The following is a 43,939-nucleotide window of genomic DNA, read 5'->3' on the forward strand; positions in this document are numbered from 1 at the left end:
CATGGCGCGCAGTCCGCCGCACATTCGTCCGCCGGACAGGCCGTTGGGCAAGCATACGACGGGATCAAAAACATCGTCTCGCCCGGCATCGACGTGGTCGAGCACGCAGCCGGGCAAGCCTACGACACGCTGACGCATCCGGGACAGTGGTTCCAGCAGAGCGCGCCAGCAGCATCCCTCCCTCCCACATCGACGAACGCGGATACGTCTTCCTCCTCTTCATCCTCATCCGCTGCTGCCGCGTCCATGCCGTCCCAGGCCATGGATAAGCACACGCGCATGCAGGACGACCATGCTGCCCAACAGCAGCACGAACGCATACAACAAGCGCCGCCACACGCGCCGCATCTGGTGCAAGCGCACTCGCAGACACATGCGCCAACGTTCAATTACACCACCCCAGCCTCGGAAAAACCGGCCAGCATGGACATGCAGGAGCAGGCACGGATCGCGCAATTGCAGCAGCAGGAACAGCAAGCGCAGGCAGTGCGCGAACAGCAACACCGCCTTGCCCAGCAACACGCACAGTTGCATCGTCAGGCCATGGAGGCGCAGCAACACGAACACGAACAGCGGCACAACCAAGACGCCCGGTCGCATCCACACGAACAGCGCCAAGCTGCGGAGTCGATGCTGCACACTCCGGCGACGACGAAAGCCCCCCACCTCCTACTGACAACGGCACAGCCCCTGGAGCCCGGCGACCGCGGTGTCGCCGTGCAAGCTTTGCAACAACACTTGCAGACCATCGGCGTCACCGACCGCGATGGCAACGCGATCAAGGACGACAAGCACTACGGCCCGCGCACCCAACAGGCGGTGGAGGATTTTCAGCGTTTGGCGGGTCGTGAGCCCACCGGCATCGCCGACCCTGGCACGCTCGAAGCACTGCAAACGCATGCCCAGTTCGCCGCCCGGCAGAAGGCGCAGCACCTCGCCCCCGACCGCCATTTGGTCGATCACGCTCAGCCTGCGCCTTCCCGTTCTAGCGATGCCATAACCCAGCACTCGGCCCCGCCTCGCCCCGACCAGCCCCCTGCACAACAGCAGCCCGCACCCAAGGCGTTGGAACCCTACAGCAGCCCCACGTCCCCGCTGCACGCGCTCTACGCTCAGACCAAGGCCACCATAGAGAACAGGGGCGTGTCGATGTCCGAGGAACGCATGCACCAGCTCGTCGGCAAGATGGCGCTCCAAAGAATGAACACAGAAGGGAAAAACGATTTCGTGGTCAAGGGCGATAGGCTCTATGGCTGCAATCTCGATGTCCCTTATAACCACTTCATGTTGGACCTGCGCGAGCCAGCGCCATCGGTGCAGTCCACGCTCCAGCAGGTGCAGACCCAACTGCAGATACAGGAAGCAGAGTTGACGGCCATGCGGCAGCAACAGCAACAAAATCAATACGAGCACCCGTATAGCTGATAGCGAGACGGATCGCATGAGCGCCACTGCACGCGACCCACGCAGACGATGTCTTGTTCGATAAACCAAAGACGGCCCAGTTGCAGGTGCAGGAGCAGGCGTGAACCCAACAGGCGCGAACGCTGGATCAGCAGTAACTTGTCTAGCAGGCGATGCAGGCCCAGCGCGCGGCGCAGATGCAAGGGCAGGGGCTGGTCATGAGGCTGTAGGTGGTAGTGGCAGATGCCCGAGGACGTTGAGCATGAAATTGCGGGCCGTGCTCGACCGCAATGCACAAGGAACACCGCAACCACGCAAGACCAGAAATACCGCACGCCCAGGGAAAACCCCACGTGCCCCAATGCGCCGGCGCAGCGCATGGCCGATCGCCTGCAAGTGGTAGCATGAGCCGTTTCCGCCCAACGCGTCATCCATGGTCAGCCTATTCCGCCGCAACAAGCCCCAGGACAACGCTGGCGAAAGCCGCACGCCACGTTACAGTACCGAGGAATTGGCTGCCGCCTTCCCGAAGCCCGCTGGCGCGGCACCTGCCGCCGGCGCCGAACCATCTGCGCCAACACCCAACCCGACGGAACAGGCGGCGCCGATAACGGCCGCCGCCATCGCTCCACCGCCTGCCGAACCACCGCAGACATCGGCTCCGCCAGCACACGCTGACGCGCCCCCGCCAGCCACTACGCCGATACCTCCTGTAGCGACCACCGCAGCAACAGCCGACGATGGTCTGGTGCGCAGCGATGCCCTGCCCGCCGCGCCAGCGGGCAAGCCGGGCTGGCGCGAGCGTCTGCGCAACAGTAGTTTCGCGCGCAGCGTGGGGAGTTTGTTCTCGCGCAATCCAAAACTCGACGACGACCTACTCGACGCAATCGAGACCGCGCTGATCACAGCAGATGTCGGCATCCCCGCCACCACCGCACTGATCGAGCAGTTGCGCAAGCGCATGAAGGCGCGCGAATTCGCCGACGCCACGGCGCTGCAGCGCGCGCTGCGCGCCGATCTACTGGCAATCCTGCACCCCGTGGCCAGGCCATTGCAGATCGACCCCAACGCCAAACCATTCGTGGTGCTGACCGTCGGCGTCAATGGCGTCGGCAAGACCACCACCATCGGCAAATTGGCCAAGCGCTTCAAGGACGAAGGCCATAGCCTGATGCTCGCCGCCGGCGATACCTTCCGCGCCGCGGCGGTGGCGCAATTGCAGATTTGGGGCGAGCGCAACGGCGTGAGCGTCATCGCGCAGGGCCAAAACGCCGATGCCGCTTCGGTGGCGTTCGACGCACTGCAAGCCGGCAAGGCACGCGGCACCGATATCCTGATCGCCGACACCGCCGGCCGCCTGCACACCCAGACCGGCTTGATGAACGAACTGGGCAAGATCCGTCGGGTCCTCGGCAAGCTGGATGCGAACGCACCGCACGAAGTGCTGATGGTCATCGACGGCACCACCGGGCAGAACGCGCTGTCGCAGTTACGCCAGTTCCATGCCGCGGTCGGCGTGACCGGGCTAGTGGTGACCAAGCTCGATGGCACGGCCAAGGGCGGCGTGGTGTTCGCGCTGGCGCGCGAGTTCGGCATCCCGATCCGCTTTGCCGGCATCGGTGAACGTCCCGAGGATTTGCGCGTGTTCGACGCCGAGGCGTTCGTCGATGCTTTGCTGCCCGAGGCGCTGGGCGGTTGATCTGGCACTGCTGTGCCGCGGAGAGCGAAATCGCAGAGAACCGCTCCGGCAAAACACGCTCGCCATGCCGACACCGTTGCCACCCATAACGCTTCGCTGGGCGCCTTATCTGGCACTGCCTGGCAGCGTCTATCGATGGAAAAAAGGACTACTTTGCCAGCCCTGATGCGTCAGCCTCCAGATACTTTTCCCGCCCGCCTGCTCGCCTGGTTCGACCGCCATGGGCGCCACGACCTGCCGTGGCAGCATCCACGCAGCCCCTACCGGGTGTGGTTATCGGAGATCATGCTGCAGCAGACCCAGGTGGCGGTGGTGATTCCGTATTTCCTGCGTTTCCTGACGCACTTCCCCACGTTGTCCGCACTGGCCGCCGCCGACAACGACGCGGTGATGGCACAATGGGCGGGGCTGGGCTACTACGCGCGCGCGCGCAATCTGCATGCCGCAGCCAAGCATTGCGTAGCGCTGCACGACGGCGAGCTGCCGCGCGATTTCGAAGCGCTAAACGCGCTGCCTGGGATCGGCCGCAGCACCGCCGGCGCGATTCTCAGCCAGGCCTGGAACGACCGCTTTCCGATCCTCGACGGCAACGTCAAGCGCGTGCTGACGCGCTACCACGGCATCGCTGGCTATCCGGGTCTGCCAGCGGTGGAGAAGCCGCTATGGGCGATGGCGCATGCCCATGTCGGTGCCGTTCCCGATGGACGCATGGCTGACTACACCCAGGCGCAGATGGATTTCGGTGCCACCCTGTGCACTCGCGCCAACCCGGCCTGCGTGCTGTGCCCGCTGCAGGACGACTGCGTGGCGCGCCGCGACGGCTTGGTCGATGCGCTGCCCACGCCCAAGCCGGGCAAGACGCTGCCCGAACGCGAGGCGGTGGCCCTGCTGCTGGAGAACGCCGCCGGCGATCTGCTACTGCAGCGGCGGCCGCCGACCGGCATCTGGGCCGGGCTATGGACGTTGCCACAGGCCGAGACCGAAAGCGCATTGCACGACTGGTTCGCCCGCCATGCCAGCGGCCGCGCCTTCGACGCGGCCGAGCGGCTGTCGCCCATCGTTCATACCTTCAGCCATTACCGCCTGCACTTGCAGCCACTACGCCTGCGCAAGGTCGCCCTGCGCGATGCGCTGCGCGACAATGACGACCTGCGCTGGGTCGCACGTACCGCGCTATCGGCGCTCGGCCTGCCGGCACCGATCCGCAAACTGCTCGACGGTCTCTAGCGCGTGTGATGCACTCCACGCACCAACGCCACGACGCACCACTAGGAACCGCCATGTCCCGCACCGTTTTCTGCCAATACCAACAACGCGACACCGAGGGCCTCGACTACGTGCCCTACCCCGGCGAACTCGGCAAGCGCGTGTTCGCGCAGATCGGCAAGGCCGGCTGGCAGGCATGGCTGGCACACCAGACCATGCTGATCAACGAGAACCGCCTGTCGCCGCGCGACCCCAAACATCGCGCCTTTCTGGAGGCGGAGTTGGAAAAATTCCTGTTCCAGGGCGGGGCCGCCAAGCCCGAAGGTTATGTCGCGCCGGAACCGGAATCCTGAGCGCCGCAGCAAGGCAAGGCTGAGGCAAACGCCCTGGTCGCCGCAGTCGCCGTGTGTCCACCCCTCCGCCGTGGCTCAGCCCCCGGAAGCCGGACGCGTGCGCTCTTGCATATTGGCCTCGCGCAATGCCTTTTCTGAGGCCCGCAGCGCCTTGACGTCGAGCGGACGGATGCGCTCGATCCGACAGGGCAGACGGATCGTCGTGGGACCGCCACCGAGCACCAGCACATCATCGAACCGTGTCGAGATCTCGCTGCCAAAATGGGTGATGGCGATGCTCGGAGCGAAATCCAGATCCTTGCAGCGACCGGCGAACTTCAGCCGCAAAGCAGCCGCCAGCGACGGGCACCAAGCGACGGCACACCGTCCCTTGACCGGCGTCAGACAGCATCAAATACCGCGTACCAAGCGAAAGCCCACGCGGGCACTGGTGCTATCCGAATCCCGCATCCAGCGCCACGCGGCACGGGTCTGCTCCGGGGCGTTGGCCCAATTGCCGCCGCGCACCACCCGCGAGCGGCAACCGGGGTTGTACCAGGCCGCGCCATCGGCGGGCGCGCGACGATAGCTAGCATGCCAGCAATCGGCAACCCACTCGCTGACGTTACCCGCCATGTCGTGCAGCCCCCAAGCATTGGCTGCAAAACTACCAACCGGGGCCGGCCCCCAGAATCCATCGGTGTAACCGACGAAAGCGTTCTTCCAATGTCGGCCACTGGAAGAGACATCGCCAATGCCGGTGAAATTACCGCTATCGCGCGGCGGCGTGCCGGCATTGCCCCAGGGATAACGACCTTGGCTACCGGCGCGCAAGGCATATTCGAACTCGGCCTCGCTGGGCAGCCGATAGTGGCGCCCGGTCTGCTGCGACAGCCAGGCCGCGTAGGCCTCGGCATCGCGCACGCTGACGTGGATCACCGGGCTGTTCGGTGCCGCGCGCGCTCCCTTGTAGTCCGATTGCCAGTCCACTCCACTGCGACGCATAAAGTTGCCGCTGCGTTCGTCGTACACCGTGGAGTGGCCACGCCGGGTCGCGCGTGGTCGCACCTGCGTGGCCTCGACAAAGCGGCGAAACTCGGCCACCGTGACCTCGGTGATCGCCATGGCGAACCCCCGTTCGAAGCGCACGTAGTGCTGCGGCATCTCGCTCGGTGCGGCATCCGGCTCGGTCTCGCCGGCACCCATGCGAAAGCCACCGTGAGGCACCACGATCATCTGCGGGCCGCGCGTGCCACCGCGCATGGCGTCGGTGAACACCTGACCAGGGCGAAAGCTACCGTAATGCGCAACCAGATCGATGCGTTCGCGCAGCATGGCGGCAACCGGATCGCCAGGATCGGCGATGCGCAACATTTCCTCGAGCCGCGCACGCGCGGCTTTCAAGCCTGCCGGCGTGACCAGATCGCGCAGAGCGGCATCGCGTAACGCGGTGATCCGCGCAATCCGCATCTGTTCCACTCGCTCGCGCGCATCGTGAACGGTAACGGCGTCATCGCGCACGCGCCCGGCCTGCGCCAACCAAATATCGGCAGCGGCGAAATTCGATGCCATGGCGGCCACCTCGGCACGCCGGATCAACGCGCTTTCCACCGCTGCCACGCCTTGCCGCGCACGCGCGTCATCGGCATCCAGTTCCAGGGCCTCGCGAAAATTGGCAAGCGCCCCGCTACTGCCGTCCTCGCCGAGCCGACCGGCGCGCAGGTCGTCCTCGCCTGCACGGTTATCGGCCAACACCCGCGATGCGGTCTCGAACCGCTGCTGCAGACGCCACACCGCCGGATCCTCCGCATCCAACCAGCGCGCCACCATCGCGATACGGTCAACGCGTTCCAGCACCGGCTCCGAGCGCTCCGGGTCGCGCAGCGCGTCCTCACCGAGTTGCAACAACCGCCGTCGCGCCTTGCGTAGACCGTCCCGTGCGACGCGATCCTTCGGCACTAACGTCCGGATTGCCAGATACAGCGGAATCGCCGCCTGCGCATCCTCGAACAGATGGTCCTCGGCCAACGCACGCGCGGCATCGCGCCGCGCCTGGCCCAGGCCGCTGCGTGCGAGCGTCGGCAACGGCGGTTGCCATTGCGCCACGATCTGCGCGGCGTCTTCGCCACCGACGGTGACACTGGGTGCACGCACTGGCCTGGCCGGTGCCGCCGCCGCAGCGGCAGGCATCGGCGTGGACGTCTGTCGTGCACAGCCCACAAGTATCCCCAACAGTACGATCCAGACCATCACCACGCCGCTCGTGCGCACCTTATCCTCCGAACAGATTGGCCTCGTGACGCAAGCCTCCGGCGCATGTGCGACCGGCGGGACGACGTTAGGCTATTCTCGCCTGCCTGAGCAAACCCTGCATTCAACGGGAAATCACGTGCCTTATTGGATCAAGCACCCCAACGAGCTGGCCGAGCGCTTGGCGCAACGACCGACCAGGATCGGACTGGATACCGAATTCGTCCGCGAACGCACCTACTGGCCGCAACTGGCGCTGGTGCAAATGGCGGTGGCCGAGGAGATCCTGCTGATCGATCCGCTGATCCCCGGCATGCCGCAGGCGCTGGCGCCATGGCTGAGCGACCCGGGCATCCTTAAGATCATGCACAGCGCCAGCGAGGACCTGGTGACGTTCAAGTGTGCCTGCGGCACGCTGCCGCGGCCGCTGTTCGACACCCAGATCGCAGCCGGCTTGGCCGGCATTGGCGCCGGCATGGGCTACCAGAAGCTGGTTCTGGACATCACCGGCATCCACCTGACCAAGGGCGAGACGCGCTCGGACTGGCTGCGACGCCCGCTTTCGCCCGCACAACTGGACTATGCCGCCGACGACGTGCGTCACTTGTTCGCGCTGCACGACACCTTACACGCACGGCTACAGGCGCTGGATCGCAGCGCCTGGTTACAGGAAGACGGCGAACGCTTGCTCGGTACGGTGGAACAGGAGGAGGGCGAACGCTGGCCGCACCTGAGCATGCGCGCGGCACAGTTCATGGAACGTCCGGCGCAACTGCGCCTGCTACGCCTGCTACGCTGGCGCGATGCGCAAGCCCGGCATAGCGACAGGCCACGCAGCTGGATCCTGGACAACGAACTGGCCGCCACGCTGGCACGGTTTCCACCGGATGATCGCCAGGGCCTGCAAGCGCTACTCGACAAACATCCCCAAGCACCGCGCAAGCTGGGCGATGCGTTATGGCAGGCCTTGACCACGCCATTGCCGGACGAGGCGGACGCGCCGCTGGCGCAGGCTTCCAGCGACGGCCACAAGGCGACGTTGAAGCGCCTCCAGAATGCGGTCGCCGCACGCAGCGCCGAACTCGGCCTGCCCGACGGCCTGCTCGCCTCGCGCAAACATCTGGAAGCCCTACTGGAAAGCGCCCAGTGGCCGCTGCCCCTAGCCGGCTGGCGTCGGCGCGAACTGGAACCACGGCTGCAGCCACTGCTAGATGGCGCTCGCTAGCCGCACCGACTCGACCGGCGCACCCGGTCGATCCTGCGGAAAATCAAGACCACGCATAAAAGGCCAGGGATCCCTGGCCTGTGCGGCTAGCTCAATATTTGAACAGCGGAAACTTCAACTCCGGGTGGCGGGCCTTCCATTCGTTATACGCGGCGGTGCCCTCCCAGGCGGCGAATGGCTTCGGCGTGCGACCACGGCCGGACCAGGTTTCGCCGGTATGCGGCAGCTGATACTTCGGCTTGACATCGCTACGGCCACTGGCGGCCTTGGCCGCCTTGGTGACCTTGGGCGCTGGGCTATTGACGTAAGAAGCGATCTCGTTGCGCTGTTTGGTGGTGAAGAACTCGGCGAACTGCTCCAGCAGCGACAACACGTTGGCGTGGGCAGCATTGGTCTGACTCTCGCGCGCCTGTTTCTCCTGCTCTTCTAACTTGCGCATTTCTTCTTGCAGCTTAGCCTTGGCTTCGGCGATTTGTTGCAAGTTGCGAACTTCCGTCATTTTGAAAATACCTGTTTCTGTCATGAGTGTTTGGAACGGACGGAATAATGGCGTCCGTCAAGGTGAAATCACGCTTGGAGATTTCAGAACGACAGTATATCGGCATCGGCCGATAAAATGCATGGAGTTCTAGCAAATAAAGAGCACCAGCGAAGCAGATGCCGTTGCAGCACGATGCGTAGCACCTGGGCCGCCCCACTACCGTTGCAGGCGATGCCGCCGCCCCCTTGGCATGCGGCATTGGCTCCAGTTAGACTATGGCCTTGATGTGGGGCGGTAGCTCAGCTGGGAGAGCGTCGCGTTCGCAATGCGAAGGTCGAGGGTTCGATCCCCTTCCGCTCCACCATATTCACGTACTAGATGTTGCGATCAAGGCTGGAAAGTCCTGGAAATACAGGCTTTCCGGCCTTTTTCGTATCAATCACAATCCAGCCTGAACCAGCCAAATTTGGCGGTAACCAGTGCATCTGCCTTCGTGAACCTCCCCGGGATTTCCCATTGCTAGGCTGATCGGGAGCATCCCGCCAGCATGCAGAAACAGCTTAGTCTCCACAACAAGCCGTTACGCCAACGCGGCATGACTCAAACCAAACAGCCTCCCAACTTCTCAGTGCGGTTCACTATCGACCCAACGCGAAGCTCATCGCTCATGTCCCGGCTCACCAATGTCGCGACACGACAACCCAGGCGCGATACTGTCGTCTCCTGTCCATGCTGCTCAGCCGTTCCGCCATGACCAAAGGCCCCCTCCGTCTCGATGTCGGCGTCAGCTACGCCCTGCCGCGTGTGGGGCTGCCGGCGGCGATCAGCTTCCGCAAGTGGGTCGCGGTGGCGCTGAAGGGACGCATCCGCGAAGCAGATCTGGCGATCCGTCTGGTCGACCAACGCGAAGGCCGCGCTCTGAATCAGCACTACCGTGGCAAGGACTACGCCACAAATGTCCTCAGCTTTCCAGCCGAACTACCCGATGGGCTACCCAAGGGGATCAGGCTGCCGCTACTCGGCGATCTGGTGATCTGCGCGCCGGTGGTAGCACGGGAAGCCGCCGAACAGGGCAAACCGCTCAATGCCCACTACGCGCACCTGACCGTGCATGGGGTGCTGCACCTGCTCGGCTGGGATCACGAGGACGACAAGGAGGCCGAGGCGATGGAGCAACTGGAACGCGAAATCCTGGGCGAACTTGGCCTATCCGATCCCTACGCCGGCGAGCGTTGATCCGACACCCCATTGCGTTGCGGCAAGACCACCGCGCTTGTTCGAAGGCTGCCAGTGCAAGCTGGCGGCGCATCCGCTGACATCCTGCCAGCACCAGCCACCATGTCGGCGCGCTGGTCAGCCACCGGCACGGATGGTAGCGTGACGGCGGCGCTGTCGCTCACTGTTCGCTGCCCGAGATCCCCAATGTCGATCCGTTCCTCGTTACTTTTGCTCGCGCTCAGTTGCGCAATGCCAGCCGCCGCCGACACCACGTCCACCGCTGCAATCGACCTGCCGGCGCTGCTGGAATGCCACAAGCACGTCGCCGATTTCGAGGCGTTGAAGCCACTGCTGGACGATCCGCTGAAAGCCGTGGCGCATGGATGGCGGCCATTGCCGCAGACCAACCTGTTCATGAGCGAATACGCCCTGGCACGGCCGATCCACGTGTACGGCTACAGCACCGACCGCATTGCCTTTTCCGGCGCCAGCGTGATGGCGATCCTGGACCTGCCCGATCCGCGAGCGCTGGCCAAGCAACTGAAACTGGAAGCGGCGGTGGATACACCGGAAAAGGCCATGTTCGGTCGCGAAGTGCTCAGCCGCGATGTCCACGATCCCAAGACCGGCGAGCCGATGATCGAATCGATCATCCTTAGCGTCTCCACGGTGAAGTCGCATCCGGGCAAGACCCTGGCCGGATGCAGCTACAGCCTCGATCTGCCCGACGTGCCGGGCGCGCCGCCGGCGCCGGACGTACTGCACACGCCGCCCAGCGGGGGCTGAACCCCAATCGACAGGCGCCGGCGCGCCTGCCGATCCGTGTCGCAATGCGCTCGCGATGGCCCTGTTAGACTTCCGTCCAACGCCGGTTCGATCAGGCGAATACCCACAGAACATGTCCGAAGACGGCCCGAGTAGCTCCTCTCCCGAACCCCACGAAAAACGCCGCGGCTGGCTGGAACGCCTGACCTCGGTGTTCTCCGGCGATCCGCACACCCGCGAGGAGCTGGTCGAAGTCCTGCGCGACGCCCAGCACGATGGCCTGATCGCCAGCGACACACTACGCATGATGGAAGGCGCGCTGTCAGTTTCGGAATTGACCGTCGGCGATGTGATGGTGTCGCGTTCGCAGATGGTGTCGTTACCGGCGGAGGCGCGCTTCCTGGATCTAATGAAGCAAGTGGTCGAATCCGGCCATTCCCGCTTCCCCGTACATGGCGAGAACAAGGACGAGATCCTCGGCATCCTGCTGGCCAAGGACCTGCTGCGCGGCGTGGTCGCCGACGATGGCCCCGGCACAGTGCGCGAGTTGCTACGTCCGGCGGTGCTGATCCCCGAGTCAAAAAAACTCAACGTGCTGCTCAAGGAGTTCCGGCTCTCGCGCAACCACATGGCGATCGTGGTCGACGAATACGGCGGCGTGGCTGGGCTGGTGACCATCGAGGACGTGCTGGAACAGATCGTCGGCGAGATCGACGACGAGCACGACGATGCCGAGGACGAGGCGTCGCTGATCGCGGCACAGGCCGACGGCCAGTACGTGGTGGATGCGCTGACGCCGATCGAGGATTTCAACGAGCGCTTCGGCGCCGATTTCTCCGACAACGACTACGACACCATCGGCGGACTGATCACCGATGCGATCGGCCACCTACCCGAAACCGGCGAGGAGCTGACCCTGGGACGCTTCGTATTCCGCGTGGCGCGCGCCGACGCGCGCCGGGTACAGGCGTTCCACGTCACCATCCTGCCACACGACCCGCAGGAAGCCGCTTGAACACGCTCCGCTCGCCTTGCGCGCACCGACGCGGCTGGCCGCACGTGTGTCTGAGCGTACTGCTGACGCTCTGCTCTGCGTTCACGTTCGCACAGACCAGCGCGCTGACGCCATCGCCCCCCCGGGCCGCGCCGATGACGTCCAACGCAGATACCACGACACCACGCATCGGCGTGGCCACCATGCAGCCGGGCGAGGTGTTCTTCGAGCGTTTCGGCCACGACGCACTCGTGGTGCAGGACCCGCATACCGGCCAAGCCACCTCGTACAACTTCGGCTTTTTCGACCCCAGCGAACCGGACTTCGTCAGCCGCTTCGCCGCTGGCGACATGCGCTACTACCTGATGGCGCTGCCGCTGCGGGAGGATCTGGCACAGTACCGCGAGGCCGGCCGCGGGGTGGACATCCAGTGGCTGGACCTGCCTCCCGCGCAGGCACGCGCGCTCGCACAGGCGCTGGCCTGGCGGGCACGACCAGAGAACGCGCGCTACCGCTACGACTACTACACCGCCAACTGCGCCACCATGGTGCGCGACACCTTGAACAAGGCCATGGGCGGCGCGTTGCACGCGCAGCTGGCCAGCCGCTCGCGCGGCAACACCTACCGCAGCGAGTCGGTGCGACTGGCCTCGCCGGCGCCATGGATGTGGCTGGGGTTCGACCTGGGTTTAGGACCATTCGCAGATAAACCGCTGTCGCGTTGGGAAGAGGCGTTCGTGCCGATGCGGCTGGCCGATAGTTTGAACGAGGTCCACAACAATGCTGGCCGCCCACTGGTACAGGCGCGCCAACGGCTCCTCCCGCAACGGCTGGCACCGGAACCACCGGAACAGGCACGGCATTGGTGGCCGTGGCTGCTGCTCGGCCTGGCCGCTGCGGCGGGCGTGCTGGCACTGGGGCGACGCCCGCGCTGGTTGGCGACGCTGGCCATGCCGTTCTGGCTGCTCTGCGCGCTCGGCGGCGGCGTGTTGCTGTACTTGTGGGGCTTCAGCGCACACCGCGCGGCGTGGGGTAACCGCAATCTGCTGCTGCTGGATCCGCTGTGTCTGCCGCTGCTGTTCGGCGCTCTGAGTCTGCTGCGCGGCCGTCGTCCTGGGCGCTGGTTCGCCGTGCTGCTGTGGACGGTGACGGCACTGGCCGGCGCCGCGCTGCTGATCCACTGGTTGTCGATGTTGCAGCCGCAATTCAACCTGCAATGGATCGCACTGCTGCTACCAGTCCACACGGCATTGGCCTGGGCGCTGACCCGACAGCGCGCGTTGCCCTGACCCTTCCGCACGATTCCGCCAAGCACGGTCCCACCTAATGGCTTCGGTCCCCAGCAATCCCGCCTGCGTCATCAACTGCGTGCACTACGACGGCCAAAGTCGTCGCCACGACATCGCCCTGGCGCAGATCAGCGACGTGCTGGCCGGCGACGATGGATTCGTGTGGGTCGGCATGTACGAACCCGACGACGCTGTGCTGGAGCAATTGCAGGACGAGTTCCAATTACACGATCTGGCAATCGAAGACACGCGCAAGGCGCACCAGCGCCCGAAGGTCGAGGCGTTCGGCAATTCGCTCTTCCTGGCAGTGCACACGGCACAGGTGATCGACGAACGCATCGTCTACGGCGAGACCCACGCCTTTCTCGGCGCACGTTTTCTGCTGACTGTGCGCCACGGTGCCTCGCTGCCGTATGCGCCGGTGCGCGAACGGCTGGAGCGCGAATCCACGCTGTTACAGTTGGGGCCGTCCTACGCGCTGTACGCGGTACTGGACTACATCGTGGACAACTACCAACCGATCCTGGACGCGTTCCGGCACAGTCTGGAACGCCTGGAAAGCGACATCTTCGCCGAATCGTATCGCCGCGACACCGCGATCCGCCTGTACGAACTCAAGCGCGAACTCAACCAGATGCGGCTGGGCGTGGCCCCGTTGCAGGATGTGCTCGCCCATCTCAAGCGCAATCCCGGGCCATTGATCCCCGACGAAGTGCGGCTCTACCTGCGCGATGTGCTCGACCACGCGGTGCGTACCAACGAGGCCATCGACACCCTGCGCGAGATGCTGGGCACGGCTTTGAGCGTGAACCTATCGCTGGTCACCTTGGCCCAGGGCGAGACGGTCAAGCGTCTCGGCGCATGGGCCGCCCTACTCGCCGCGCCGACGCTGATCACCAGTTGGTACGGCATGAACTTCCAGCATATGCCCGAGCTGAACTGGCCACTGGCCTATCCGCTGATGGTCGGGGGAGTGGGCGCGGTGTGCCTGGGGTTGTATTTAGCCTTCAAGCGGGCGAAATGGCTGTAGCGGCCCGGGCGCGCAAACGCCGGCCGATGCGGCGCCTCTCGCCCCTGATGTCCGAGCGGATTTGGTGTTGCCCGAGCGAGCCGCAGCCATGGGGTTTCATCCCACATAGACCGACTTGATGTTCATGAACTCATGGATGCCATGTGCCGCCAGTTCGCGGCCGAAACCGGAACGCTTGATACCGCCGAACGGCAGGCGCACATCGCTCTTGACACTGGCGTTGACGAAAACCGCGCCGCAATGTAACTGACAGGCAACGCGTTCGCCGCGATCGCGGTCCGCGCTCCAGACGCTACCGCCAAGACCGAAGACGGTATCGTTGGCCACGCGCACCGCCTCGGCCTCATCGGCCACGCGCAGGATCGCGGCGACTGGGCCGAACAATTCTTCGTCGTAGGCTGGCATCCCCGGTACCACGTGATCGAGGATGGACGCCGGATAACCAGCATGAGTCTCCAGGTCCGGCGCGCAACCGAGCAACGGCATGGCGCCCTTGGCGATGCTAGCCTGTACTTGGTTGTGTAGCGCATCGCGCAAATCCTGCCGCGCCATCGGCGCGAGCGTGGTCGCAGGGTCCTGCGGATCGCCAAGACGGCGCGCGCCCGCCGCCGCAACGAAGCGCCGCACGAACGCATCGGCGACCGCCTGCACCACCACGAAACGCTTGGCCGCGATACAGGTCTGCCCGGCATTGTCGAAACGCGACTGTACTGCGGCAGCCACCGCCGCATCCACGTCGGCATCGTCCAACACCACGAACGCATCGCTGCCGCCCAACTCCATCACGCACTTCTTCAGTTGCCCGCCTGCGTTGGCGGCGATCGAACGGCCAGCGCGTTCGCTGCCGGTGAGCGTGACTGCGACCACCCGCGCATCGCGCACCACCTCGGCGGCCTGGTCGTTATCGATGTGCAACACGTCGAACACCCCGCTCGGAACACCGGCCGCCTGCAACAGCGCATGGATCGCATCGGCACAGCGCGGTACGTTGTCGGCGTGCTTGAGCAAGGCCACATTCCCGGCCATCAGCGCTGGCGCAAGGAAACGGAATACCTGCCAGAGCGGGAAATTCCATGGCATCACTGCCAGCACGCAACCCAACGGCTCGTAGCGCACGTAGCTGCGCCGGGCGTCGGTGGCGATCAGCTGCTCGCGCAGATAGTCGGCCGCATGTTCGGCATAGTAATCGCAAGCCGCCGCGCACTTGTCGACTTCGGCCAACGCTTCCTGGCGCAACTTGCCCATCTCCGCGGTCATCAGTCGCTGCAAAGAGTCGCGCTGCGCGCGCAGTTGCGCGCCGACCGCACGCAACAAGGTGCCACGCTGCGTCAACGAGGTCGCCGCCCAGGCGGGGAACGTCTGCGCCGCGGCGGCCAGACGCTGTTCGATGGCGGCGGCATCCATCAGCACGACGCGGTATTCGACCCGCCCAGTGGCGGGATTGACGGTGTCGTAAAACATTGCAATGGCTCATGAAAAAATGATGCCAAGCTTAGCGCGACGCAGGTTGCGGGCGTGTCGTGGTCATGTGGCGGCGTGCGGCGACACGCGGCCGTAACGCAAGCGCGTCAGACAGGCGATCATCACACGCACTAGCCGGCCTACCGCAGTGGCAGTTGCATGTCGCGCCGACACCGCTTCTCGCTGCGCGCCATCCACCAACCGCCGACGCAGGCGATAAGCGATACCAGCAGCACCATCAGCGTTGCCAAGGCATTGATCTTGGGCGTCAGGCCCATCCGCACCGACGAGAACACGATCATCGGCAAAGTGGTCGTGTCCGGGCCGGCGAGAAAGTTGGCAACCACCACGTCGTCCAGCGACAGGGTGAACGCCAGCAGCCAGCCCGCCACCAGCGCCGGTGCGATGATCGGCACGGTAATCAGGCAAAACACCGTAGGCCGATTGGCGCCCAGGTCCATCGCCGCCTCCTCCAACGCGTGGTCCAATGCCTGCAGACGCGAAGACACCACCACCGTGACGAAGGACAGGGTGAAGGTGACGTGCGCGACCCATATCGCAATGACACCCTTGGGCGCGACACCGATCACCCCACCGATCGACACCAGCAGCAGTAGGATCGACAGACCAATCATCACTTCCGGCATGACCAGCGGTGCGGTCACCAACGCCGCGAACAGGCGCTTGCCAGGAAAGCGCCGCAAGCGGGTCAGCGCCAGCGCCGCAAGCGTACCGAGCACCAGCGACGCGGTCGCGGTGCATAACGCGACCTTGAGGCTGATCCACGCCGCGCGCAGAATCTGCCGGTCACGCAGCAACGCGCCATACCAGCGCGTGGAAAACCCGGCCCAGACCGTCGCCAGCTTGGAGGCATTGAACGAATACGCCATCAGCAGCAGGATCGGCAGATACAAAAAGGCGAAGCCGGCCCCGAGCACGGCCCAGTGCAGCGCAATCCCCGCCCGTCTGCGCAGCAGGGATGCGCCCCTCATGCCGGACCACCGTCGAGCTGGCGCTGCTGTTGACGATGAAAGATCAGGAGCGGCAGCATGAGCAACGCCAGCAGCGCGATCGCCAGCGCCGACGCCATGGGCCAATCACGATTATTGAAAAACGTCCCCCACAGCACTCGGCCGATCATCAGCGTGTCCGCTCCACCCAGCATTTCCGGAATGACGAATTCGCCCACCGCCGGAATCATCACCAACATGCAGCCAGCGATGATGCCCGGCCGCGACATCGGCAGGGTGACGGCGAGGAACGCCTTCCACGGCGGCGCCCCCAGGTCGTAGGCGGCCTCGAGCAGACGCTGGTCGCGCTTGACCAGGGTCGCGTACAGCGGCAGCACCATGAACGGCAGATAGCAATACACGATGCCGATGTAGGCGGCGAGCGGCGTGTACAAGATGTGCAACGGCGCATCGATCAGCCCTAGTCCCAACAACATGCGGTTGAGCAGGCCGTTGCTGTCGAGAATGCCGATCCAGGCGTAGACGCGGATCAAGAACGAGATACACGATGGCAGCACCACCAGCATCATTGCCATGTTGCGCGCCGACACCGACAGGCGGGTGATCGCATAGGCCAACGGATAACCGATCAAAAGGGTGAGGACGGTGGAGATCCCGGCGATCTTGAGCGAGCCCCAGTAAGCCTGGATGTACTGATGATCGCGCAACAACGCCAGATAATTCTGCAAGGTCAGGATCAAGGTCCGTACGCCGTCGCGGTCATCCAGCAACGGGCTATACGGTGGACTGCGGATCGCCTGCTCGGCGAAGGAGATACGCAGCACGATCAGGAACGGGATCGCGAGGAACAGCAACATCCACAGGTATGGCGCAGCGATCACCGCCCAGCGCGCATCAGGCAGACGCCGCCCCAGCCGCGTGCGCAGCATCCGCCATGACGCAGACAACGCGGCGGACACGCCCGCAGCGACGGGCATGCTCATGCGCGCAGCACCACGCCATCGTGCTCGCCCCACCGCAGCCAAACCGTATCGCCCCGGCTCAGGCTCTGACTCTGGCTGGCATAACGCTGCTGGTTGGTGACGTTGGCCATCAGCGTAAAGCCGCCAGGCAAGCGCACGTGGTAGACCGAATGGCTACCGAAATAAGTGATGTCCTCGATCGTGCCAAGAGCCTTGTTATGCGTCTGGGCCGGCGCCTGCTTGCCAATGCGCAGTTTCTCCGGACGGACCGCGAAAAACACCGGCTGTCCGGCACAACCAGGGAGGCCATGACCGACGATGATGCGATCGGGGAACATCGTGCTGTGCAAGCACGTGCCATCTGGTTCGTCTGCGTCGATGGTGGCGTCGATCAGGTTGACCGAGCCGATGAACTCGGCGGCGAAGCGATTGGCCGGTTGCTCGTAGATTGCTTGCGGTGTGCCGATCTGGCGGATAACGCCCGCATCCATCAGCGCAATGCGCGTGGCCATGGTGATCGCCTCCTCCTGGTCATGGGTGACCATCACGCAGGTGACAGCGGAGGCCTGGATGATCGCGCCCAACTCCAATTGCATCTGTGCGCGCAGTTGCTTGTCCAGCGCCGCCATCGGTTCGTCCAGCAGCAACAGCTTTGGCCGCTTGGCCAACGCGCGTGCCAGCGCCACGCGCTGCTGCTGCCCACCGGAGAGCTGGTGCGGCTTACGCTTGCCCAAGGTCTGCAGCCGCACCAGTTCCAGCATCTCGCCGACGCGGGCAACGATGGCGGTACGTGACAGGCCATCGAGCTTCAGGCCGAATGCGATGTTCTGCTCCACCGTCATGTGCGGAAACAGTGCATAGGACTGAAACATCATGTTGAGCGGGCGCTGATATGGCGGCAGGCCATCCAGCAGCTGACCGTCGAGCACGATGCGGCCACGGCTGGGCTGTTCGAACCCGCCCAGACAGCGCAGCAACGTGGACTTGCCGCTGCCGGAACCGCCGAGCAAGGCGAAGATCTCGCCCTTGCCGATATCCAGATCGATCGCGTCCAGCGCAACGACACCATCGAAGTCCTTGCACACACCCGCAATGGACAGATAACCACTGCCCTTGGTCGGCGGCATGCGCGGCTCCAGCAGGGGTTGGGGTCTGACTTCGCTCAACGCCATCGGTTGTTGCTCATGAAAACGCCATCGAGATATGTCGCCGATGATGCTGACGAGCGCAGCACACTAGCTCTCAGTGTAGCCGCGGTTGCCATCTCGACGATACCGCAGCAGCGCTCTCATTTCGACAGCGGCATCACCGCTACACAGCCTGACCTGACCCCGGACATTACGGCGCGCGTCAACAAATCTGCATGCACGTGCACTATAACCTTACAGCACAGATGCCTGTGCCGCACATCCAGCGCGTCGATCAACGACCTCGCAGCAGCGCGCGATGGCCACTGTACGGGGCGCGCATGACTCAGCTTCTACCGCGCACCCGCGTGGCTCGCGATCGTGACCACTGAAGGCGCTGACGCCCGCGGTTCAACGGCCGGTCTTGATCTGCGTCCACAAGCGGGTGTACAGCTTGTCCACCTCGGGCGGGTTGATCGCATAGGTGAACATCTTCGCTGCCACCGCCGGCGGTGGATAGATAGTCGGATCATTACGGATCGCCGGGTTCACCAGTGGTGTCGCCTTCGGTACCGGATTGGCGTAATGGATGACATTGGTATTGGCCGCAGCCACTTCCGGTGTCAGCAGGTCATTGATGAAGGCATAAGCGTTCTGCGGATGTTTGGCGTCCTTGGGGATGGCTAACATGTCGAACCACTGCGGTGCGCCCTCCTTCGGAATCGAATAGGCCAGGTGCACACCGTTCTTGGCTTCCTCGGCGCGATCACGCGCCTGGATGATGTCACCGGACCACCCCACCACCAGGCAGGTACTACCGTTAGCCAGGGAGGTCACATACTGTGAGGAGTGGAAGTTCTGCACGTACGGGCGGATGCGTTTGAGCAACGCGGCGGCCTGCTCGATCTTGGCCGCATCGGTGGTATGCGGATCCTCACCCAGATAATGCAGCGCAATCGGGATCAAGTCCGCGGGCGTGTCCAACAAGGTCACGCCGCAGTCTTTGAGCCTGGCTAGGTTACCCGGCTTGAATACCAGATCCCAACTATTGGCGACGTCGGTGCTGCCGAAGGCCGCCTTGACCTTGTCGACGTTGTAACCGATGCCGGTGGTACCGATCATGTATGGCACGCCATAGGTGTTGCCCGGGTCCTGCTGCGCGATGCGCTGCATGATCTGTGGGTCGAGGTTGGCAAGATTGGGGATCTTGCGCTTGTCAAGCGGCAGGAACAGGCCGGCCTGGATTTGCCGGCCGAAGAAATTCAACGTCGGCACCACCACATCGTAGCCGCTGCCGCCAGCCAACAGTTTGGCTTCCACCATCTCGTCACTGTCGAACACATCATAGGTGACCTGGATGCCGGTCTTTTTTTCAAAATCGGGAATGGTGCTCTCAGCGATGTAGTCCGAGTAGTTGTAAACATTCAGCACCTTTGCTGCGTCCGCGCCCGGCTCGCGACCCTCGCTACCGCCGAATCCCTCGCAAGAGGCCAGCAACGTCACCGAAAAGGAAAGCACGCAAAGAATGCGCCGCCGCAGGGTCATGACATGTCTCCTCGGGTCCATGGAAAAATCGTGAAGCATCAGGCCGGACGCGACACACACCAGACGGACGGCATCCCAGCGCACCAAGACTAGCCAGACTCAGGCTATTTGCCCAGCACCTGCGCGGCGCCCTGCGTGGCAATAGCGGCAGATGCGTTCGACCTGCGTCAAGTCACTGCGCCGAGGAATGTACACACCAATCGCGCTCATGATCGATTTATCGATGAAGACGACCACCCATCATGCGCTAGCCGATGCGAGCCACACTGCGCGACTCACACGTTCAACAACAAAAACTCCCGCTCCCAGGAACTGATTACCCGGAAAAACGTCTCGTATTCTTTACGCTTGACCGAAATGTACGCCCGCACGAACCTTGGCCCCAATAATTCCCGCAGCGGTTCACAATGCTCCAAGCCATCCAACGCCTCGCCGAGCGAGCGTGGCAGTTGGTAACCGGTTGCCTGTCCACTGCCGGTAGTCGGTGCGGTCGGCTCCAACTGCTCGCGTATACCCAACAACCCGCAGGCCAGTGTCGCCGCCATCGCCAGGTATGGATTGGCATCGGAACCGGCGAAACGACTTTCCACACGCATGTTTTCGACAGTGTCAATCGGCACACGCAGGCCACAGGTGCGGTTATCGAATCCCCACAGTACATTGCTGGGCGATACCTCGCCGAACATCAGACGACGGTAGGAATTGACATTGGGTGCCAAGAACGCCATCGCCATCGGCACGTACTTCTGCAGGCCTGCCAGATAATGCGCAAAGGTACGACTGTACTCGCCGGTACGACGGCCACTGAAGACGTTCTTGCCGTGTTTGTCCAACAGGCTCTGGAGGATGTGCATCGCACTGCCCGGCTCGTTCTCCATCGGCTTGGCCAGGAACGTGGCGTAGACGCCATGGCGCAATGCAGCCTCGCGCATGGTGCGCTTGAACAGGAACACCTGGTCCGCCCGCGACAACGCATCGTCGTGGGTGAAGTTGACTTCCAACTGCGCCGCACCGGATTCATGGATCAAGGTGTCCACGTCCAGTTCCATCGCATCGCAGTAGTCGTACATCAGATCCAGGATCGGGTCGAACTCGTTGACCGCATCGATCGAGTACGACTGCCGCGCTGTTTCCGGACGACCGGAGCGACCCGCCGGCGGCAACAGCGGGAAATCCGGGTCGGTGTTCTTCTGTACCAGGAAGAATTCCAACTCCGGCGCCACCACCGGCTTGCAGCCGATCGACGCATATGCCGCGAGCACGCCGCGCAGCACGTTGCGCGGTGCTAGATCGTGCGGCAGTCCATCCTTGGTGTAGCAGTCATGGATGACCTGTGCGGTGGGATCGGTCGCCCACGGCACCATGCGTACCGTGTCCGGATCCGGACGCAACTGCATGTCCGAATCCGAGGGCGAGATCAGTTCGTCGTAATCGTCAGGATAATCGCCGGTGACAGTGGTGGCGAAAATGCCTTCGGGCAACCGCGTACCGTAATCGTGCGAAAATTTGGCGGCAGGAATGATCTTGCCGCGCGCATTGCCGGTGATGTCCGGCACCAGGCATTCGACCTCGGTGATGTGGCGCTCCTTTAGCCAGCGCCGCAGCGAGCTTTCCTGCTGTTCGGAGGTGTGCTTGCGCGCGCGCGATCGGCTAGTCATTGGATCAGTCCTTACTGCGGGTGGCCGCATAGTGGCGACACGCGTCGCCGAAAAATTGGAAGATGCCGAGATAGAACGCATCGTCAAGGACACGCCATTCCGGGTGCCACTGCACACCCAACAGGAATCCGGGGCCTACACCGCGAAACGCTTCGATCAGGCCATCTGGCGCCAGCGCCTCGACAATCAGATCGCCGCCGAGCCGAGCCACGCCCTGGCCATGCAGGGAGTTGACACGCGCCCGCGCACCACCGGCGATCTCCTCAAGCCAGCCCCCTTCGCTGAAGGTCACCTCATGCGCCGACGCGAACTGCGTCTCCAGCGGCAACTGCGGGTTCTCGCGGTGATCCAACAGCCCGGGCTGCGCATGCACTTTCTGGTGCAAGGTACCTCCCAGCGCCACGTTGACTTCCTGAAAACCACGGCAGATGGCCAAAATTGGCAGCCCCATGGAGATCGCCTGCGGGATAAGATCCAGCATGTTCGCATCCCGTACCGGGTCATGCGGATTGCCAGGCCAGCTAGGCTCGTCGCTGTAATGATGTGGCTCGATGTTACTGACTGCGCCAGTCAGCAACAGCCCGTCGAGCCGCGACAGCCACGCACGTGCATCGATCGGCGGCTGTAGCAAAGGCAGCAGTAATGGGGTCACACCCGCACCGTCAATGGCGGCGCGAGCGTATTTTTCCCCGGCGGCCATAAACGATTGCTGGCCAATAAGCTTGCAGTCGGTCGGCAAACCGACCAGAGGCGATACAGCCATGCGAAAAACTCGTGTGGCGTCGCTGCAAGTTACAGTGCACGTTATATTTTTACAACACAATACAACAGGCGCGTGCGACTTCCGCGCGCCTCACGCAAGGCCGGGAAATCAATAATGTGACCCATGGCAGCCATGGCAGCACATGCACTCGGATCGACCGCCACGCATTCTTGACGCCACGGCGCTCTGTTAGGCTTACCGGGTTACCACAGTCCGCCGCGATAACCTGCATGCACGACACTCCGCTGCTGCCCCCGGACGATGCCCATACCCTGCAACGCATCAACGACTGCGCGCAGATCGATCTGCTGCTCCCGGACTGCAATGGCCTGCTACGCGGCAAGCGTATTACCCGCGACGCGCTGGAAAAGGTCTACCGCAACGGGGTGTGCCTGCCGATGTCGCTGATCGCCACCGATATCACGGGGAACACGGTGGAAGAAACCGGCCTTGGCTACGCCATCGGCGACGAGGACCGATTGTGCTTTCCGATACCCGGTACTTTGCGGCCGGTACCATGGGCGCCAGTGCCCTCGGCGCAACTGCTGCTGGCAATGCAGGACGCGGGCAACGCACTCGATTTCGCCCCGCGCCAGGTCTTGGCGCAAGTGCTGACACGATTACAGACGCTTGGGCTGACTGCAGTGATCGCGGTGGAACTGGAGTTCTACCTGTTCGATCCATGCGCAGACGCGCACGGACGCCCGCAGCCACCGCCGCAACCGCACAGTGGGCGGCGCAACGACAGTACGCAGGTCTATTCGATGCAGGACCTGGACGAGCAGCGCGAGTTCATCGACGCGGTGGCAAAGGCCTGCCAAGCGCAGGGTATTCCGGCCGACACTGCGGTCGCCGAGTACGCCCCCGGCCAATTCGAGATCAACCTCACACATCGCACCGACGCGCTGGCGGCCTGCGACGATGCAGTCCTGCTCAAGCGCGCGATCAAGGCGATCGCGCAGCAACACGGGCTACTCGCCAGCTTCATGGCCAAGCCATTGGCAGGGCAATCCGGCAGTGGTCTGCATCTGCACGTGAGCCTGCTCGATGCTGCAGGCCACAATGTCTTCGCCTGCACACCACAGGCCCCGGCCGCGGCGCTACGGCACGCCATCGGCGGGCTGCAACACAGCGCCGAGGATTGCTTGCTGCTGTTCGCCCCACACGCGAACAGCTATCGCCGGTTCGTTGCCAATGCCTTCGTGCCACTCAACGATAGCTGGGGCTTCAACAATCGCACCGTGGCGATGCGGATACCGCATAGCGACCCAGCCAACATCCGTATCGAACACCGCATCGCCGGTGCCGACGCCAACCCCTATCTGGTCGCCGCCGCCGTGCTGGCCGGCATCGAATACGGCTTGCAGCACCACATCGATCCGGGACCGCCGACCCAAGGCAATGCCTACGTGCAGAGCGCGCCGCGCCACCCCCACTGGCGTAGCGCAATCGCACGTTTCCTGGCCAGCGACTTCGTCACCGAACGCTTCGGTACGCGGTTCCGCCACATCTACGGCCAGCAAAAGCACCGCGAGATGCTGGATTTCCATGCGCAGGTAAGCGACGTGGACTATCGCTGGTACCTGCGAACAGTATGAGGAACCGGGATGATCCAGGAACGGCCACACGCAGCAACCAGACCACAACCCTTCGGAACGCGATCGATATGACGTTTATGCGTCGTCAGCTCGCATGACCCGAACCGCCCTGCCCCCGCTGCACCGGGACACGGGTGCCGAGCCGTCCCCAGGTCCCGGCTCCTGGTACCTCGACAGCGCGACGCCCCTGCCTGAGCAGCCCACCCTGCGCGGGCAGATACGGGCGGACGTGTGCATTCTCGGCGCAGGCTACACCGGTCTAAATGCAGCGCTGACGCTGGCCGAGGCCGGGTATCAGGTCGCAGTCGTGGAAGCACAGCGGGTGGGCTGGGGCGCGTCCGGGCGCAATGGCGGCCAGGCCATCGTCGGCTACGGCTGCGAGCAACACACGCTGGAAGCACTGCTCGGCCAGAACGATGCGCGCCTGCTGTTCGATTTCTCCCGCGATGGCATGCGCCTGCTGCGCGAGCGGATCCGACGCCATGCCATCGCCTGCGATTGGCGCGACGGCCATGCTCACGTGGCAATCACGTCGCGCCACGAGCGTGCGCTGCGCGCCAGCATCGTCGCGATGGCGCAACGTTACGATTACCCACTGCAATGGTGGGACCGGCAACAACTGCAGGCGCAGCTACGCAGTCCGCGCTATTGCGGAGCGATGTACGACCAGGCCAGTGGCCACCTGCACCCACTGGAATATGCCCGTGGCCTGGCGCGCGCGGCACTGACCGCCGGCGTGCGCATCTACGAGCAGAGCCCGGTGACTACACTGATCCGCGGCGAGCGGCCGATCTTGCGTAGCGCGCACGGCGAGGTCCAAGGCGATTTCGCCATCCTCGCCGGCAATGCCTGGTTGCAAGGCATCGCCCCGGAACTGGAAACGCGCATCATGCCCGTAGGCACTTACATCGGTGCCAGCGCGCCGCTCGGCGCGGAACTGGCGCACGAGCTGATCGGCAATGACATGGCCGTGGCCGACGTGAACCTGGCATTGGACTACTTTCGTCTCAGCCGCGACCACCGCCTGCTGTTCGGTGGCGGCGCAAGCTATTCGGCGCTACCGCCACCAGGCCTGCGCGGGTTCATGACCCAACGCATGCGCAAGGTGTTCCCGCAACTGAACAAGGTGCAACTGGATTACGTCTGGGGAGGCTACGTCGACATCACACGCAACCGCGCGCCCCATTGGGGCCGCCTGACCCCGAACATCTACTTCGCTCAGGGCTTCTGCGGCCATGGCGTAGCCGCGACCGGTCTAGCCGGGGAGGTCATCGCCCTGGCGATCGCCGGGCAGTCGCAGCGCCTGGATGTGTTCGCCCGGATCCCGCACCGCCCTTTTCCGGGCGGACGCCTGTTGCGTACCCCGCTGCTGGCGGCGGCGATGTCTTGGTACAAACTACGCGACGCGCTGTGGTGAGACCCAGCTGTGCGGACTCACCTATATCGGCCCAGAACATGCGATCTGATGTGAAGTGAATGCGAAGCCGATAGAGCAGGTCGAGGCGAGGTCTGTTCTGCCGCTGGGGCCCGGACAAGCAGCCAACGTGTATCCCAGCCCGATTAGCCGTCAAAAGCATGGCGTTGGGGCCCGGCGTTTTGCCTTGGCGCCAGCGCATCATTCGCAACACTGACGCCAGATGTACCTGACTATCGAAGCGAATCACACGCTCTAAAGTTGTCGCGGATACGGCCGTTAAATCGGTTCCACACAGAAAACGTCACTCTGCGAGGCTTACATGCCGCACATGTTGTCGGCCTCTACCATCATAAACGATCGCGTTAGCGGTTCAGAGAAGCAGCGCATCTTGCTGGTAGAGAATTCGCGTTCCTTCACCGACCTGCTACGCGCGGCGATCGAGCAACGCGTTGAGGTGCAGGTTACTGTCGTGTCTACGCTGGCCGAGGCGGGTAGCGCGCTGGACGATGGCGGCCCCTGGTTTCTGGTGCTCACCGGGCTGGTGCTCGCAGACGGCAACCACGACAGCGTGGTGGACTTCTTCGTCGCCCGCGGCGTGCCAACCGTCGTGGTCAGCGGCGTGTACGACGAAGGGCTGCGCAAACGCATCCTGACCCAGCAGATCATCGATTTTGTACTGAAGAACGCACCAAGCACCATCGACTATCTGGCCTGGTTGGTGCAGCGACTGGTGCGCAATCGCCGCATCGCCGCGCTAGTGGTGGACGATTCGGCGTCGGCACGGGCTTATGCGGCGTCCCTGCTGGCCATGTATGGCTACCAGGTCGTAGAAGCGGCCGACGGTGCCGCCGGGCTGAAGGCGGTGGAAGCCAATCCTTCAATCCGCCTGGCGGTGGTGGACCAGGAAATGCCAGGGATGGAGGGCGTGGAATTCACCCGCCGGCTGCGCGCCCTGCGCGCGCGCGACAAGCTGGCGGTCATTGGTCTCTCCGGCACCAGCGACGCATCATTGGTTCCGCGCTTCCTCAAAAACGGCGCCAACGACTTCCTGCGCAAACCGTTTTCGCGCGAAGAGTTCTTCTGCCGGGTCTCGCAGAACGTGGACCAACTGGAACTGATCGGCACCCTGCAGGATCTGGCGACCCGCGATTTCCTCACCGGCCTGCCCAATCGCCGGCATTTTCTGGAGCAAAGCCAACGCGTGTTGCCGCAATGTCTTACCGACCAGCAATCGGTCAGCGTGGCAATGCTCGATCTGGATCACTTCAAGCACGTCAACGACACCCTGGGCCACGACGCCGGCGATGAAGCGCTGCGTGCGGTCGCCTCGGTGCTGACCGCGTACGCACGGCCGCAAGACCTGATCGCACGTTTTGGCGGTGAAGAATTCTGCATGCTGGTGCCCGGTCTCGATGAGGCGGCCACCACCGATTACTTCGAAAAACTACGCGCGCGCATCGCCGAACTCCAGGTGAACGTCGGCGAAAAAACGCTACGCCTTACCATCAGCATCGGCGTCTGCAGCAGCCAGATTCAAAATCAGGCTCTGCATCCGTTTCTGATCGAAGCGGACAAGTACCTCTATCTGGCCAAAGCCGCTGGCCGCAACCGAGTCGAACACGCCCCGCACGGACAAGCATTCAACGGCGGAGCAGAGGCATCGCCAGCAATGTCAACAAGGTCAGCAGTGCAGCAGCACTGATGTAATAGCCTACCCACGGCAGGCCGTAGTGCGAGGCCAACCATGACGCCGCATACGGCGCGGGCGCGGCACCAAGAATACCGGCCAGGTTGAACGACAGCGACGCGCCGGTATAGCGCACCGGAGGCGGATACAGTTCGGCCAGCAAGGTACCGCATGGACCGTAACTCAGGCCGATGCAAAAAAATCCCAGCGACAGAAATCCAAGCACTTGCCAGGGCTGGCCGCCATGGAACAACGGCGCGAACAGCAGACCGAACAGCACGATGGCGACACTGGCCACGATCATCGCCAAGCGCGTTCCGCGGCGTTCGCCAAACCACGCCGACAGCGGGATGGCGACGGCGAAACACACGATGCCGAACATCTGCAACAACAGGAATTGTTCACGACTGTAATGTAACGTCGTGGTGCCATAGCCAAGCGCGAACACCGTCATCAGGTAGAACAGGACGAAGGTCGCCAGCAACGCCAGCATGCCCATGAGCATCGCCACGACATGCTGCGACAGCACGGTCAGCATGGGCAAGCGCACCCGTTCGTTACGATCCAGCGTCCGCTGGAAATCCGGTGTCTCATGGATGCGCAGACGTACCCACAGCCCGATAACGACCAACAGCCCGCTGGCCAGAAACGGGATCCGCCAGCCCCAGCGCATGAATTGCGTCTCGTCCAGCAGCGCACCCAGCAGCAGAAAAATACCCGAGCACAACATGAAACCCAGCGGCGCGCCCAACTGCGGAAACATGCCATACCAGGCACGTTTGCCCGGCGGCGCGTTCTCCGTGGCCAGCAACACGGCCCCACCCCACTCGCCGCCCAGCCCCAGCCCCTGACCGAACCGGCACAGTACCAGCAACGCTGGCGCCCACACTCCGATATGGGCCTGGCTGGGCAACAGACCGATCAGCACCGTCGACAATCCCATGGTCAACAGCGCCGCCACCAAGGTTGCCTTGCGTCCAATCCGGTCGCCAAAATGACCGAATAGCGCCGACCCCAGTGGACGCGCGACGAACGCCACCGCAAAGGTCGCCAACGATTGCAATCGCGCTGCATCGTGATCGCCATCGCGGAAAAATAGCGCTGGAAACACCAGCACGGCAGCGGTGGCATAGATGTAAAAGTCGAAGAACTCGATGGTGGTGCCGACCAGACTGGCCAACAACACACGACGTGGAGAGTTACGCATGGGAAGAAAATGGGGCATCGGCAAACGACCGACAGAGAACAGCCCTGATTCTGGCAGATTCGCGCGGCCGCCACGCAATGGCTGCAACAGCAACGACAACAGGATGCAGGCCGGCTCAGACCACGCAGGCCCGCGCACGCCCTCCCTGCTTGGCCAGATACAGTTGCGCATCGGCTAGTTCCAGCAATGGCGCAGCCATCGCCTCCACGCCAGGCACCATCGCCGCCCCCCCCATACTGATGCTCAGCCATGGCCCAAGCGGCGATGCGGCATGCGGATGCTGCAATTGCGCGATCCGCTGCAACATGCGCTCGGCCACATCGCGCACGCCCTCGGCGTCGCTCTCGGGAAGCAACGCAACGAACTCTTCTCCGCCGTAACGGGCGATTAGGTCGTATGGACGCAGCAAACAACCGGCCAATGTCTGCGCAAGCAGACGCAGACAGGCATCGCCAACCAGGTGGCCGTAGTGATCGTTGTAGCGCTTGAAGTAGTCCACGTCGATCATCAACACCCCACAGGGCTTACCCTCGCGCCCGCATGCCTGCCAGTGCGTGCTGAGCGTCGCGTCGAAACGGCGCCGGTTGGCGATACCGGTCAACCCATCCAGCAGCGCGACCTCGCGCAACATGTCGCTTTGCAGCTTCATGATCAACTGATTCTGCACCCTTGCCCGCACCACCACCGGCTGCACAGGTTTGGTGATGAAATCCGCTCCACCGGCTTCCAGCGCCGCCACTTCGTCTTCCGGCGCGTTCTGTCCGGTGACGAAGACGACCGGGATGTCCGCAGTCGCCGGATCGGCTTTGAGACGGCGGCAGACCTGCAAACCATCCAAGTCCGACATCATCACGTCCAACAGAACAAGGTCCGGCGGTTGCTCCCGGCACAGGGCCAATGCGCGATGGCCGTCCAAGGCCATGCTGACCTCGCACGCATCGCGCAGTAGCTCGTGCAATGCACGAATATTGATCGGCTGATCGTCCACGATCAGAACACGCGGTCGCCTGCCATCCGGAGCAAGACGACGGTAGGCGGCAAACTTGCTCATGCGAGGGCAGGCTCTAGCAAACCGTGCAAGCTCGTCAGCGCGGCATCAAAATGCAGTGCCTGTACCTGCTGGCACATCCGCAGATAGTCCGTCTCGCACACGCCAGCAACCCCAGACGGTGCCTGCTCCAGCACCGCCAGCGCCGCCATATCCGATCGGCGCAGCAACGGCTCCAACTCGAGCAACCAGGGCCGCAGGACATCGAGCGATGCCACGGCACGGGGCTGCTGCACGGCGCGCAGTGGCGCCACAGCGACGGAAAGCGTATCGAGATCCTGTTCAACCGCAACCAGCAAGTCGGCCAGCGCGGCATCGGCATCGACCAAACGGCCAGCGCGCGACACCTGCTCCAGCTCCGCCGCCGACTGCGCCAGCGCCACGGCACCCAGCGTCGCGGCACTGCCCTTCACGGCATGCGCCGCATCCGCAGCGGCAAGCGCATCGTGTCGCGCAAGCGCATCGTGTACCTGTTTTAACAACGCAGGATGCTCGTCGGCGAACGCATCGAGCATACGTATGAACAGGTCCACATTGTTGCCGAAGCGGGCCAGGATCGCATCGAGTGCCACTGTTGGACGCGGTAGCGACTGCGCTACCGTCGCCGCCGCTGACGGTGCAGTCGTGCGACCGCTCAATCGCAACAGCGCATCCACCATCTGTTCCAGATCGATTGGCTTGCCGATGTGCGCGTCCATCCCCGCCTGCAGGCAGGCCGCGACATCGTCTTGCGCCACATTGGCGGTCATCGCCAGAATCGGCAACCCGACGAAACGCGCATCGGCGCGGATGCGCCGGGTGGCCTCCAGGCCGTCCACTTGCGGCATCTGCATGTCCATCACCACGACATCGAAACACTCGCCGCTCTCGCACACGCACTGCACACCGTTGAGACCATCTTCGGCCAGCGTCACGACCGCTCCCTCTGCTCGCAGCAACTCATCGGCGATTTGCCGGTTGAAGGCGTTGTCCTCCACGACCAGCACACGCAATCCGGGCAGACGCGGAATATGCGCCAGCGCGTCCAATGCCGAGGGCGAGGTGGACGGCGACATCTCATCGCACAACATCTTTTCCAGCGTCTCCACCACCTGCCACGGCGTCACCGGCTTGACCAGATAATCCTCGAACGGAACCTCCGCGCGATGCTGCACCACGCCGAACACATCGCTTTGGTAGGCGGTTAACATCAACAGCATTGGCGGCATGGCGCAGGCGGCTCGTATCGCGGCCGCAGCAGCGACGCCGTCGATGCCCGGCAAGCGCCAGTCCATCAGGACCGCATCGAAGCGATTGCCCTGTGCATGCGCCTGAAGCACTTGCTCGATCGCCTCTTCGCCGCTGCCCACGCCAGCCATATCCCAACCCAAGGCGCTCAACGCATCGATCAACGACTCGCGCACCAAGGCGCTGTCGTCCACCACCAGCACATGGCGGGGAGGGCCGGGGCAACGGCTGGAAATTGCACTATCGTTCGCGTCCAGCGCCAGCGGCAGGTCGAACCAAAACCGACTCCCCTCGCCCAGCACGCTGTGCAACTGCAATTGGCCGCCCATCATGCCGACTAGGCGCCGACTGATCACCAAACCGAGGCCGCTACCACCGAAACGCCGGCTAGTCGACGCCTCGGCCTGGGTGAAACTATGGAAAATGCGCTGCTGCTGCTCGGCGCTGATGCCGATCCCGCTATCCTCCACCGTCACGCGCAGCGTCACAGCCTGCGGCTGCCGATGCAACAGATCCACGTTCAACAGCACATGTCCGTGTTCGGTGAACTTGAGTGCATTGCCGGCAAGATTGATCAGCACCTGCTGCAAGCGCAAACTGTCACCGATCAAGCGATCGGGGATGTCTCGGCCGAGGCGGTATACGATCTCGACCTCCGGCCGCTGATGGTTACCGGACAGCACCACCGAAAGGTCGCGCAACAGTTCCTCCATGCTGAAAGGATGCAGGTCGAGTTGCAGCTTTCCGGCTTCGATCTTGGAATAGTCGAGGATGTCGTTGAGCAAGCTCAATAACGACGTCCCAGCCTTCTGTGCCTTGCCAACATAATCGGCCTGGCGCGCATCCAGAGCGGTGCGACGCAACAGTTTCAGCATCCCCAATACCGCATTCATCGGCGTGCGGATCTCATGGCTCATGTTGGCCAGGAACGAGGACTTGGCCTGGCTGGCCTCGTCGGCAAGCGCCTTCGCCTGGCGCAGTTCCTGTTCGGCCTGCAACTGCTCAGTGATGTCGCGATTGATGCCGATCACCCGGATGACCTGACCGTGCGCATCGCGTTCGGTGTGCGCGCCACCTTGGATATGCCGCTGCGTTCCGTCTTCACGCAGGATGCGGAATACCGGGTCGTAGACGCCGCGGCCCTCCAACGCATTGTGCAGGCTCGCTTCGGTGAAGCCGAGATCGTCCGGATGCACCATGCGTTGCCAGTCCTCATAGCGCGGACTTTGCTCGCGCAACTCCACCGGCCAACCGTAGATCTCGAACATGCGCTCGTTCCATTCCAGCGCACCGTCGCTCAGCCTCCAGGACCAGATTCCGAGTTCGGCGGCGGCCGTCGCCATCTTCAGTTGGTCGCGCGCCGCAGTGAGCTCCATGCGCTGCCGATGCCGCTCGGTGATGTCGGCGATCATTCCCACCATCAGGCACTCGCCATCCATCCACATCGTCCCCAGGCAGATCTCGACCGGAAACGCATCGCCGTTCTTGCGCAGCGCCTGCATTTCGCGACCGTTATCTACGCCTTCGGGCCATTCCGGACCGACCTGCCAGACATCTGTCAGCATCGCCTCATGCAGGCTGGCATGTGCCTCGGGCATCAGCATGCCCACACTCTGGCCGACGATCTCGCCGGCGTTGTAGCCGAACACGCGCTCGCCGGCACGATTGACCGAGCGTACCTTGCCATGCGCATCGAAGGTGATGATGGGATTGACCGCGGTGTCGAGAATCGCCTGAGTCAGTGCCGTGCTGCGCGCGAGTAAGCGCTCGGCGGCCTGGCGTTCGCTGATGTCCAGGGCCATGCCCAAATACCCCGTGACGTTACCTTGATCGGTACGAATCGCGGTAACGACCAGGCTGACTTGGCGCGTATCACCGTTGCGGCACACATAGGTCCATTCGCGGGTTTCGGCGCCGTCGCGCTCGACTTTTTCGACGAATACCCGGAAACCTTGCACTGGCATGCCCAGCTCCAGACTGAGTGCCTTACCGCGCGTGCTGACCTCCTCGGGCAAATGAAACGCCTCGGCGTTCAATCGCCCCACGACCTCCTCCCGGCGGTAGCCGAGCAGACGCTCTGCACCGGTATTGAACAGCGTGACCAGGCCATCGTGCGCAGTGACAATGATCGACACTTCAGAGGCGGCGCCGAGTACACCCTCCAGCATCGCGGTGCTGCTGCTCAGTTCAGCTGTCCGCAACGCAACTTGACTCTCCAGAGTCGCATTGAGCGCCAGAATTTGTGCGCGCGCCGCCTTCTGATCGGATACATCGCGCACCGTCATGGACGCACCGACCGGCTTGCCGGCAGCGTTATAGATCGGCGATGCGCTGACCAGCACATCCAGCAGGCGGCCATCGGCATGGCGGCGGAGAGTCTCGAAATGCGGCACATGCGCGCCCCGCGCGATGCGCGCCAATAGAGACTGCTCCTCGTCCATCAATTCAGGCGACACGATCAAATCACACAAGCGCTGGCCGACCGCTTGCGCCTGGCTGTAGCCGAACAACTGTTCGGCGGCACGGTTCCAACTGGTCACCACGCCATCCAACGTCTTGCCGATGATGGCATCGGCGGAGCTTTGCAAGACTGCGATCAGGTTTGCATGATCGCGGGCAATCTGCTGACGGCGCAAAAGATTGTTGCCAAGGGCAAATGCCAGCGCGGCGGCTAGTGCACTGAGCAACATTCCCGTGATCATGGCAGGGCCTACCGACCACAGGACGTTGGCGGCGACAAAATCTCCCCCGGCGGCCATGTGCATGTACCAGTGCCGCCCCATCACGGTGCGCCCCAAGAACGCGTGCGGTGCCTGCGCAAGTGGAGCATGCGGCGCATTGCGGTAGAACGGAATCGCCGTACCGGCGGCATTGGCATCGCTCAAGGCCAGTTCGATCCGCTTGGCATCCAGATTAAGCGCCTGCATCACCTTTGGCATCAGCAATGGCACATACGTCCACCCCACCAATTCGCGCTGACGCAACGCCACGGTCGACGGGGTCAGGCCGCTGCGGTACACCGGCAACAGCATCAGAAACGCCTGCGCACCTTGCGCATTGGCTTGTGCCAGGGTGACCGGGCCGCTCAGGCGCGGCTCTCCGCTCAACGCCGCCGCCCAAGCCGCCGCGCGCCAGGAAGGGTCCGAGGCGATGTCCTGCCCTGGCTGCACGGCACTATTGCCGCTGGAATCGATGTACTCGATGACGAAGCGCTCGCCAGCATGCTGCGCCAGCGTGCGGATACGAAAATCCTGGCGCCCTGTTGCGTACTGGGCGGCGAGGAAGCGTGCCTCGTCAGCCTGTACCACTCGGCGAATGAAGCCAAAGCCACCGGCACCGGGGAACTCGCGTGGCAGGTCACGGCTCTGGAGGTAATGCCGTAGCTGGTCACTGCGTAGATCAGCGCCGGCAATCAGCACCGCGCCGCGCAGGCCGCGCAAGCCGTATTGATAGCGGTAGAGCACGTCTTCGATATGGTCGAAGGTGGCATTGGCCTTGGCGTTCAATTGAACCTGCACGTGCTGCACGTTGTCCCGCTGCAATTGCAACGCCACAACCAACGTCAGCGCCGTTCCCACCAATAGAATCGTCAGCGCCAAGTACAACGGCAAACGATTGGCGCGCAGCTTCGGCATCGTCAGGCACTCCCCAGAGCCCGTTCCCCGGCAGGTCGACACTCGCCCCACCACCATGGCATCGCGTCATGTTCCGTTGGTATGGCGGAACATCCGCTATTGCTCAGCGCGAGATCGGCATAGCGGCGGAAAACTTGATGTCAATCTTCACTATTATGTGAAATAAACCACAAAATTCATGCGTCATACGACGCAATGCCAGCGCTTTCAGCCGGGACGGGCGTATCCCGCCTTGACCCATCGTGTGGGCATGAGGATCCAACGCACGACGCTGATCGACAGCGTCTCATGGCACGGCGGCCTGCATCCGTGCCTGTGCGGCAGCCATCCGCCCCGCCTCGCTGAGCAGCGCCAACTCGCGCGCGTCGTGACGACACAACAGCACCCATCCTGGCCCCGGACGCCCATCCAGCTCGGCGTCACCGAGCCACGCGAGGGTGCGCAGCAGCACGCTCATGCGCACCTCCAGGCGCTTGCACAAGCGTGGCAGCGCCAGCCCCTGCGGCGATTCCGCCAGAACCTGCAACACGCGCGCGGTCAGCAGCGGATCAGCGGACAAGCGCCACTCCGATATCGCGGGGCGCGGCGGCCGACTCGGGCACATGCGGTGTCACCACAACCGGAATCGACTTGGATGTCGGCGTGCGCGCCTCGTCGGCGAAGCTGGATAGCGGCACCAGCGGGTTGGTCTCCGGATAATACGCCGCCAGGCAACCACGCGGGATGTTGTACGCGACCAGCATGAAGCGCTTAGCCTGGCGGCGCATGCCGTCCTCGCACAGGCTCTCCAGATCCACCCAGTCCCCGGCCTGCAAACCCAGCTCGGCCATGTCGGCGGCATGGATGAACACCACCCGGCGCTCGCCGAACACACCGCGATAGCGATCGTCCAAGCCGTAAATCGTGGTGTTGTACTGATCGTGCGAGCGCGTCGTGGCCAGGGTGAACACCGGCTGCCCCGGACGCGCGCGGCGCGCGCGGTGGATCGGATGGTCGGTCGGTACCGCCTGCACCTTGAACACCGCGCGGCGCTCCGGCGTCTCCCACACGCGGTCGCCGGCGGTATTGGACAGGCAAAAGCCACCGGGCACGCGGACCCGCACGTTGAAGTCGGCGAAGTCATCGAATACCTGGGCGATCAGATCGCGGATGCGATCGTAGTCGGCGGCCAACCAGCGCCAACGGATGGTACTGCGCGCGCCAAGGGTGGCCTCGGCCAGACGTGCCACGATCGCCACCTCGGACAACAAGTGCGGCGAGGCCGGCGGATTGATCCCCGCCGACAGGTGCACCATGCTCATCGAATCCTCGACGCTGACATGCTGCGGCTCGGCATCCTGGATGTCGATTTCGGTGCGCCCCAGGCACGGCAGGATCAGTGCGTCGCGGCCATGCACCAGATGGCTTCGGTTGAGTTTGGTCGCCACGTGGACGGTCAGATCGCAGCGTTGCAACGCGCGATGGGTGACCTCGGTGTCGGGCGTGGCGGTGGCGAAGTTGCCGCCCATGCCGAAGAACACCTTGCCGCGGCCATCGGCCATGGCTTCGATCGCCGCGATCGTATCGTAACCATGAGCGCGCGGCGGATCGAAACCGAACACCGTCTGCAGCCGGTCCAGGAACTCGACCGGGGGCTTTTCGTAAATCATCATCGTGCGATCGCCCTGCACGTTGCTGTGACCACGGACCGGACACACGCCGGCCCCGGGCCGCCCCAGATGCCCGCGCAGCAAGAGCAGGTTGACGATCATCTGGATCGTCGCCACCGAATGCTTGTGCTGAGTGATGCCCATTCCCCAACAAGCGATCAACCGCTCCGATTTCAGGTAAATCTCGCCGGCGTGGCGCAATTCGGCCTCGCTCAACCCGGACTCTTCGACGATGACGCTCCACGGCTCGGCGACCACGTCGGCAGCGAACGCATCGAAGTTGGCGGTGTGCTGAGTGATAAACGTCACATCCAACAACCGCGGTTGCCCCGCGCGCGCCGCCTCGGCATCGCGTTCGAGCACATACTTGATGATGCCCTTGACCGCAGCAAGATCGCCACCGATCTTCAGCTGAAAGTAGTCCGATGCGATCCGCGTGGAGCCGTTGTACAGCATCTCCAGTTTGTCCTGGGGATCGGCGAATTTCTCCAGCCCGCGTTCGCGCAACGGATTGAACGCGACGATCGACGCACCACGCTTGGCAGCCTGGCGCAGTTCGCCGAGCATGCGCGGATGGTTGGTGCCGGGATTCTGGCCGAAGATGAAGATCGCGTCGGCCAGCTCGAAATCGTGCAACGACACCGTCCCCTTGCCGACGCCGATCTGCGCACCCAGCGCCGTACCCGAAGGCTCATGGCACATGTTCGAGCAGTCGGGAAAATTGTTGGTGCCGAACTGGCGCCCGAACAATTGGTACAGAAACGCGGTTTCGTTACTGGTGCGCCCTGATGTATAGAAAATCGCTTCATCGGGCGAAGCAAGGCCGTTGAGATGCTCGGCGATCAGCGCGAACGCGGCATCCCATTCCACCGGCACGTAGTGGTCGCTGGCGCTGTCGTAGCGCAGCGGATGGGTCAGCCGGCCCTGTCCTTCCAGCCAATAGTCGCTGTACTTGGCCAACTGCGCCACGCTGTACTGCGCGAACAGCGCCGGGGTCGCGCGGCGTGCGGTGGATTCGGCAGCCACGGCCTTGGCGCCGTTCTCGCAGAATTCGAAGGTCGAGGTATGGTCGCGGTCGGGCCAAGCGCAGCCGGGACAATCGAACCCATCGGGTTGATTGGCATGCAGCAGCGTTTTCGCACCCTGTACGGCCACATCCTGTTCCAACAAATGCTTTGCAACCGAGCGCAACGCGCCCCAACCGCCCGCCGGTTGCGTGTAAGGCTGGATGGTCTTCTTGCTCATGCGGTTTCTCCTAGATACTCGGACGAGACAAGGCGCTGTGGGTGGCTATAGACAACGCAATCGTCGCCGCGGGCGAAGCCGATCAGGGTCAGGCCGGCGCTATCGGCCAGCGCGATCGCCAGCGCCGTCGGCGCCGACATCGCGGCCAACAACGGGATACCGGCCTGCGCAGCCTTCAGTGCCATTTCGTAGCTGGCGCGGCTGGTCACCACCGCGAAGCCGCAGGCCGGATCGATGCCCGCCGTGGCCAACGCCCCGATCAGCTTGTCCAGGGCGTTATGCCGACCAACGTCCTCGCGCATCAGGCGGACCTCGCCATGCGCGTCGGCCCAGGCTGCGGCATGGGTGGCGCCGGTGGACGCATTGAGCGTTTGTTGTTCGCGCAATTCGCGCAACGCACGCGCCAGTGCCGGCGCGGCGACAGGAGTGCCGGCAAACAGCCGCCGCGGCGCACGCAACACCCCCTCCAACGAAGCGCTACCGCAGAGACCACAACCGCTGCGCCCATCCAGGTTGCGCTGGCGCGCCTGCAGCGCCGCAGCGTGTTCCGGCGGAATCTGCAAACGCAGCGACACCCCTTCCAGGTGGGTATCGATCGCGACAATGCGCAATTGCGCCGACATTGCGACGATGCCCTCGCTGAGCGAGAACCCCAGGGCGAAATCCTGCAGATCTTCAGGCGTGGCCATCATCACCACAAAAGGCGCATCGTTGTAGGCGAACGCCACCGGCACCTCCGCCGCCACCAGATCATGGGCCTGCGCGATGTGCCCGCCACAATGGCGACGCACCGTGCGCGCCACGGCACCCGGTCTGGAAAAGACACGCGATTCCATGGGACGCCTCCACCGATCAATCGAATAGGAACACCGCTCACACGGGTAGGCTGGACGCCGGCACGGCACCGCTACGCCGAATAGGGTCCTCAGAAGGATGTTGTAGACCTGTGACGACGGCGAAGCAAGGCCAGGCCTCCATCTGGCCCCGGCACGGCAGCCATTGCACGACCTGCTGCGAGCTAACTAAGACTCGGGTCTATGTTGAAGAGACGACCAAAACCGCCCATCCGGCACAGCAACATACCGTGTCCTGACGGGAAACGCCGACACACTAGAGCAACTAACAACACAACTGCGTCGCCGCCGGAGCGGTACGTGTACTGCTCGGAATCAGCCACCAATGCGGTTCCTGCGTACTGTCCACGCCCGCCGGACAGCGACTGGCGACGTTTTTTTAACTGCTCTTACGTCCGCAGATTGATCCAAGTCGCCTTCATCTCCGTGTACTTATCGAAGGCATGCAACGACTTGTCGCGGCCGTTACCGGATTGCTTGTAGCCGCCGAACGGTGCGGTCATGTCGCCGCCGTCCCAATAGTTCACCCACACACTGCCGGCACGCAGCCGCCGCGCCACGCGATGGGCGCGACCGATGTCGCGGGTCCACACACCGGCGGCCAGACCGTAGACGCTGTCGTTAGCCATGCGCAAAGCGTGTGCTTCGTCGTCGAAAGCGATCACCGACAGCACCGGCCCGAAGATCTCCTCGCGGGCGATGGTGTGATCGTGGCCGACCTCGTCGAAGATAGTTGGCTCGACATAACAACCGCCTGGTACCACCTCCACGCGTTTGCCGCCAAGCAGCAATCGCGCGCCTTCTTCGCTGCCGCGGGCGATATAGTCGAGTACCCGCCGGGTCTGCGCCTCGTCGACCAGCGCGCCCATCGACGCCGTCTCATCGAACGGATGTGCGGGTTGCAGCACCCTAGCAGCCGCGACCACGCGGGCGACGAAGCTATCCTTGATCGAACGCTCCACCAGCAGGCGCGAGGCCGCCGTACAGACCTCGCCCTGATTGTAGAAGATCGCATAGGCCATCGCCTGCGCGGCCTGCTCCAAGTCCGGTGCATCGGCGAACACCAGACTCGGGCTCTTGCCGCCGCACTCCACGTAAGCACGCTTCATATTCGATTGCCCGGCACACTGCAGCAGATGTCGGCCGACCGGAGTGGAGCCGGTGAATACCAATCCGTCCACATCCATGTGCAATGCCAGCGGTTCACCGGCACGCTTGCCGAAGCCGGGCACCACATTGAACACGCCATCGGGAATACCCGCCTCGGCGACCAGTTCGGCTAGGCGCAGTGCACTTAAGGGCGATTTCTCCGACGGTTTGAGTACCACCGAATTGCCGGCCGCCAATGCCGGAGCGATCTTCCATGCCGCCATCAACAACGGAAAATTCCACGGCACGATCGCGCCGATCACCCCCAATGGTTCGCGCGTGATCAGGCCCAGTTCGTCCTGCCCCGTCGGCGCCACCTCGCCATAGATCTTGTCCACCGCCTCGGCGCTCCAGGCTAGGCAGCGCACCGTCGCCAGCAAGTCCACACGCCGCGCATCGCGTACCGGCTTGCCCATGTCCAGCGATTCCAGCAGCGCCAGTTCGTCGGCATGCCGTTCGACCAATTGCGCCAGCGCCAGCAGGGTCTTCTTGCGCTGCGCCGGCCTGGCCTGCGACCAGTGTCCGAGATCGAAGCTGCGCCGCGCTGCGGCAACCGCCCGAGCGATGTCTTCCGCCTCGCCCGCGGCGACCCGCCCCAACAAACGACCGTCGATGGGGCTGATGCAGTCGAAAGTCTCGCCGCTGGCCGCATCGACGTAACGTCCATCGATGAAAGCTTGAGTGCGCAAGCACAGCGACATAGCCATTGCCTGCCAGGCGTCATGGGTACGGGGTACGGTCATCGGACACTCCGGATCGCAAAGAGGAATAGCATGGCGCATGCACAACGAACACGCGCCCCCCGTAGCGCACACGCGTCTGCGTGATCTCGCGCATCCGCAGACGGATGGCGCTGCAATCTCGCGCCTTGGCTTTGTAGGAAAACGCCGAGCGCGACATTGCCACGATCCGCAGCGCATGCCGCTCGCTCACCCCAAAACGCTCCTTCAGCCGGCCGACCCAGTCGCGCTTCTGGACAGGCCTCAGAGCTTTTCTGTGACCATCTCCTGCAGCATCGCCTTGTCCATGCTCAGGTCGGCCACTCGCTGTTTAAGTTTGCGATTTTCCTCCTCCAGCAGCCACAGGCGCTTGAGCTCAGATAGACCCAGCCAACCGTACTTCTTGCGCCATACGTAGAACGTGGCCACGGCTATGCCCATCATCCGGCAGATTTCACCGACCGCCATCCCCAGCTCGGCCTGCTTGAGTGCGTAAGCAATCTGTTCTTCGGTAAAACGTGACTTCTTCATCGTTTGACTCTTCGTGGCGACGGGGACCCATGCCGGCGAGGTCTCTACTTTACGATACGCCTGTTTTTAGGTGGGGTCACCATAGCCAACAGAATTTCGACGCTGCATCTGCATCATATTCGACTTAACCTATGGGATGCTAGCGATGAACATAAGCCTTATCGCAGGCTTCTTGCTGATACTTTATGCCGCAGGCTCGATTTCCTACGTATTCGCTTTCCGCGGGAAAAAGCGCTATTCCACTTTTTCACAATACATGCGAAAAAGCTGGCCTATCTTCGCTCCTTTCAATTGCTTGCTTTACATGGCGACCCGAAAGCATGCCAAAGGTCCGGTTATCGACGCGTCTTATCTCAAGAATATAGCACTACTGCGTAGTCAGTGGAATGTAATCCGCGCAGAGGCGATTTCACTGCACCAGAGCGGACAACTGAGAGAAACCTCTCAGCCCGGATCGGCAGGCTTTCATGATCTTGGATTTCGCACGTTCTACAAACACGGCTGGATGAAATTCTATCTGAAGTGGTATGGAAAAACGCATCGATCCGCTATTCGCCTCTGTCCTGAAACAACTCGAATCTTAGAACAACTGCCCTGGATTCACGGGGCCATGTTTTCGATACTTCCTCCAGGAGCCGAGCTAAGTCTCCACTCCGACCCACTCGCCTGCTCACTTCGATACCATCTTGGACTCAAAACTCCAAACTCTGATAATTGCAAAATAATTATAGATGGACGCACCATGGCATGGCGGGACGGCCAAGACTTCGTTTTTGACGAGACTTACCCCCATTCCGCAATCAACGCCAGCGACCAAGACAGGGTCATCCTGATGTGCGACGTTGAACGACCGATGCATATGACCGGCCGTCTGATAAACCATCTCTATATGCTGATCGCACGTGGAATGCTGGTTCCTAACACCTCCGAAGACGAGAAGGGTGCGATAAGTCGCCTGTTCGAACTTATTGATCCCGTTCGACAGGCCGGCACCGAACTCAAAAGACGCAAAAGGATCATCTATAAATTCATCAAGCACACGCTTAATTTTGGATTACTTGGATTACTTCTATACGTCACCTACCTGGCAATGCGGTCCTTAGAAATAGCCATATCTGCTGCCTTCACATGAAATTGCGTGGTGGTGCCGTTCTCCGTCCTGGCGCTGCGCCGGCCCAGTGCGTCGTAGCTGTAGCTGGCGATGACAGTGCCGCCCTGCGTGATCTGGCTCAGGTGGTCGCGGTCGTCCCAGGTGTAGGTTCTCGTGCCATCGCTGAGCAGGTGGCCGTCGGCGTCGTAGCTGCGGGCGCTGCCGTTGGCCTGCGTCTGCCGGTTGTTGTCGTCGAAGGTATTGTTGGTGCTGGCTGGTGGCAACGCCTGCGGCGCGTGGCTACCGGTCTGCGCGACCAGTTGCCCCCGGCTGTCGTAGCCATACCCCAGGCTGCCAAGTGCCGCTTGTCCAGTCTTGCCCCAAGCGAGGCCCGTGACCTGGTTGGCGTCGTTGTACACGTACACCGTCTGCACCTGGTTCGGCAGCGTCTTGCTGCTCAGCCGGTTGGCGTTGTCGTAGGCGAAGCTCACCGTGTCGGTGCCCTGGGCGATGCCGGTCAGGCGGTCGCCGTCATCATAGGCATAACGCACCGGCGTCTGCGTGGCCGCCTGCATGCTTGTGCGCCGGCCTACCGCGTCGTAGCCGTACACGATGCTGCCTTGCGGGCCGTTGGCCTGGGTCACCTGGTCGAAGCCGTCGTAGCTCCAGTTCAACGTGCCCGACAGGCTGTCGGACAGCACCATCAGCCGGTTGCCGGCGTCGTAACTGGCCGTCAGCGTGCCGCCCGTGCCGGGCAGCGTGGCCGTGCTCGGCCGGCCCAGCGCGTCGTAGCTGTACGTGGTGGTGCGGTTGCGTCGATCGGTGTGGCTGGCGACCCGGTCCATGCTGTCGTAGGTCCAGGTTTCCGCCTGGCCCAGCGCGTCGGTGCGGCTGATGCGGCGGTCGCGCGCGTCATAGGCATACGTCACCCCCGCCCCGTGCGGCAGCAGGATCGCCGACACGTTGTCATTGCCATCGAAGCCCGTTGCCACGCTGTTGCCCAGCTGATCGACCGCCTTAGTTTGCCGGCCCAGGGCGTCGTATTCGAAGCGCGAGATGTTGCCTTGCGCATCTTGCGTTGCGATCAGACGGCCCAGCGCGTCGTAGCGCAATTGCGTCTGTCGGCCCAGCGCGTCGGTGATCGCGGTCAGGTCGTCGTTGCTCCAGGTGAAATTGGTCGTGTGGCCCAGTGGGTCGGTTACGCTCAGGCGTTGCCCGGCGCCGTTGCAGGTGGCGGTACTGGTCTGGCCCAGCGGCGTGGTTACCGAGGTCAGGCAGCGGTTCGTGTAACCGAAGCTGGTAGTGCGGCCCAAGGCATCGGTGATCGAGGCCAAATCGCCATCGCCGTTGTAGCCGAGCGTGGTGGTCCGTGCCTGCGCGGTGCCGGCCAGTTGGGTGATCTGGAGCGGGCGTCCGGCGCTGTCGTAGGCGTATTCGGTACGCCGGCCTAAGGCATCGGTGCGTGCGGTGGTCTGGCCGCTGGCGGTGCGGGTGTAGAGGATGGTCTGCGCCAAGGGCGTGCCATAGGCCAGCGTGTCGCTGACCGGGTAGTGGCTGACCGGGTCGAACACCACACGGCGCTGGCTGCCGTCGGGCTTGGTCACCAGCACCCCGGTGGTGCTGCCATCCACGTGCGCGTAGTTGATCGTCAACACCCCGCCATCGGCTTGGGTCTGTTTGACCACGCGGCCTGTCCAGGTGCCGTTGGNGTGATCGACTCCAAGCGCGCCTGATAGGGCAGCGTGTCGGCGCCTTCGCGGATCCCGGCGGCCTGGCGGATCTTGTAGTGATAACTGCGCGTGCTGCCATCCGGGCGGGTCACCTGCGACAGGTAGCCATCATCGTTGTAGGCATAGGACCAAGTATTGCCCAGTGGGTCGCTCAGCGTATTGATGCGGTTGTTGCTGTCGTAGCCGATGCTCAGCGCACGTCCCGTGGCCGAGACGATGTGGCTGAGCAGGCCGGCATCGTAGGTGTAGTCCACCCGGTTACCGAAGCGGTCAATGGTCCACATCAGCTGGTTGGGGGCAAAGTTGTAGAAATACATCATGCTGCCGTCGCGCAGCGTCAGCAGGTAGCCGTGGCCGCGCGAGGTGCCCTGGGCGATGGTCGCACCGGCATACCCGGAGACCGAGCCGGTTTGTTGCCATTGCCCGGCCAGGTATGCGCCGGACACCCGCGCGAACGTCACTGGCATGCCGCCGGGCAGCACCAGTTGCAACTGGTTGTAATCGTTCGTGGGCGCATAGAGCGTATAGCGGAAATTGGCCGCCGTGCCGATCCCGAAGTCCTGCTTGTTCGGGTCGCCCGGACGATAGGCCCGTGTCACCACCAGCGGCGACAGGCCCGGCACTACCGCGTCGGTCTCGGTATAGGAAAATTCTCCGGTGTACAGGTCGATCGGATCGCCCGCCGTCGCGCCACCGCCACCGGCCTCCTTGCCGCAGCCATCGCTGCAATGCGGCGTGTCCGGGTCCGGCGGCGGCGTGTGGGTATCGATGCT

Annotated in this window: 34 protein-coding genes, 1 tRNA gene and 2 pseudogenes; 15 read left to right on the forward strand and 22 right to left on the reverse strand. The window is 63.3% G+C overall.

Features of this window, described 5'->3' with window-relative positions:
- Window positions 1-225: 225 nt before the first annotated feature.
- A complete protein-coding gene (locus tag XalbCFBP2523_RS16615; RefSeq protein ID WP_045765997.1) occupies window positions 226-618 on the reverse strand; it encodes a hypothetical protein in 393 nt (130 codons plus the stop codon).
- Between the two features lie 12 nt (window positions 619-630).
- Between XalbCFBP2523_RS16615 and XalbCFBP2523_RS16620 the strand changes: the two genes are divergently transcribed.
- Complete coding sequence (locus tag XalbCFBP2523_RS16620) at window positions 631-1,425, forward strand: peptidoglycan-binding domain-containing protein (RefSeq protein WP_045765998.1); 795 nt, start codon at window positions 631-633, stop codon at window positions 1,423-1,425.
- On the opposite strand, the gene XalbCFBP2523_RS16625 is transcribed toward XalbCFBP2523_RS16620, so the two are convergent.
- On the reverse strand, window positions 1,401-1,607 hold the full coding sequence (locus tag XalbCFBP2523_RS16625) for a hypothetical protein (RefSeq protein WP_045765999.1): 207 nt from the start codon (window positions 1,605-1,607) through the stop codon (window positions 1,401-1,403). The two genes, XalbCFBP2523_RS16620 and XalbCFBP2523_RS16625, sit on opposite strands and share 25 nt — an antisense overlap.
- Window positions 1,608-1,837: 230 nt before the next feature.
- Here XalbCFBP2523_RS16625 and ftsY point away from each other — a divergent pair, with 230 nt between their 5' ends.
- The 3 genes from ftsY (at window position 1,838) to XalbCFBP2523_RS14015 (ending at window position 4,662) form a co-directional block, all read left to right on the forward strand.
- Window positions 1,838-3,103: a signal recognition particle-docking protein FtsY gene (gene ftsY / locus XalbCFBP2523_RS14005; protein ID WP_045766000.1), complete on the forward strand. Its 1,266-nt coding sequence runs from the start codon at window positions 1,838-1,840 to the stop codon at window positions 3,101-3,103.
- A 165-nt stretch (window positions 3,104-3,268) separates the two neighbouring features.
- A complete protein-coding gene (gene mutY, locus XalbCFBP2523_RS14010; RefSeq protein ID WP_045766001.1) occupies window positions 3,269-4,330 on the forward strand; it encodes an A/G-specific adenine glycosylase in 1,062 nt (353 codons plus the stop codon).
- Between the two features lie 53 nt (window positions 4,331-4,383).
- Window positions 4,384-4,662 (forward strand): oxidative damage protection protein, encoded by a 279-nt coding sequence (locus XalbCFBP2523_RS14015; protein ID WP_045758242.1) that lies wholly within the window; start codon window positions 4,384-4,386, stop codon window positions 4,660-4,662.
- 75 nt (window positions 4,663-4,737) lie between these two features.
- Here XalbCFBP2523_RS14015 and XalbCFBP2523_RS14020 read toward each other — a convergent pair whose 3' ends face one another.
- Together XalbCFBP2523_RS14020 and XalbCFBP2523_RS14025 are read right to left on the reverse strand one after the other, a co-directional pair.
- Window positions 4,738-4,989, reverse strand: a complete 252-nt coding sequence (locus XalbCFBP2523_RS14020; protein WP_012916563.1) for a DUF6491 family protein — start codon at window positions 4,987-4,989, stop codon at window positions 4,738-4,740.
- Window positions 4,990-5,052: 63 nt separating this feature from the next.
- Window positions 5,053-6,891, reverse strand: coding sequence for a formylglycine-generating enzyme family protein (locus tag XalbCFBP2523_RS14025; protein ID WP_045766766.1), 1,839 nt, complete (start codon window positions 6,889-6,891; stop codon window positions 5,053-5,055).
- 139 nt (window positions 6,892-7,030) lie between these two features.
- On the opposite strand from XalbCFBP2523_RS14025, the gene rnd reads away from it, so the two are divergent.
- Window positions 7,031-8,116, forward strand: coding sequence for a ribonuclease D (rnd, locus tag XalbCFBP2523_RS14030; RefSeq protein WP_045766002.1), 1,086 nt, complete (start codon window positions 7,031-7,033; stop codon window positions 8,114-8,116).
- Between the two features lie 91 nt (window positions 8,117-8,207).
- Here the strand turns inward: rnd and XalbCFBP2523_RS14035 are convergent, their stop codons facing one another.
- Complete coding sequence (locus tag XalbCFBP2523_RS14035; protein ID WP_045758244.1) at window positions 8,208-8,615, reverse strand: H-NS histone family protein; 408 nt, start codon at window positions 8,613-8,615, stop codon at window positions 8,208-8,210.
- A 270-nt stretch (window positions 8,616-8,885) separates the two neighbouring features.
- On the opposite strand from XalbCFBP2523_RS14035, the gene XalbCFBP2523_RS14040 reads away from it, so the two are divergent.
- From XalbCFBP2523_RS14040 to XalbCFBP2523_RS14065, 6 genes are all read left to right on the forward strand, one after another.
- A tRNA-Ala gene (locus XalbCFBP2523_RS14040) sits at window positions 8,886-8,961 on the forward strand.
- 386 nt (window positions 8,962-9,347) lie between these two features.
- Entirely contained in the window at window positions 9,348-9,833 is a 486-nt protein-coding gene (gene ybeY, locus XalbCFBP2523_RS14045) for an rRNA maturation RNase YbeY (protein WP_045762168.1), read from the forward strand.
- Window positions 9,834-10,019: 186 nt separating this feature from the next.
- Window positions 10,020-10,601, forward strand: a complete 582-nt coding sequence (locus XalbCFBP2523_RS14050) for a hypothetical protein (RefSeq protein ID WP_104629980.1) — start codon at window positions 10,020-10,022, stop codon at window positions 10,599-10,601.
- Window positions 10,602-10,713: 112 nt separating this feature from the next.
- On the forward strand, window positions 10,714-11,595 hold the full coding sequence (locus XalbCFBP2523_RS14055; protein ID WP_012916569.1) for a CorC family transporter: 882 nt from the start codon (window positions 10,714-10,716) through the stop codon (window positions 11,593-11,595).
- Window positions 11,592-12,863: a lipoprotein N-acyltransferase Lnb domain-containing protein gene (locus XalbCFBP2523_RS14060; RefSeq protein WP_196297595.1), complete on the forward strand. Its 1,272-nt coding sequence runs from the start codon at window positions 11,592-11,594 to the stop codon at window positions 12,861-12,863. The genes XalbCFBP2523_RS14055 and XalbCFBP2523_RS14060 overlap by 4 nt, the downstream gene beginning before the upstream one ends.
- A 37-nt stretch (window positions 12,864-12,900) precedes the next feature.
- On the forward strand, window positions 12,901-13,893 hold the full coding sequence (locus tag XalbCFBP2523_RS14065) for a magnesium and cobalt transport protein CorA (protein ID WP_012916571.1): 993 nt from the start codon (window positions 12,901-12,903) through the stop codon (window positions 13,891-13,893).
- Between the two features lie 96 nt (window positions 13,894-13,989).
- On the opposite strand, the gene XalbCFBP2523_RS14070 is transcribed toward XalbCFBP2523_RS14065, so the two are convergent.
- The 7 genes from XalbCFBP2523_RS14070 to XalbCFBP2523_RS14100 form a co-directional block, all read right to left on the reverse strand.
- On the reverse strand, window positions 13,990-15,354 hold the full coding sequence (locus XalbCFBP2523_RS14070) for an NAD-dependent succinate-semialdehyde dehydrogenase (protein ID WP_045766004.1): 1,365 nt from the start codon (window positions 15,352-15,354) through the stop codon (window positions 13,990-13,992).
- A gap of 140 nt (window positions 15,355-15,494) precedes the next feature.
- Window positions 15,495-16,346 carry an ABC transporter permease subunit gene (locus tag XalbCFBP2523_RS14075; protein WP_045766005.1) on the reverse strand — a complete coding sequence of 284 codons (852 nt, stop codon included), beginning with the start codon at window positions 16,344-16,346 and terminating at the stop codon, window positions 15,495-15,497.
- Window positions 16,343-17,308 carry an ABC transporter permease subunit gene (locus XalbCFBP2523_RS14080; protein WP_045766006.1) on the reverse strand — a complete coding sequence of 322 codons (966 nt, stop codon included), beginning with the start codon at window positions 17,306-17,308 and terminating at the stop codon, window positions 16,343-16,345. Before XalbCFBP2523_RS14080 ends, XalbCFBP2523_RS14075 begins: the two co-directional genes overlap by 4 nt.
- Complete coding sequence (locus tag XalbCFBP2523_RS14085) at window positions 17,305-18,459, reverse strand: ABC transporter ATP-binding protein (RefSeq protein WP_045766007.1); 1,155 nt, start codon at window positions 18,457-18,459, stop codon at window positions 17,305-17,307. Before XalbCFBP2523_RS14085 ends, XalbCFBP2523_RS14080 begins: the two co-directional genes overlap by 4 nt.
- Window positions 18,460-18,825: 366 nt before the next feature.
- Window positions 18,826-19,959 carry a polyamine ABC transporter substrate-binding protein gene (locus XalbCFBP2523_RS14090; RefSeq protein WP_045766008.1) on the reverse strand — a complete coding sequence of 378 codons (1,134 nt, stop codon included), beginning with the start codon at window positions 19,957-19,959 and terminating at the stop codon, window positions 18,826-18,828.
- Window positions 19,960-20,234: 275 nt separating this feature from the next.
- A complete protein-coding gene (locus tag XalbCFBP2523_RS14095; RefSeq protein WP_045766009.1) occupies window positions 20,235-21,617 on the reverse strand; it encodes a glutamine synthetase family protein in 1,383 nt (460 codons plus the stop codon).
- Between the two features lie 4 nt (window positions 21,618-21,621).
- The gene (locus tag XalbCFBP2523_RS14100) at window positions 21,622-22,380 is read right to left on the reverse strand and encodes a gamma-glutamyl-gamma-aminobutyrate hydrolase family protein (protein WP_012916578.1); all 759 of its coding nucleotides are present in this window, start codon (window positions 22,378-22,380) and stop codon (window positions 21,622-21,624) included.
- 230 nt (window positions 22,381-22,610) lie between these two features.
- Between XalbCFBP2523_RS14100 and XalbCFBP2523_RS14105 the strand changes: the two genes are divergently transcribed.
- From XalbCFBP2523_RS14105 to XalbCFBP2523_RS14115, 3 genes are all read left to right on the forward strand, one after another.
- Window positions 22,611-23,978: a glutamine synthetase family protein gene (locus XalbCFBP2523_RS14105; protein ID WP_012916579.1), complete on the forward strand. Its 1,368-nt coding sequence runs from the start codon at window positions 22,611-22,613 to the stop codon at window positions 23,976-23,978.
- A gap of 94 nt (window positions 23,979-24,072) precedes the next feature.
- Entirely contained in the window at window positions 24,073-25,395 is a 1,323-nt protein-coding gene (locus XalbCFBP2523_RS14110) for an NAD(P)/FAD-dependent oxidoreductase (RefSeq protein ID WP_045760861.1), read from the forward strand.
- A gap of 328 nt (window positions 25,396-25,723) precedes the next feature.
- The gene (locus XalbCFBP2523_RS14115) at window positions 25,724-27,097 is read left to right on the forward strand and encodes a diguanylate cyclase (RefSeq protein WP_104629981.1); all 1,374 of its coding nucleotides are present in this window, start codon (window positions 25,724-25,726) and stop codon (window positions 27,095-27,097) included.
- On the opposite strand, the gene XalbCFBP2523_RS14120 is transcribed toward XalbCFBP2523_RS14115, so the two are convergent.
- The 8 genes and pseudogenes from XalbCFBP2523_RS14120 to XalbCFBP2523_RS14155 form a co-directional block, all read right to left on the reverse strand.
- Window positions 27,036-28,289 (reverse strand): MFS transporter, encoded by a 1,254-nt coding sequence (locus XalbCFBP2523_RS14120; RefSeq protein WP_230595934.1) that lies wholly within the window; start codon window positions 28,287-28,289, stop codon window positions 27,036-27,038. The two genes, XalbCFBP2523_RS14115 and XalbCFBP2523_RS14120, sit on opposite strands and share 62 nt — an antisense overlap.
- Window positions 28,290-28,404: 115 nt before the next feature.
- Window positions 28,405-29,340, reverse strand: coding sequence for a diguanylate cyclase domain-containing protein (locus tag XalbCFBP2523_RS14125; protein ID WP_045766010.1), 936 nt, complete (start codon window positions 29,338-29,340; stop codon window positions 28,405-28,407).
- Window positions 29,337-34,199, reverse strand: coding sequence for a PAS domain S-box protein (locus tag XalbCFBP2523_RS14130; protein ID WP_045766011.1), 4,863 nt, complete (start codon window positions 34,197-34,199; stop codon window positions 29,337-29,339). The genes XalbCFBP2523_RS14125 and XalbCFBP2523_RS14130 overlap by 4 nt, the downstream gene beginning before the upstream one ends.
- A gap of 286 nt (window positions 34,200-34,485) precedes the next feature.
- Entirely contained in the window at window positions 34,486-34,758 is a 273-nt protein-coding gene (locus XalbCFBP2523_RS14135) for a hypothetical protein (protein ID WP_012916585.1), read from the reverse strand.
- A complete protein-coding gene (locus tag XalbCFBP2523_RS14140) occupies window positions 34,748-37,093 on the reverse strand; it encodes an FdhF/YdeP family oxidoreductase (protein WP_045766012.1) in 2,346 nt (781 codons plus the stop codon). The genes XalbCFBP2523_RS14135 and XalbCFBP2523_RS14140 overlap by 11 nt, the downstream gene beginning before the upstream one ends.
- A complete protein-coding gene (gene fdhD / locus XalbCFBP2523_RS14145) occupies window positions 37,090-37,929 on the reverse strand; it encodes a formate dehydrogenase accessory sulfurtransferase FdhD (RefSeq protein ID WP_045766013.1) in 840 nt (279 codons plus the stop codon). The genes XalbCFBP2523_RS14140 and fdhD overlap by 4 nt, the downstream gene beginning before the upstream one ends.
- A gap of 407 nt (window positions 37,930-38,336) precedes the next feature.
- Window positions 38,337-39,839, reverse strand: a complete 1,503-nt coding sequence (locus XalbCFBP2523_RS14150) for an aldehyde dehydrogenase (RefSeq protein WP_045766014.1) — start codon at window positions 39,837-39,839, stop codon at window positions 38,337-38,339.
- Between the two features lie 210 nt (window positions 39,840-40,049).
- Window positions 40,050-40,346, reverse strand: a pseudogene (locus XalbCFBP2523_RS14155) (transposase); the annotation flags it as partial.
- Between the two features lie 145 nt (window positions 40,347-40,491).
- Here XalbCFBP2523_RS14155 and XalbCFBP2523_RS14160 point away from each other — a divergent pair.
- Entirely contained in the window at window positions 40,492-41,478 is a 987-nt protein-coding gene (locus XalbCFBP2523_RS14160) for an aspartyl/asparaginyl beta-hydroxylase domain-containing protein (RefSeq protein ID WP_080928212.1), read from the forward strand.
- Here XalbCFBP2523_RS14160 and XalbCFBP2523_RS17530 read toward each other — a convergent pair.
- Window positions 41,427-42,281, reverse strand: coding sequence for an RHS repeat domain-containing protein (locus XalbCFBP2523_RS17530; RefSeq protein ID WP_488175803.1), 855 nt, complete (start codon window positions 42,279-42,281; stop codon window positions 41,427-41,429). The two genes, XalbCFBP2523_RS14160 and XalbCFBP2523_RS17530, sit on opposite strands and share 52 nt — an antisense overlap.
- Window positions 42,282-43,145: 864 nt before the next feature.
- Window positions 43,146-43,789 (reverse strand): annotated as a pseudogene (locus tag XalbCFBP2523_RS17240) (RHS repeat-associated core domain-containing protein); the annotation flags it as partial.
- Window positions 43,790-43,939 lie beyond the last annotated feature (150 nt).

Source organism: Xanthomonas albilineans (assembly GCF_002939705.1).
In the GTDB taxonomy this organism is placed as follows: domain Bacteria; phylum Pseudomonadota; class Gammaproteobacteria; order Xanthomonadales; family Xanthomonadaceae; genus Xanthomonas_A; species Xanthomonas_A albilineans.

Coding starts and splice junctions, on each gene's coding strand:
- XalbCFBP2523_RS14025 (WP_045766766.1), bottom strand. CDS start 6,891: ATGGTCTGGATCGTACTGTTGGGGATACTTGTGGGCTGTGCACGACAG.
- XalbCFBP2523_RS14090 (WP_045766008.1), bottom strand. CDS start 19,959: ATGACCCTGCGGCGGCGCATTCTTTGCGTGCTTTCCTTTTCGGTGACG.
- XalbCFBP2523_RS14065 (WP_012916571.1), top strand. CDS start 12,901: ATGGCTTCGGTCCCCAGCAATCCCGCCTGCGTCATCAACTGCGTGCAC.
- fdhD (WP_045766013.1), bottom strand. CDS start 37,929: ATGGAATCGCGTGTCTTTTCCAGACCGGGTGCCGTGGCGCGCACGGTG.
- XalbCFBP2523_RS14100 (WP_012916578.1), bottom strand. CDS start 22,380: ATGGCTGTATCGCCTCTGGTCGGTTTGCCGACCGACTGCAAGCTTATT.
- XalbCFBP2523_RS14160 (WP_080928212.1), top strand. CDS start 40,492: ATGAACATAAGCCTTATCGCAGGCTTCTTGCTGATACTTTATGCCGCA.
- XalbCFBP2523_RS14095 (WP_045766009.1), bottom strand. CDS start 21,617: ATGACTAGCCGATCGCGCGCGCGCAAGCACACCTCCGAACAGCAGGAA.
- XalbCFBP2523_RS14085 (WP_045766007.1), bottom strand. CDS start 18,459: ATGGCGTTGAGCGAAGTCAGACCCCAACCCCTGCTGGAGCCGCGCATG.
- XalbCFBP2523_RS14110 (WP_045760861.1), top strand. CDS start 24,073: ATGACCCGAACCGCCCTGCCCCCGCTGCACCGGGACACGGGTGCCGAG.
- XalbCFBP2523_RS14115 (WP_104629981.1), top strand. CDS start 25,724: ATGTTGTCGGCCTCTACCATCATAAACGATCGCGTTAGCGGTTCAGAG.
- XalbCFBP2523_RS14055 (WP_012916569.1), top strand. CDS start 10,714: ATGTCCGAAGACGGCCCGAGTAGCTCCTCTCCCGAACCCCACGAAAAA.
- XalbCFBP2523_RS14150 (WP_045766014.1), bottom strand. CDS start 39,839: ATGACCGTACCCCGTACCCATGACGCCTGGCAGGCAATGGCTATGTCG.
- XalbCFBP2523_RS14140 (WP_045766012.1), bottom strand. CDS start 37,093: ATGAGCAAGAAGACCATCCAGCCTTACACGCAACCGGCGGGCGGTTGG.
- XalbCFBP2523_RS14120 (WP_230595934.1), bottom strand. CDS start 28,289: ATGCGTAACTCTCCACGTCGTGTGTTGTTGGCCAGTCTGGTCGGCACC.
- XalbCFBP2523_RS14015 (WP_045758242.1), top strand. CDS start 4,384: ATGTCCCGCACCGTTTTCTGCCAATACCAACAACGCGACACCGAGGGC.
- ftsY (WP_045766000.1), top strand. CDS start 1,838: ATGGTCAGCCTATTCCGCCGCAACAAGCCCCAGGACAACGCTGGCGAA.
- XalbCFBP2523_RS14080 (WP_045766006.1), bottom strand. CDS start 17,308: ATGAGCATGCCCGTCGCTGCGGGCGTGTCCGCCGCGTTGTCTGCGTCA.
- XalbCFBP2523_RS14105 (WP_012916579.1), top strand. CDS start 22,611: ATGCACGACACTCCGCTGCTGCCCCCGGACGATGCCCATACCCTGCAA.
- XalbCFBP2523_RS14070 (WP_045766004.1), bottom strand. CDS start 15,354: ATGTTTTACGACACCGTCAATCCCGCCACTGGGCGGGTCGAATACCGC.
- mutY (WP_045766001.1), top strand. CDS start 3,269: ATGCGTCAGCCTCCAGATACTTTTCCCGCCCGCCTGCTCGCCTGGTTC.
- XalbCFBP2523_RS14130 (WP_045766011.1), bottom strand. CDS start 34,199: ATGCCGAAGCTGCGCGCCAATCGTTTGCCGTTGTACTTGGCGCTGACG.
- XalbCFBP2523_RS14075 (WP_045766005.1), bottom strand. CDS start 16,346: ATGAGGGGCGCATCCCTGCTGCGCAGACGGGCGGGGATTGCGCTGCAC.
- XalbCFBP2523_RS17530 (WP_488175803.1), bottom strand. CDS start 42,281: ATGGACCGGGTCGCCAGCCACACCGATCGACGCAACCGCACCACCACG.
- XalbCFBP2523_RS16620 (WP_045765998.1), top strand. CDS start 631: ATGCTGCACACTCCGGCGACGACGAAAGCCCCCCACCTCCTACTGACA.
- XalbCFBP2523_RS14050 (WP_104629980.1), top strand. CDS start 10,020: ATGTCGATCCGTTCCTCGTTACTTTTGCTCGCGCTCAGTTGCGCAATG.
- XalbCFBP2523_RS14125 (WP_045766010.1), bottom strand. CDS start 29,340: ATGAGCAAGTTTGCCGCCTACCGTCGTCTTGCTCCGGATGGCAGGCGA.
- XalbCFBP2523_RS14035 (WP_045758244.1), bottom strand. CDS start 8,615: ATGACGGAAGTTCGCAACTTGCAACAAATCGCCGAAGCCAAGGCTAAG.
- ybeY (WP_045762168.1), top strand. CDS start 9,348: ATGACCAAAGGCCCCCTCCGTCTCGATGTCGGCGTCAGCTACGCCCTG.